This is a genomic window from Streptomyces sp. V3I8, from assembly GCF_030817535.1.
In the GTDB taxonomy this organism is placed as follows: domain Bacteria; phylum Actinomycetota; class Actinomycetes; order Streptomycetales; family Streptomycetaceae; genus Streptomyces.
Genome location: NZ_JAUSZL010000002.1, coordinates 288,358 through 343,930, shown reverse-complemented (window position 1 = coordinate 343,930; position 55,573 = coordinate 288,358). Strand labels below are relative to the sequence as shown.

The window sequence follows — 55,573 nt, the reverse complement described above, 5'->3', positions numbered from 1 at the left end:
CGCCGCCCGCACCACTGCTCTGCGCGCGGCGGCCGACGCCGTGGAGGCGGCCGCCGACGACCTCGCCCGGCTGCTCACCCGGGAACAGGGCAAGCCCCTGGGCGAGTCACACGCGGAGATCGCCCGTACGGCGGCCCGCCTGCGCTACTTCGCCGACCTGGCCCCCAGGACCCGACACATCACCGACGGTCGTCCCGTGCACAGCGAGATCCGCTGGCGCCCCCTCGGACCCGTCGCCGCGATCGTGCCGTGGAACTTCCCCCTCCAGCTCGCGGCGGCGAAGTTCGCGCCCGCCCTCGCGGCGGGCAACACCGTGATCCTCAAACCGTCTCCCTTCACCCCGCTCGCCACCCGGCTGCTCGGCTCCGTCCTCGCCACCGTCCTGCCCGAGGACGTGCTGACCGTCGTCACCGGCCGCGAACCGCTCGGCGCCCGCCTCGCCTCCCACCCCGGCATCCGCCACGTCACCTTCACGGGCTCGGTGCCCACCGGGCGGGCCGTCGCCGAAGCGGCGGCGGCCTCGCTCGCCCGAGTCACCCTGGAACTGGGCGGCAACGACGCCGCTGTTCTGCTGGACGACGTCGAGGTGGAGCGGATCGCGGACCGGCTGTTCTGGGCCGCCTTCCGCAACTGCGGGCAGGTCTGCATGGCAGTCAAACGCGTCTACGTCCCGGCCCGCCTCCACGCCCAAGTCGTCGAAGCCCTCGCCGAGCGCGCCAGGACCGTCGCCGTCGGGCACGGCCTCGACCCGGACACTCGGCTGGGACCGGTCAATAACGCCCCACAGCTGGCCCGGGTCGAGCAGATCACGCAGCGAGCCCTGGCGGACGGCGCCCGGGCGGCGGCCGGCGGTCACCGGCTGGCCGGGCGGGGCTACTTCTTCGCCCCCACGATCCTCACCGACGTCCCGCCCGACAGCCCGGTGGTGACCGAGGAGCAGTTCGGGCCGGTCCTGCCGGTGCTGCCGTACCGGAGCCTCGGCGAAGCCGTCGACGCCGCCAACGGCACCGGCTTCGGACTGGGCGGCTCCGTGTGGGGCACCGACCCCGACCGGGCCGAGGCGGTGGCCGACCGGCTCGAATGCGGCACGGCCTGGATCAACCACCACGCCGAACTGTCCCTCGCCCAGCCCTTCGCGGGCGTCAAGGACAGCGGCGTCGGCGTGGCGGGCGGACCATGGGGGCTGTACGGCAACCTGCGGCCATTCGTCGTCCACCGCCCGGAGGAGGGAGAGGGATCACGGTGAGGTTCCAGGCGGCCGTACTGCGCTCCTACGAGGATCCGTTCACGGTCGAGGAGGTGGCCCTGCGAACGGAACCCGCCGTCGGCGAGATCCTGGTCGAGATCGCCGGCTGCGGGATGTGCCGGACCGATCTCGCGGTCCGGCGATCGGCCGGCAACAGCCCGCTGCCGGCAGTGCTCGGCCACGAAGGGTCGGGGGTCGTGGTGCGGACGGGCGACGGCCCGGACGCCACGATCGGCGTCGGCGACCACGTCGTACTGAGCTTCGACTCCTGCGGCCATTGTCGCAACTGTCGTGGCGCGGCCCCCGCCTACTGCGACTCCTTCGCCTCCCTCAACCTCTTCGGGGGACGCAAGGAGGACACGCGGCAGCTCACCGACGCGACCGGGGGAGCGCTGGCCCCCCGGTGGTTCGGCCAGTCCTCCTTCGCCGAGTACGCGCTCGTTCCGGCTCGCAACGCCGTCCGGGTCGACCCCGCACTGCCCGTCGAACTGCTCGGGCCCCTCGGCTGCGGCTTCCTCACCGGCGCCGGAGCCGTGCTGAACACCTTCGCCGCCAGCCCGGGTGACACCCTCGTCGTTTTCGGCGCGGGAGCCGTGGGGCTCGCCGCAGTGATGGCGGCCACCGCCGCAGGTGCGCTGACCGTGGCTGTCGACCGGCATCCCCGGCGGCTGGCCCTGGCCGAACGGTTCGGCGCGATCCCGCTGCACGCCAAAACGGCCGGACGGGCCGAACGGATCCGGCGGCTCACCGGCGGCGGCGCACAGTACGCGCTCGACACCACGGCCTCCGCACCGCTCATCAACGACGCGCTCCGGGCACTGCGCCCGACCGGCAGCCTCGGCCTGGTGGCACGGCTCCACACCGCGCTGCCGCTCGAACCGGGCACACTCGACCGGGGCCGCAGCATCCGCCACATCTGCGAAGGGGACGCCGTCCCCGGACTGCTCGTACCGCTGCTCACCCGGCTCTGGCAGGCCGGACGCTTCCCCTTCGACCAGCTCATCCGCACCTACCCGCTGACCGACATCAACGAGGCCGAACGCGACTGCGACGCCGGCCGCGTAGTCAAACCCGTCCTGCTCCCGGAGAGGACAAGCCGGTGAACGAGGCACGCGGCACCGAGAACTCATCTCGTCCGGCATCTGGACAACTCCCCCCCCGCAACGGAGGCAGCATGACCGGCACGGCGCCGCAACATACGGATGTGGAAGGCGTGGACGGCGGCGTGGGTTTGACCGCCCTCCTGGTCGCCGCGGCACGGACGATCGAGACCCACCGCGACGACAGCCTGGCCCGGGACGCCTACGCGGAACACTTCGTCCGCGCCGCCCCGGCGTGCGCGGACTGGCCGGTGCGCATCGAGCAGGTCCCGGACGGGGACGGCGACCCGCTGTGGGGGCGGTTCGCCCGCTACTTCGGCCTGCGTACCAGGGTCCTCGACGACTTCCTGCTCCGCTCGGTCCGGACGGGCCCCCGGCAGGTTGTCCTGCTGGGGGCGGGGCTGGACACCCGCGCCCTCCGGCTGAACTGGCCATCCGGCTGCACCGTCTTCGAGATCGACCGGGCGGGTGTGTTGGAGTTCAAGCACCGGGTGCTCACCGACCTGGCGGCCATCCCGAAAGCGAAGCGTGTCGCCGTACCGGCCGACCTGCGCACGGACTGGGTCAGCGCGTTGACCGGCGCCGGCTTCGACCTGGCCGCACCGAGCGTCTGGCTGGCCGAGGGACTCCTCTTCTACCTGCCGGGCCCTGCCGAGACGCACGTCATCGACACGGTGGACAAGCTGACCGCCAAAGGCAGCGCTCTGGCCTTCGAGGCCAAGCTGGAAAAGGACCTGCTGGCGTACCACGACAGCCCGATCTACACGGCGACGCGAGAACAGATCGGCATCGACCTGCTCCACCTCTTCGACAAGGGGCCACGACCCGACTCCGCAGGCGCCCTGAGAGCCAAGGGCTGGTCCACCTCGATGTACACGCCTTTCGACTTCACCCGTCGGCACGGACATGGCCCCCTTCCCGAGCCGAACGACGCGCTGGAGGGAAACCGGTGGGTGTTCGCGCACAAGCCCCGGCCATGACCGCCGCAGCGCTCACTGTGACGTCTGCACAGGAGCCGAGAGCGGGGCCTGCCGCAGGCCCCGCTCGATGGGACGCGTCCCGAATGGAGGCGGCAGCGCGGTTGCGTCGCAGCAGTTACCGCTCCCGCCCGGCTACCGCTCCCGCCCGGCTATGCCGCTGACGGGCGGTGTCAGAGGGCCCGGGCAGCCACGAGCTGGTCGCCCGGGATCCCGGCCATGTCCGGCGCGTAGTAGTCCTCGATGCCCACGGCCCACGAAGCCACGGTGATGCGGTCCTCGGCGTCCGGCCCGAAGGCGTCGAAGAGGGCGTGGATGTTCGCCTCCTCAAAGCCGATCGCCGTCATCAGCGACACGAAGAGAGCGCGCTCGATCAGGCCGTCCCCGTCGGGATCGCCGAGTGCGGCGAGCGCCTCGGCGAACTCAGTGATCGTGGGACCGAAACGCTCGGGGTCGAGCACGAACGGACGGAACTCATCCAGGGTGATCACCCCGTCGCCGTTGGTGTCCAGTTCAGTGGCCAACGTCGTCCAGTAGCGGCGGAACGCAGCCCGGATGGCGGCCTTGGCGCCGTCGTCCGACGCGGCCGCCGCCTCCAGAACACGGCCCGTCATCAGGTCGAAGTCTTCGGAGTCGATGACTCCGTTGCCATTGGCGTCGAATAGGGAGAAGACCAGTTCGACCCGCTTGGCGGCCTCAGTTCGCATTTCCATCACCTGTCTTCTGCGGCCCGACGATTCCGGGCCTGCCCGATGAGTGCCTCTACCTAACCGGGTTGGGACACACGCCCAGCCCGGCGCGTGTAGCGGCCATGACCCACAGAACCATCATGAAGAGCTACGAAATCTCGATCTTCGCTTGTGGTAGCAGAAGGACTGCTGAATGAGCGTGTGTGACAAGTCGGATGCCTCGTCTGTGACAACCGGACTGTTTCGAGCAAACCCATTTGTCCGCTCATACGACTCCGCTGGTGAAAACTCCTGAGCTTCGGCTCACGCCCATCGACCCCGACAAGAGCCCGCTGCTCGAAACCGACCACGACGTCGTCCGTATCGCCGACGCGCTGCGCAACAGCCCGCACATCCGTTTCGTCGCCCCAGCCGAGCTCGGTGACTAAACGGTCTGGTTCGCGGACGCAGACGGCACTGGCTACGGATGTCGCCCAGCACGTGGGCGGGCTGGACCCGGGGTCGGCCCGGGGCAGTCACCGGGCCCGATCCCAAGCCAGTCACTACCGACGACAAGCCACTCAGGAATGAAGATCACGAACTACGGCTGGAGTACTAGGCCGCACGCCTACCGATCAAGCCGCAACACGCCGCCGCTGGCAACCGTCGGCACCACTCGACACAGCCCCGCAGCAGCTCAGGCCTGGGGAACTCCTGGAGCCCACGTCATGGGAGTGCGACACGAGTAGCCACCGGCGAAGTAACACGGCCCAAGGGGAAGCCGTAGAAGTGCCCGTCAGTTCATGTGCTCCTGGAACCAGGCCAGCATCGGCTCCGGGCGGCGCTGGAATTCGAGATAGCCGTCCCAGCGCACCGTGGTCCCTTCCACCCAGTGCAGCTTCTTGTCGGCGACGGGGATGTTGTCGAACATCGTCTGCACGTCCTCCGGTTCGGTGAGGACGTCGTCGTGCACCTGGTAAAGGAACGTGGGCGTGGTGACAGCTTTGGCCCATTCACGGTTGTCACGCTCGGCCAGCGATATCCCGGTGCGCAGGACGATACGTTCGTCGAGGGCGCCTATATGGGCGCGGGAGACGCCGGCGAGCTCCAGTTGGTGCTGCAGGATGATGCTGGTGGTGACCGGCTGCGGAGCGACCAGGCAGCGGACACTGTCGAAAGCGCGCGGCTGTCGGGTCATCGCCGCGAACGTCGAGTTGGCTCCGAGGCAGCGGCTGAAGAGCTCGACCGTCATCGCGCGGGTGTCCGCCCGCTCACGCGCATAGTTCAGCGAGCCCAGCACGTCGCGGGCCTCCAGCCATCCGCTGCCGATGATGCCCCCGTGCGCTGCTCCGGACAGGCCGTGGTTGCGCAGGTCGTAGGCCAGCACGTTGTAACCGGCGTCGTGGAGGATCCGGTAGTCGCGGACGAAGTCGACTTCCACGGTGTTGCCGCTGGGGCCCCATATCTAGAGCCAGGGTTCGCGGTGAGTCGCGGAGCGCAAGCGGGTGCTCCACCCGCAACTCGGTGAGCTGCTCCTCGACTGCGATGTCCTGCGGTCCCCGGAGCCGACCGTCAACATCCTCGCCTACTCCGCGCCACCGGGCTCGACCGACGCCGCGTTGCTCGACCGGGTCATGGATGTCTCTGCCGACGCCGGACCTCAAGAAGGCTCGCGCCATCGCATTGACAGCTGAACCCATGACGGGGGAAAGAGGAAACAAGAACGAAGGCCAGCGGGAAGCAGGGGTTTCCACCTCCACTGGGCGAAAGTCCGTGTACGTACACGGACAGCACGGGGTCGGCCGACGCTGTCGAACTGTCGCCCGCCCCATCGCCACCCGGGGCCCGCGGCATCATGAAGCATGAGCACTTCACTGGCACAAGGCGGCCGGCACGGTGAGACGCCACGTACCGTCTCCTCACCGGGGCGGGACAGGGCCATGTCCTGCTCGGCGAGTACGTAACGAGCTCGTGCACGACAAGCGGTGAGACGTCGGAAGCCTCGGTGGGGCCTGTGTTCACGTTTGCCGTGTCGAGTGCAGGCCTGCGGTCTGCTGGTGAGAGAGCAGGCCGGCAACGGCCTGGACGGTGTCGCTCATGTGCTCGCGGCGGCCGAGGTGGCGGGCCAGGGCCCGCCAGTTCTTCAGATGGGCGATGCCGTGCTCGACCCGGATACGGCGCGAGGAGTGCGCCTTGCGCTGGCGCTCGTACATCTCCTCGTACCAGTCGGGGGCGTTCTTCTTGAACTTGCGATGCGGGGGCGTCACCACCCGGCCGCCGGTCTGCGCGCCCAGGCCCTGGTAGCCGGCGTCGGCGAGGATCTCAAGCGCGGGCGCGTCGGCCAGGAGCGTGACCAGCCCCAACTGGCGGGCGTGGGTGATGTCCGCACAGCTCGCGGGACGAGTGGGGCTGCACCACAGCACGCGGCCTTCGCCGTCCGTCACCACCATGGACTTGACGGCATTCTGCTTGTTCTTGCCGGAGATGAACCTGTCCCGGTCCTTGCGCCCTGCGGCGGGTCGCCGGACGCGGATCTCGGTGCCGTCGATGATGCCGGTCGTCCCGCTCGAGCCGAGGTGGTCGACGACCTCGGCCAGGGTTCGCAGCCGCACGTCGGGGCTGATCGTGCAGCCCCGCTCGGCGAGCAGGGGCCGCACCTCGTTGACGGCTCGTGTGATGGTCGAGCGGTCAACGCCGAACCAGCAGGCCAGTACGTCGTGAGTGGCTCCGTGACGAAGATGGACGAGGGTGGCCAGCAAGCGGTCGACGAACACCAGGCGGTGTTTCGGTCCCCCGCCCACGGCCCGCTTCCGCGGCCGGGAGGTCAGCTTGGCCTGGTGACGCTCATGCCACAACGGGCCTACCTCGACTACGAGTTCAGCGATCACATCGCCTGTCAGACCCGTGATGCGACGGTTGCTGGTGATCACTGCGCGAGCCCTGTTCTCCACCACCCGACCATGATCAACCATCACGGGCCCGACGTCTCACCGCTTGTCGTGCACGAGCTCGTAAGGGCTGTCCCGTAACCCCCGGCAGGGGTCGCACGACGAACGACAGCCCCCTGATCGGGGGGGGGGCGTCGAGTAGCCCGCTCGCCGCCGGCCCCACCGCCTCGGTCTGTGCCCGGTGCCGGTGCTGTGTGCGGAGGTGGTGCCGATCAGCCGACGCACCCGGGTACGGCGGGGACGCTGGTGGTGCAGTTGTTGGGCGTATTGGCCGAGATGGGTGAGGTGGTGACCGTCATGGTCCCGGACTGACGGTAGACGCCGCCCGCGTTCACGGTCGCGGCGTTCGCCGTGACCGGGGTGCTGGTGACGGAGAGGATGCCGTTGGCCGAGGCGATGCCCCCACCGTGGCCGGCCTTGTTGCCGCCGTTGACGAAACTGCTGGTGAGTGTGGCGGTGGCGGCGTTGTACAGGGCGCCGCCGTTGCCGACCGCGGTGTTGCCGGACAAGGTGCTGCCCGTGAAGGTCGCCGCCGCGCCACTGCCACTGTTGTGGACGCCGCCGCCGGTGCCGGTGGCCTTGCTGTTCGTCACGGCGCTGTTGGTGAGCGTCAGCGCGCCGAAGTTGAGGATGCCGCCTCCGTTGGCGGGAAGCAGGCCCAGGAGCCCCTGGGCGGAGCCGTTGTTCACGGTTACGCCCTTGAGGGTGGCGCTGCCGGTGGCTGAGACCCGGAGGATGCGGAAGGCAGCGGTTCCCGAACGGGTGATGACGTTGTTGTCGCCCTCGAAGGTGATCGCGGTGGTGATGTGCGGCAGGCCGTCGGCCCCGTTGGCGAGGTCGCTCGCGTGCGCCGAGGTCAGGGTGTAGGTGCAGCCCCCGGCCAGGGTGATGACACCGCCGCCGGCGTTGTCGGTGGTGGTGACCGCAGTGACGAGTGCGCTTTCGGTGCAGGCCACCGCATCGGCACTCGCCTGCGCGCCGGTGGGCAGGAGCATGCCTGAGCCCGCGGCCAGAAAAACTGCCGCAGAGATCAGGGAGGGGGTGCGGGTATTACGCATGAAGACCTCTTACCGAGTAGCCGGTGAAAACCCGGTCGCGAGCCAGGGAATTTCCGCAGGAACGGTCACCGGCGGCCGACTGGCAGCCGGTGCTCACGATACTGCAGAAAAACCGGCGATCGAGGCGATGGACGCGAATTCTGCGATGTGGCGCGATCCGACCAGCGGCAGTCGGTATTCCAGCCATCCGAAAGGCCGCATTTTCTCCCGTCGTCGCGCATGTCGATGTCGGCGCGGCGGGTGCGCCGATTCCCCGGAGGGCGGTGTGCGGTACCGAACAGGCCGCTCCCTGCAGGTCGATCTTCCGGTGGAGCGCTCGCGTCGCCCCTGGTCACCACGCCCGGCGAACTCCCGGACTTTCGCCGCCGTCTTCTTCGTGGAGGGGAATCCAGGCGCGGGGCTGCCTATCGCGTGAAGAGCGAGAGCAATGATTCAGGGCTGCGACGTTTCCCCGAAAGAAGGCTGGAAACGTGAGAATTTCACGGGATATTCAATGGATGCATGACTTTGCGGCCAAACTTTGATCGAACCTGCCATTCCGGAACGTCGAGTGTCCCTACCGGTTGAGGGTCGCCCTATTACGGCATACGCTGCCGGCCTGGCGGTCGGAGAATTTCTTCGACTGCGCAAATTGAAAGGCATACCTCATGCGCTTCACGCGCACAACCACCGCTCCGTGGATCGTCGCAGTCGCCGCCATCGCCGTGGTCGGCCTCACCGCCACCCCCGCCCTCGCCTCCGCGTCGGGCCGGGCCGGCGCTGAACGAGCCTGGACCACCGTCGGCGCCCTCGGCCTCCCCGGCGCCAACGGTGCCAACGGCGTGGGGACCAGTGGCGGACTCGGTGGGCTCGGTGGCACCGGCGGCGCGGCGGGCGCCAACGGCGACGGCGGCACCGGTGGCACGGGCGGCAACGCCGACGGCAGCGGAAGCACCGGTGGCGCAGGCGGTGCGGGAGGCGCGGGAGGCGCCAACGGCAACGGCGGCGGTGGCGGAGCAGGCGGCGCCGCCACTCTCGGCGGCATCGGCGGCAAAGGCGGTGTGGGCGGTGTGGGCAATGCCGGTACCGGCGTTGACGGCGGCAAGGGCGGAAGCGGTGGCGCCTCCACGGCCGGAGGCGGGCACGAGGGAGGCACAGGAGGGGCTGGCGGCGCTGCCAGCCCGGTGTGTCCCGGCGAGCCCGGCGGCGACGGCACCGCCGCGACGTTCGGTGCGGACGGCACCACCGGCGCCACCGGGGCTGCGGGCAACTCCACTCTCCCCTGCTGAACGGGCCTCCGGACGAGAACCCGGTAGAAGGTCGATGACGTCTCCGCATGCCGGCTCCGCCGCTCGAGCGGCGGAGCCGGCATGCGTCCCGCGCCGAGGCGCTTCGCACAAGGTGCCGACGGAGCCGTCCCAAGGAGAGCGAAGGGCTCCCGAGGGGCTCGTCCTTCTCCCGGCAGGCCGGGAGCCGGTGTGGCACTTATGAGATCGGGGACGGGACGCGCCGTTGACGACTCGGCCACGGGACTTCGGCCGGCAGCGCACATCCCTGAGGTCATCGCCAGGCCGCGGACATGCCGATCCACCCGGGGCAGTCGCGACTCGGGGGCAGCCGGTGCCCGGCGGTACGCGGGCCGACAGGGTCGCGAGGAGCTTCCCGCGCCGGCGGACGGATGGCGGTTCCCGCGAGCTGAAGGGTGTTGCAGAAGGCCGTGATCACGCAGGCTGAAGCGGTGTCTGGGCGTGTGCGCTCATGCGGCGAGGATCGTGCCCCTTGCCGTGGTGCAGCCGATCAAGATGCGCTCGACGCGGGTGCGGACCTTACGGTGCTGCGCGTTGTCCTCTTCCTCGCCTTTCGGCAGGGGCCGTCCGGGCGTTTGCGGTGCGGCCCGATCAGCCCGATAGTCGCTCCGGACAAGATGGGCGCTCCAGGCAAGATGGGCGCTCCAGGCAAGATGGGCACCGGCCCAGGTCGGCAGCAGCGCCGTAAGTACGGACGCCGGGACTTCCATGCGCAGGGCAGCCAGAAGAGCTCCTACGGTGCCCACGACCAGCAGCGCCAGGTATACGGTCCCGGCACGCCGCACGCCGCACGCCGCACGCCGCACACCTGCTCCGGGGACGGCGCCGTTCGTGCGACTCGGAGTGGTGGACGGGCGTGGCGGCGGACGTCCTTCCCGACCATTTCCACACCAGAGGGTGAATCCCCCTTTGGCACATCCACGGAGGCCTCGGGTGCTCCCGCATGTCCTGGCTACGGCTCAAGGGCTGTGAGACGGGAGATCCGAAGGCGACGCCCTGTCGAGCGCCGTGCGGGAACGCGGCCCGTGCGGTTCGCGTCGTCCGGTGCGGTGAACGGGACATCGGCCATCCGTGGTCGTGATGAGTCGGCCCTGGGAAGTGCCTGTGGCCAGTGGGTCAGGACGCGTGTCCACGTCGTTCGTCGCACGGCCGGAAGCCGCCCCCGAGTCAGCGCGCTCCACGACGCGGGCGGCCGCCTCGCGACTTCGAGTGATTGACAAGGCTGCTGACCAGGTACGCCCCCGGGACGCCACTTCACCGGGATACCGGACCCACCATGGTGACCCGTCAACGGGCGGGTCGCGTTGCCATCCCTTGAGGTCGTTTGGTCGGCCATTGTCCGATCATGCGCACGCAGGCCGCGAACACTGGGGGCAGGTGGCGCGGGGCCACCGGGCAGGGGGGAGGCGGCATGGCTGAGGGCACGGTTCTGGTGGCGGTGACGGAACATCCGGAAGACAGGTGCGTTACTGCTGGGCAGTTGACTCGCATCGCCGAGGGGATTCGGGCGAGCGGCCTTCAGGTCCGGTGGGTGGTGAGCGTCTCGGACGCCGAGGCGGTGCTCAGGACGGAGGCCGGTCTGGCCGCCGCGGTGGTGGCCTGGGATCTTCTGCCCGGGACCGAGGATGGGCCAGGTGGCGCGACCGTCCTGCACATGATCGGACGCCGGTTCCGGAATCTGCCGGTGTTCCTGGTCATGGCGGACGAGGGGCTGGGCGAGCTGCCGCTGTGGGTGTCGCAGTCGGTGGTGGGCTACGTGTGGCCGCTGGAGGACACGCCTACGTTCATCGCGGGGCGGATCACCACCGCCGCGCGTGCCTACCAGGACGCCCTGCTCCCGCCGTTCTTCAAAGCGTTGCGGCGTTTCGACGACGCGCACGAGTACTCATGGCACACCCCGGCACACTCCGGCGGCGTCGCCTTTCTCAAGTCGCCCGTGGGTCGGGCCTTCCACGACTACTTCGGGGAGCGGCTGCTGCGCAGTGACCTGTCGATCTCGGTGGGGGAGCTCGGCTCCCTGTTCGAGCACACCGGTCCGATCGGTGAGGCCGAACGCAACGCCGCGCGGGTCTTCGGCTCCGACCGTACGTACTTCGTCCTGCACGGCGATTCCACCTGCAATCGTCTGGTCGGCCACTTCAGTGTGACGCGTGACGAGATCGCCCTGGTGGACCGTAACTGTCACAAGTCGGTCCTGCACGGCCTGGTCGTCTCCGGCGCCCGGCCGGTGTACCTGGTCCCGACCCGCAACGGCTATGGGCTCGCCGGACCGCTGCCGCCAGCCGAGATCGCGGCGGACTCGGTTGCGGCGAGGATTGCGAGAAGCCCTCTCTCGGCGGGCGCGGTGTCGTCGCGTGCCCAGTACGCGGTGTTCACCAACTCCACGTACGACGGTCTGTGTTACGACGCGTCGGCGGCGGCCCGGGCCTTCGCGGCCAGCACTCCCCGGCTGCACTTCGACGAGGCGTGGTTCGCGTACGCCCGCTTCCATCGGCTCTACGCGGGGCGCTACGGCATGTCCGTGGGCGAGGAGACGTTCCCCGGCCCCGATCGGCCGACGGTCTTCGCGACCCAGTCCACGCACAAGTTGCTGGCGGCGCTGTCGCAGGGAGCCATGGTGCACGTCCGCCCTGCCCCGCGGGCGCCGGTGGAGCACGACCGGTTCAACGAGGCCTTGATGATGCACGGCACGACATCGCCGTCGTATCCGATGATCGCCTCGCTGGACGTGGCCACGGCGATGATGGATGGTCCGCAAGGGCAGTGGCTGGTCGACGAGGCGGTCACGGAAGCAGTCCGGTTCCGCCAGGAGATGGTGCGAATCGGGCGGCGGATCGAGGCCGCCGGGGACCGGCCGCCCTGGTTCTTCGGGGTGTGGCAGCCGGATGAGGTGACCGACCCCGCGAACGGGACGCGGCTTCCGTTCGACGAGGCCCCGGCGAAGTTGCTGCGGACCGAGGCGTCCTGCTGGCACCTTGCACCCAACGCGGACTGGCACGGCTTCCCCGGCTTGGCCGATGGCTACTGCATGCTCGACCCGGTCAAGGTCACCTTGACCTGTCCGGGAGTGGACGCGACCGGCGTGATGTCCGACTGGGGCATCCCGGCACGGATCCTCACCGCCTATCTGAGTACGCGCGGCATCGTCGTGGAGAAGACTGACAGCTACACCACGCTGGTGCTGTTCTCCATGGGCATCACCAAGGGCAAGTGGGGCACGCTGCTGGACGCCTTGATGGACTTCAAGGACCTTTACGACGGTGATGTCCCGCTGGAGCGGATGCTGCCGGCTCTGGTTGCCGAGTACCCGCGACGCTACGCAGGGCGGAGCCTGCGCGACCTGTGCCAGGAGATGCACGCCCACTTGCGCGACGCCCGCCTGGTCGAACTGCTCGACACGGCCTTCCAACAACTCCCGGAGCCGGTCACCCCGCCCCAGCTGTGCTACGAGCGCCTGATCCGCGGCGGCACGGACCGTATCCCCCTGGCGGACGCGCCGGGCCGGATCGCCGCGGCGATGGTCACGGTGACGCCGCCGGGTATCCCGGTCCTCATGCCGGGCGAGAGCGTCGGAAAGGAAGACGGCCCCCTGCTCCGCTACCTCGGCGCCCTGGAGTGCTTCGACCGTCACTTCCCCGGCTTCGGCAGCGAGACGCACGGGGTGACCCGTGCCCCCGGCACCGGCGACTATCTGATCGAGTGCCTGCGCCCGGACGAGCAGGACGGACCCCTCGGCGCCACGGCGCCGGCGCAGCGGCGGGGGAACGCACGGGCGGCGGAGCCCGACCGGCACTGAAAGGCGACGACAGACTCCTGTCGGCGCGGTGCTTTTTGCATGGTCCGAAGGCGTTGGGCACCCCCACGGCCGCTTGCGTGCGCGGGGGACGCCGGTCCTGATGGAAACGAGTGGTGCGCGGGCCGCCCGGGGTGGGCGGGATCCACTCCGGTCTCGAACCGGCCGGTAAAGACGGCGGGCGGGCTGGAGACGGGGCGCAGGTGACCTTCGCGGGCATGGAACTGGCAGGCGGCCGCGAGGTTGGTGTTCCAGCGTTCGTCCTGCGACCGGCGCACCGGCACCGGCACCGTTACGTCGTCCGCGGGCGCCTCGATGCCGAGGTTCTCCAGCCGGTACTGCTGCGCGGGCATCGGCCGATCCCAGCCCGCCTTCTGCGCGGTGATCCAGGCTCCGAGATCTCTGCCCTGCACCACCAGCTCACCCCCGCCCGCCCCGGCGGAAAAGCCACGAGATGTCGCACATCCCCGGGCTTTCCCGGGGCGGGTGCGGCGAAGCGCCGACCGGACGGCCGTACACCCGAGACAGGAGGCCGGACGCGCCCTCGCCCCGGCAGGACTCGGCGAGTCTGCCGGGGCGAGCCGGACCACCGGCGGTTCCTGTGCGGTCGTCGGGCCGTACGTCCCACCCCGACGACCGCACGGCGGCACGGAACGTCGCGGTCAGGAGGATCTCGGGTCAGCGGACCTCGGTGACCCGGTGCTCCTTGCGCGCGTCGCAGTTGGAGTTGTACACCTGCACGTGCACGTTGCTGATGCCTCCGCCCCAGTCGACGCAGTGGCCCTTGCCGTACACGTAGGCCGGGCCCGCGTACGACGTGTACCGGCCGTAGTCCTCGCCACGCTCCGAGGTTTCGGGGACTTCGATCCACAGGGCCATGTCCACGGCCGTACCCGGGGTGTTGCGGATGGTCGCGACGCAGTTCTCGCCGTTCGCCGCGTTGTACGTCAGGTAGACGGTGCCCAGCGAGCCGACGGAGGCCGAGTTCACGGTCTTGTAGGAGCTTCCGCAGACCTTCTGCGGCGTGGTGTTGGGCGCGGCCAAGGCGGGCGCCGCCAGCGCGGTCGTGGCTCCCAGGGCCAAGGCGGCGAATGCGGTGGTGGTCAGGACGGAACGGGTGAATCTCATGTTTCCCCCTTGTGGTCATGGGAGTTGGTCGCTCCCGCATGGTGTGACATGCGGGACGGGGGAACGGTTGTGCATCGTCCGTGAAAGATGTGACCGCGCCGCCTCACCACCTTGTCCGCTGGCAGACGCACGGCCTGCGACGGCCGCGCGCGGGGAGCCGCACCTGGTTGCGGCGCACGTCACCAACGCCCTGTCGAGCCGTCCGCAGGCCGAGGTGCGCCGCGAGGGGGTCCGGCGGGTCCAGGAGTACGTCCAAGGTGTCGCGCTCGCCCCGCCGCGGTGGTGGGGCCGGCGACCGGAAGCGGGAGCGGGACCGCGATCGCGATCGCCTTCTGGCCCGACCCCGGCGTCTTCAAGACGGTGGAGTGCTCGTTCGCCGTGCTGGCGGAACGTTTTCAGGGAGTCGGCTTTCCTGAACAGGACCCCGGAGATCACGCTGACGGACGAGCGCCCCACAGCAGGGCTTCAGTCGGAGCGTGCTCGATTCCCGGGCGGTACAGGGGATTCCGTCCCTCTCCTCGACGGCCGGCTGGAGGCGTCCTCTCTGTCGGCCGTCATCGGTCACCGCGTACGCGCGCAGACGCTCGCCGCTGACGGCGGCCGTTCCCGACCTCGCTGCCGACCGGTCGGGTACGGGCCTGACGGCGGTCGTCTCGGTGAACCTGGACCGCTCCGAGTTCCACGGGTCCACACGCGGCAGACTGGGCGGCGACACGGTACGCGCCTGCGTGGCGGAGGCCGTCCAGGAACACCTCGGCACCTGGCTGGAGAAACACCCGGAACGGGCCGCGATGATCGTCACCGGCATCGTCCGGAACGCGACCCGCCACTGACGGTGCAACACCTCGGCAGCCAAGAGATCTTGGTACGGGCGGGGTCGCCCACCGGGACCGACAGCCGGAAGGCCTTGCGCGTCGAACCGGTCGATGACTTGCGTCATCGGGCGCAGCCTCTGGGCGAGTTCGGCGAGTACGACATCAGGGTCGGCCAACCGCCCCGCCGCGCGCTCAGCCGTCCCGCCGCGCGTTCAACCGGGCCGCCTGGCGGGTCAGGTGGTTGCGTTCGGCGAGGTTGGGGGCCTTGTGGGCCGCCTCCGTGTACAGGCGGGCCGCCTTCGGCAGGTCGCCGTCCCGCTCGTGGAGGTAGGCGGCCACCGCGGTGTGGCGGGGCAAGGAGTCGTCCAGGGGCGCCAGCGCCGCCAGGCCCGCTCGTGGACCGTCCGCCTCGCCCACGGCCACCGCGCGGTTGAGGCGGACGACCGGGTTGTCGGTCAGGCCCGCCAACTCGTCGTACCACTCCACGATCTGCACCCAGTCGGTCTCCCCGGCCGTGGGCGCGTCGGCGTGCAGGGCCGCGATGGCGGCCTGCGCCTGGAACTCGCCCAGCCGGTCGCGGGCCAGGGCCGCCTGCAGGATCTCGACACCCTCGGCGATCACCTCGGTGTCCCACCGGGCACGGTCCTGCTCCGCGAGCGGCACCAGGCTGCCGTCGGGCGCGGTCCGCGCGGCCCGGCGGGCGTGGTGCAGCAGCATGAGGGCGAGCAGCCCCGCCACCTCCGGGTGGTCGATCGCTGCCGCCAGCTGCCGGGTGAGGCGGACGGCCTCGGCGGCCAGGTCGACGTCACCGGAGTAGCCCTCGTTGAAGACCAGGTAGAGGACGCGCAGCACTGTCGCGACATCGCCCGGCCGGTCGAACCGCACGCCGGAGACGGTGCGCTTGGCCCGGCTGATGCGCTGTGCCATCGTCGCCTCCGGCACCAGGTACGCCTGCGCGATCTGGCGGGTGGTCAGCCCGCCGACCGCGCGCAGCGTGAGCGCGACCGCCGACGACGGGGTCAGCGACGGGTGCGCGCACAGGAAGTACAGCTGGAGCGTGTCGTCGGTTGCGGGCACGGGACCCGCCGCCGGCTCCTCGTCGGCGAGGTCCTCACGACGGCGGCGGGCGGTGTCCGACCGGGTCGCGTCGAGGAACCGCCGCCAGGCCACGGTGACCAGCCAGCCCTTCATGTCCCGCGGCGGGTCGGCCGGCCAGACGCGGACCGCCTCCACCAGCGCGTCCTGCACGGCGTCCTCGGCCGCCGCGAAGTCGGCTCCGCGGCGGACGAGGATCCCCAGCACGCCCGGCGTGAGGCTCCGGAGCAGTGCCTCGTTCATCGGCGGGGTCACTCCGTGACGGTGGGCGACACACCGTAGAACGGACGCAGTTCGAGCCACTCGTGGATCGGTTTCCCGCCCGCCCCCGGGGCGGCCGACAGCTCACCGGCGAGTTCCAGCGCCCGCTCGTAGCTGTCGACGTCGATCACCATCCAGCCCGCGATGACGTCCTTGGTCTCGGCGAACGGGCCGTCGGTGACCGGCGGGCGCCCCTCGCCGTCGTACCGGACGAACGTGCCCTGCGGAGCGAGCGCCTGACTGTCGACGAACTCCCCGGTCCCCTCGAGCCGGCTCGCGAAGTCGTTCATGTACTGCACATGGGCCGAGATCTCCTCCGGCGTCCACTTCTCCATGGGCACGTCGTTGACCGGGCTGGGGGCGCCGCGATAGTGCTTGAGCAGCAAGTACTTGGCCATCGTCATTCTCCTCGGTACCGGGACGACCCATTCTGGCCGCCTTCACCACGGGGACGGAGCCGGCCACGCGTTCTCGACATCACGGCAGGAACTTTTTCTCCCGAACCTTCGGACACCGGTCCGACGGGCCCGTCAGACTCTCGCCCATGATCTCTTTGGACGACCCCCGCTGGCCCGCCCTCGACCACCGCGGCTGGTCGGGAGGGCAGGGCGCGCCGGACGCCCCCTTCATCCCGGACGAGCTGCGCCACCTGACCGCCGACCCCACGGACGGCGAGCGCTTCACCGACCTGTGGCCGTACCTGTGCTCCGAGGGCACCGCCTGGCCCGCCGCCTACGCCGCCGTACCCCACCTCGTAGCCATCGCGCGCGGCCTTCCCCCGGCCCGGTCGGAGCGCGACGACCACCTCTACGTCGTCGGCCTCGTGGCCATCTGCTCCGGCGAACTCGGAGAGGTCCCCGCCGACCTGCCCGACGACATCGCGGACGCCTACCGCCGAGCCCTTCCCGAGGCCCTGGCCCTCCTGGCGGAAACACTGGCCGCCGGTGAGCACGACCAGAGCACGACAGGCTACCTGCTCGCCGCCGTGGCCGCCCTCAAGGGCCACCCCGAGTACGCCGAGATACTCAACGACCTCGACGTGTACGCCGAATGCCAGTCCTGCGGCGAGCCCATGCTCGAACCTCCCGAGTAGTCCTCGAACAACTCCCGAGCAGCTCCGGCGAGCGGCCCTGCGGGCACCGGCCTCGTCGCGCCAGGCCGTTCCGGAAGATTACGGGACGCGAACGGACGCCCCCATACGGCGCGGGCCGTACGGGGGGAGGAGGCCGGCGAGTCGAGCGGGAGACGCGCGCCCACCGCAGTACGCGGGACCGCGCACCATGGACTGGTGCCGGGTGCCGCCGGACTCGACGTGCTGCTCGCCGCCACCGTCCTGGCCGCGCTCGCGGCGCTCACCGAGGAGGCCGTCGAGGGCAGGTCGGCGCCGACGACTCCTACCTCGGCGCGGGCCGCGCCCCCCACATCGCCGAGCGGCCGACCCGGGTGCCCGGCGTGCGCGGAACCGTCGGCGTACGGCAGTTGCGCGTCGACCCGACGAGCGCGACCACCGGCGACCGGTACGGCATCGCGAGCCCCGTCGGTGTCGGCGTCGACGGCGACGGTGACGGCGCCCGGCTGCGTGCGGCGGCGCCGGACCCGTCCGCGGCGCGTGCGCTCGACACCGCCGGACTCACCGCAATGGCGGGGGACAGCGGGGACCTCCGGGTCCTGGCCACCGGGGCCCGCGCGGGCGACCTGCTCACCATCACCTCGCACGGCAGGAAACTGCGTCTGCACGTCGTCGGCGCCCTTCCGGAGGACGTGGTCCACGCCGCGCGGCCCCGGCTGCCGACGGAAACTCGGGTGCGGGTGACGGCCGTGCACCCCTATGCTCCGGCGCGAGGGCTGACGTCGGTGTCCGGCCGAAAGTCGATAGTGGTCAGCCGGTGGATCGGAGATGGGCCAGGTCATGGGTTGTCAACTGTTCGCGCTCTGCTTCCATGCGAACCAGCCACGGAGTCTGGCGCGGTTCTGGTCAGGGTTCCTGGGTTGGGAGATGACCGATGATTCGCGGGACGGTCTGGTGCTCCTGCCCGGTGACGACACCGGGTTCCGACTCCGTTTCACGGCGACCCAGGAGCGGAAGGTCGACCAGAACCGGATGCACTTCGATCTGACGAGCACCTCGCTCGAGGACCAGCGGCGTACGGTGGACCGGGCACTGGAACTGGGCGCACGGCACATCGACATCGGTCAGCTCCCGGAAGAGGGCCATGTGGTGCTGGCCGACCCCGAGGGCAACGAGTTCTGCGTCATCGGGCCGGGCAACAACTTCCTCGCCGACTGCGGCTTCGTCGGAGCGCTGGCCTGCGACGGCTCGCAGGAGGTCGGATATTTCTGGAGCAAGGCGCTCGGCTTCCCGCTGGTCTGGGACCAGGACCAGGAGACCGCGATCCGCTCGCCGCACGGTGGTCCGAAGATCACGTGGGGCGGTCCGCCGCTGATGCCGAGGACGGGCAAGGACCGACTGACCTTCGACCTCGCGCCCTCTGCCGACGGCGACCCGAAGGATGCGCGACAGGCGGAGATCGACCGTCTGCTCTCCCTCGGCGCGACACGTGTCGACACGGGCCACGACGAGGCGGACCGACTGCTGATGGCCGATCCCGACGGCAACGAGTTCTCTGTCCTGACACCTCGGTAACGCCCCCCCCCGGATTCCTACACGCAAGTGCTTACACGCAAGTCCCTGCGCGTAAGCCCTTGTACGCAAGAACGCAGCGGGTCTCAGTCGGTGAGGCGCCAGCGTCGGCGCGACAGTATCGCGAGGGTGCTGGTGCCCACGGCGCGGTGCCAGTCGCCGCTGTGGCGCAGCATCGCGTGGTCACCGTCCGCCATACCGACGAACGTTGCCCGGGCTCCCGCGGCACGGGCGCGCTGCACGAAGGCCAGGGACGAACGAGGGTCGGTGACCCGGTCACGGTCTCCATGCAGCACGGCGACCTCCTTGTCCCGCAAGTGCGCCACCGGCTCGCCGGCGGGGCACCAAGGAGCCAGCGCCACGACGCCGCGGACCCGCGGCGCACTCGCGGCACGCAGAGCCGCCCGGCCGCCCATCGAGTGACCGACCAGGACGACCGGAACGTCTCCGACGAGGCCGCTGAGTTCATCGAGCGCCCGTCGCGCGTCCAGGAGCGAGTCGGCGTCCTTCCCGTTCCATCCCCGTACGCGGTAGCGCACTTCCGCCAGGAGGACGTCGTCCGGTACCGCACGAGCGACGGCCCGTACGAAGGGCTTCATGCGCAGGGCGGCGAGGTGCCAGGACCGGGACGGCGCACGGCTGTCGGCCGTCCCGCCGTGCAGGAACAGCACGGCGGCACGGGCCGAGCGAGGTATGTGTCGCGTCACCAGCGCGGGAGCGTACGAGCCTGTCGATCCGGCTGTGGACGCCGCGTCGTGCACTGTCATCCTGCTCCTTGTCCGACGGATTTCGCGCTCGCAGGGATCGACCGCCGCGCACCGGTCGGCAACGGCAGAGCCCGAACCAACCGCGGCACGCGCGTACGCATGCACCATCACGACGCAGAGTTCATGACGCCGACCTCACGACGTGAACGTCCCGACGGCCATATCCTGACGCACAACCTCAAACCCGCCCGGTGACAGTCACCGTGACGTGCGCGGGAGCGGCTGTGGGAGCTGCTTCCGCCGACAGCACGGACAGCAGGTACGCCTCGACGCTGCGCCGGGCGGCGCGGGCGACGTCCAGTGCCCGTGCCCCTCTGAGCGCGACGAGATGGATCTCGACGTGCCAACGTCCGGCACTGCCCGTCCGGCTCAACCGTACGCCGGCTGTCGGCGTCCGGTCCCTGCCCTCCTGAGGTCTGGGCAGGGTGGAGCGCAGACGTCCGGCCAGTCCGGGCCTGAGGAAGGCCACACCCGGCACGGCCTCCACCGTTCGGGCGATCTCCTCGGTCAGGGCGCCGGGCGCGGCGTCGGCGGTCATCGCGTACCCCCTTCCTGGCTGTCGGACACGGTGTCGATCAGGTCGGTGACGCGGATGTCCACCGCCGCTATGGCCAGGCCCAACTCCCGGTCCGCGGCCTCCCGCACCCGGCCGCGCACCTGTTCGGCGAGCTCCGGCAGCGGTACCTGGGCCGGGGCGTGCAGAGCGAGGCTGACCTCGACCGCCGGCCCGGCGACGGTGCTGTCGGAGATGTGCAGCGGAAGCAGACGGCAGGAGCCGGCCCGCACCCCGGACACGGACTCGGCAGCCGCACGCAGGGTACGTGCGGCCACCGACTCCATGATCCACAGGTCCTCGGCCGGTTCACCCAGAGGCAGGGGTCGGCCAGGATGCAGTTCGAGCCGCACGACGTCCATGACGCGCCGGGTCAGAGGCGTCGTGTCGTACGCGGAGACGTCCGTCGTCTCGTCACGCAGGTCGCGGACCGCGGACTCCAGCTCGTCGAGGCCGTGGACGGACTGCCGGCAGTGCGGGCAGGTCCGCAGGTGCGGGTCGGTGGTGTCGCCGGGCCCGCGCTCCCAGTCGTCCCAGACCTGGGACAGCAACCTGCCGCACGGCAGCCGCTCGTCGTCGTGCGCACCCTGGGCGTACGCGCCGTCGGCCTGGCTGTCGCCGGTGTGCGTGCCGCCGGAGTGCGCGGCGGGCGGGTCGGTGTGAGCGGTCATCGCCAGGCCCCCATTGCTTGTGTCAGGCAGCGTCGTGCACGGAAGACGCGGGCGCGCACAGCCTCCTGGCTGATGCCGACCGCCTCCGCGATGAATTCGTAGGACTGACCGTCCAATTCTCGCAGCACCCAGCAGGCGCGCTGTTCGACCGAGAGCAGGTCGAGGGCTTCGCGCAGCTCCCGCACCGCGTCACGGGCCTCCGCGATCCGGGCCGGGGAAGCCGAGTGCTCCGGTGCCGGTACGTCTCTGGCGGCCTCCAGAGTCGCCACCGGCTTGCGGGCACGCAGCACATTGAGACAGCGGTTGGTGGTGATCCGGTACATCCACGTGCCGAAGGACGACCGGTTGTGGAACTCCGGGAGGCGCCGCCAGGCATTGATGAACGCGTCCTGCACGGCGTCCTCGGCCTCCGCCCGGTTGCCGAGCAGGCGGGTGGCGAGCCGTATCAGCGCGGGGGCGTGACACTGCACGAGCACGGCGAAGGCGTCCTCGTCGCCTTCCGCGGCCCGTACCGTCAGCAGGGCGTCTTCGACCTCGCCCTGGACGTCCGGTGGTGCATTCTGACTGCAGGCCCCCGCCACTGGGTGGCTCCTCTCGTCCGGTTCCGAGCGTTCGGTTCCGAGGGTTGGACACATCGGCGCCGCCTCCCGTTACGCAGCACTACGCGCCACTTCGAGATGCGCACCCGGTACGGATGCCGCACAGCGGACTCTCCTCCCCGAGCGCCCCCAACCGCTCCCCAACCGCTCCTTGAACGCCCGCGGAGCCTCCGCGGGTGCGGCCGGCGGCAGCTGAGCGGAGATTTTGCGGGTATCCGCGTCACAGACGCGGCCGCGGCGGGTCTATCGCAGTGAGAGCAATTCGCCGGCCACAGGAAGAAGGACAAGCCATGACCACGCAGACCGCACCGACCAGCAAGGACGTATCGGTCGCGCAGGGCAGCCCGGGAGCGCAGACGACGGCGTTGTCCGGCGGTGTCACCGGGGTCGGCCAGCCCGCTCCGGACCGCGGCAGGACGTCCATCGCGGATGTCGTCGTGGTGAAGGTGGCGGGCATCGCGGCCCGGGAGATCCCGGGGGTGTACGACATGGGCGGCGGCCTGTCGCGCACCATCGGCGCCGTTCGCGACCGGGTGCCGGGCGGTCGGCCGAACGTCGGGCGTGGAGTGAAGGTCGAGGTCGGCGAGCGGCAGACGGCCATCGACCTGGACCTGGTCGTGGAGTACGGCGTCCCGATCACGGACGTGGCGCGCGACGTCCGTGAGAACGTGATCTCCGCGGTGGAGCGCATCACCGGCCTGGACGTGGTGGAGGTGAACGTCACGGTGAATGACGTCCATCTGCCCGAGGAGGACGGCGAGGGACAGGTGACGGACTCCCGCGTGGAGTGACGGGCTGTCGCACGCCGAGGGGCTCGAGACCGGTGGAACAGGACAGGGAGTGGACGTGACCAGAGGTTTCGTCGGGATGATCGCCGGGATGGCGCTGGCCTTCGCCGGTTTCTTCGGAGGCTTCGGAGCGTTCCTGCTCGTGGCCGCCCTGGGCGGCCTGGGGTGGGCTGCGGGCCGTTGGTTCGACGGCGGGGGCCGGATCCAGGATCTGCGTGACGGCTTCGAGCGGAGCCGTCGATGACCGGGGCGGGCCTGCGCGGCACGTTGACCGTCTCGGACAAGGCCGTCCGCAAGATCGCCGAGCGGGCGGCCACCGAGGCGGCCGCGAGCCCGGGGACCGGAGCCGTGAAGGGGTCGGCCGGCGTGAACGGTCGCCGGGCGGACGTGAGTGTCGACGTGACCCTGCCCTACCCCGCCCCGCTGCCGGAGGCGGTGCGCCGACTCCAGCAGCATGTCACCGCTCGTACCCACCAGTTGACCGGTCTCGACATCAGTACGGCGCGCGTCGGTGTCACCGCCCTGGTGCCGGTGCCTGCCATGGCCGCGACCGTGCCCTTGGACAACGCGACCGTGCCTTTGGACAACGCGACCGTGCCTTTGGACAAGGTGTCCCTGGACAGGCTGTCCAGGTCCCAGGTGTTCGCGGACGAGCCGTCCGTGGACGGCAACATCCGGTCGCCCGGCGCAGTGCGTACGCCCCGGCGGTGGTGGTCGCAACGACGGCTGCCGACGATGCTGGTGACCCTGGCGGCCACCGTGGTCTGCGGTGCGCTGGCGGTCGACCTGCTCCTGGTGCATGCCGCGCACCGCTCGCCCGCCACCTGGCGTACGGGGACGCTGGACTGGCTCTCGCAGCGAGGCCCCGGCGATCCGACCGTCATGGCCTGCGTAGCGGCGGTGGCCGTCCTCGGTCTGCTGCTGATCGTCCTGGCCCTCGCCCCGGGCCACCGCGGGCTTCTCACCGTCACCGCTCCCGATCCCCGCCTGCGGACCGCCCTGGACCGCACGGCGGTGGCCTCCCTGATCAGGGACAGCGTGGGGGCGACGCGGGGGATCGGCCCGGTGAAGGTGCGGGTGGGTCGCCACCGCGTCACCGTCCGCGCCGGCCTGGCCTTCGGTGACCGGTCCCTCGCGCACGACGAGGTGCGGCGTGCGGCCCATCGGGCCCTGGCGGGCTGCGAGCTGCGTCGGGTACCGCGGCTGCGCGTCAAGGTCCGGCCGGATCCCGCCTGGGATCCCGGAGTGACGACGACCGAGGAGAGCGGGGGACAGGAACCGTTCCCGACCAGTGCCGACACCACGACCCCGTCGGGTCCCGAGGGGGCGAACCATTAATGGAACGATCTCGCACGGTCCTCAATCGGATGACTCTCGCCACGGTCGGCCTGGTGTTCCTGCTCGGCGGTGCCTGGCTGGCCGTCACCCAGGCGTCCTGGGCCACGGGGCTTCCGGCCTGGTGGCCCGACCCCGGCCCGCGCACCGCGCTGGTCGACCGGCAGGGGCTCGCGGAACTGCGCACGACGGACTGGTGGACACCCTCGGTCCTGGCAGGGGCGATCGCCGCGACCGCACTGTTCGGCGTGTGGTCCGCCCGTCAGCTGCGCAGCGGAGTGCGTCCGTCGGTCCCGCTGCCCGCACCCGGCAGCACCCTGCGGACCCGGGCCCTGGAGGATGCGGTGACCCGGCAGGCCCTTGCGATCGAGGGTGTCGCCCGCTGCCGGACACGGGCCCTCGCCCGGAAGAAGCGGCTGGGCGTACGCCTGCATGTCCGGCTTCAGCCGGACGTCACCCCGGCCGCCGTGCTGCCTGCCCTCGTCCGGCTCGCCGCCCAGACGGAGGCCGCCCTCACTCCGTACGAGGTGGGCACCCGCGTCCGCTTCTCCACGCGCCCGCACAGTAGGCGACATGTCCGCTGAACCGCGTCCGGCCGTCACGGCCCCCGCCGCCGTCACAGGTCCCGCCGTCACCGGGCCCGGTTCGCACGTCCTGCGTCCGAGTCCACGGGGCAATCGAGTCCCCGCGGCCTGGGGAATCGCCCTGCGGCGTACACCTGTGTCGATGTGGCGGGACGACGTCTCCGACTACGCGGCCGCGCTCACCTACTACTCCATCCTGGCGGTCCTGCCCTCCCTGCTCGTCACCGTCATCGCCTTCAGCCTCATCAGCCCGGACACGGCCGAGAACTTCATCGCGCACGTGACCGCCTACGCCCCCGACCAGTCGGGCACCCAGCTGCACGACGTGCTGTCACGGATGCTCCAGGACGGTTCGGCCGCCTGGACGTTGCTGTGCGGCGGCACCGTGAGCGCGCTGTGGTCCGCCTCCAGCTATCTCGCCGTCTTCCGCCGCGCCCTGCACCGTATGCACCACGTGCCGGACCACCGCTCCCCGTGGCACACGGCCCACCGCATTCTGCTGACCGCCCTCGCCCTCCTGGGCCTGCTCCTCGTCAGCGCCCTCGTCCTGCTGCTGACCGGGCCGCTCGCCGAGACCTTCGGCCACCTCCTCGGCCTCGACGCGGTGGCCGCCCGGGTCTGGAACCTGCTGCGCTGGCCGGTCCTGATGTGCCTGGTGCTGCTGCTGGTGATCATCGTGTTCCACACCGGACCCGCGCCGGCCAAGCGCCGCAGACACAGCCTGCCCGGCGGGCTGCTGGCGGCCGGTCTGTGGCTCACCGTCTCCGCGGGCTTCGCCCTGTACGCCTCCGCGCTCGGTACCTACAGCAAGCTGTACGGGTCTCTCGCGGGTGCGGTGGTCTTCCTCATCTGGCTGTGGCTGTCCAACCTCGCGCTGCTCGCGGGAGCGCAGTTCACCGCCGAGCTGAACGCCCTGAGCAAGAAGGAGGAACCGGCCGAGCCGCGGTGAGCGGACGGCGGAGCCGGCGCGTTCGGTGTGCGGCTGGACGGCGGAGCCGCCGTCGGCGAACAGCACTCCCTGACCCCCGACCACGACGCCCTACGGCTCCTGCCCCCGGGCCGCCACTGCCATCACTGCTGTCACCGTCACCGCCACCGCCGTCGCCGCCACCGAGGAAACCGGAGCGCGCGACCTGCTCCGTAACACTTAGCCCTTGCGTTAACTATCCGCGTCCCCGATAGTTAGCCGTATGGCACAGTATTCGGCACAGCTGGACGGTGTGTTCGTCGCCCTGTCGGACCCGACCCGGCGCGCTGTCGTCCGGCGTCTCGGCCGTGGGCCCACGAGCGTCGGCGACCTCGCCCGTGAGTTCCCGATGACCCTGCCGTCGTTCATGAAGCACGTGCGGACGCTCGAATCGAACGGGCTGATCCGGACCGTCAAGTCCGGCCGGGTGCGCACCTGCGTGCTCAACCGCGAGCGGCTCACCCTTGTCGACGACTGGCTCTCCGAGCAGCGTCGCACCTGGGAGGAGCGCACCGACCGCCTCGAGCAGTTCGTCACCGACCCGGAGGAGAAGACGCAGTGAATCCCGACCTCGACCTCGGCCTGGAGCGGATCATCCGTGCCCCGCGCGCGACCGTGTGGAGCGCCTGGACCGACCCGTCCCGGCTCGAGCGCTGGTGGGTCCCCGCTCCGACCCGCTGCCGGGTGGACCACCTGGAACTGCGGCCCGGCGGCGCGTTCGTGACGCGGCTGAGCGACGACGGAACCGAGTTCGTGCCGCACCTCGACGCCTGCTTCCTGGCGGTCGACGAGCTGGAGCGCATCGTGTTCACCAACGCCATCGACAGCACCTGGCGACCCGCGCAGCCCGCCCCGGCCGCGATGACCGCCACGATCACACTGCTCGACCACCCGGACGGCACGGACTACCGGATGGTCGTCAGGCACGGCGACCCGGCAGCCCGCGACCTGCACGACAAGCTCGGCTTCGCCGACGGCTGGGGCACGGTCGCCGGCCAGCTGGCCGCGTTCGCCGAAGGGACGGCCGCACGATGAAGATCGCTCTCATCGAGTTCGTCACGCTCGACGGTGTCAGCCAGGGGCCCGGCTCACCGGACGAGGACACCGGCGACGGGTTCACCCGCGGCGGCTGGCTCGTCCCGCACATCGACGGGACATTCGTCCAGCGGGCCTCGGACTGGCTCGACCTCGCCGACGGCCTGCTGCTGGGCCGGCGCACCTACGAGGCGTTCGCACGCGACTGGCCGAAGATCACCGACCCGGACGACCCGTTCACCGGGCGGATGAACTCGCTCCCGAAGTACGTCGTGTCGAACACCCTCACCGAGGGCACCTGGCACCCCACGACCGTGCTCAAAGGCGACCCGCTGCGGACGGTCGCCGAGCTGAAATCGCGACCGGGACGGGAGCTGCAGATCCACGGCAGCGCCCGTCTCGGTGAAGCGCTCCTGTCGGCAGGCCTGGTCGACACGCTGCGCCTGGTGGTGGCGCCCACGGTGCTCCGTACCGGCCGCCGCCTCCTGGCCGGCCCGGGCGGCCCGTCCGGCCTCCGGCTGATCCACCACGAAGCGACCCCGAACGGCCTGCTGCTCCTCGAGTACGAGACGACAGGGCAGGCGGCGGTGGGGGAGTACCAGGGAGTCACCGACTTCGTCCAGCGGTGACGGAGCCGGTTCACGACTCGTCCCGCACAAGCGTCGTCCCGCACGAGCGTCCTCCCGCACGAGCGTCCTCCCGCTCGGTCCAGCGCACCCGTAAGCGCGCCCGAGGGCACATCCGGCTAGGACGGAGTGTCCGGGCTGTCGGGGCGGGCGGAGTGGTCGGGGTGGCCCCGGGTGCGGCGGTCCTCCTTCATCTCGGCCTCGTAGAGGTGGTCGCGGCCGTCCGCGAGGTCGCGCAGGGCACTTCGTTCGAGGTCCCTGAACGCCTCGTAGTAGGTCTCGTTGTAGGCCTCGACGATCTGGAACGTCCAGTGGCCGGGGATGACGTTGCGGCCCAAGACCTCCTTCTGTACCCGGTCGGCGTACGAGAAGTGGCCGGCCTCGCGCAGGAGTTCGACGGCGCGGTCCAGTTCCAGGTCGGCCGTTCCGGTCAGCTGGTGGAACGAGTACAGGTGCCCCCTGGCCCGTTCGGTGGTCTCCAGCGCCTTGGACAGCGCACCGAGCGCCTCCACGGTCTTGTCACTGACGCCCCGGGGGCGCTGATGGTCGAGGTCGGGCCCGTCGTTCAGTTCGTTCATGCTCTGGCAGGTGCCCACGCCGAGCGCGGATATATGCCGGTTCTGCCGACCGGGCGCCCGGATGGCGCACCGGCGTTCGTTGAAGACCGGTGATTCTGCTGATGGCGGCACCCCGTGCCGGGACCGACAGTGGCACGGCCGGCCACTGGTCGGCGCCGTCGGCAGAGCTGCCGGACGTGCCGCACGGGTCCTCCGTGTGCCACGTCCGGTCCGGCGGTTCGACACGACCGAGAGGACGACCCCGTCGTGCAGCAGTACTCGCAGAACAGCTCGCCCGCCCCCGGAACGGTCCCGCCCGGAGCCACCACCGACCGCACACGGCACCGCGGGCGGGCCGCACAGCGGTTCACCGGCGCCCTCGCGGCGCTCACCGCCGTCGTGGGGCTCAGCTCCCTGGTGAGCCCTGGGGCGCACGCCGCGGAGAACCCCTACGAGCGCGGCCCGGCCCCCACCACGTCGAGCATCGAGGCGGCCCGCGGTTCGTACAGCGTGTCCCAGACGACCGTCTCGTCGCTGTCGGTCACCGGCTTCGGCGGCGGCACCGTCTACTACCCCACGAGCACCAGCGACGGGACGTTCGGTGCCGTGGCGATCTCACCCGGGTACACCGGCACCCAGTCCTCGATCTCCTGGCTGGGCCCGCGGCTGGCCTCCCAGGGCTTCGTCGTCTTCACCATCGACACCCTGACGACCCTGGACCAGCCCGACTCGCGCGGCCGGCAGCTGCTCGCCGCGCTGGACTACCTCACCCAGCGCAGCAGCGTCCGCACCCGGATCGACAGCAGCCGGCTCTCGGTGGCGGGGCACTCGATGGGAGGCGGCGGCAGCCTCGAGGCCGCCAAGTCCCGCCCGTCCCTCCAGGCGGCGATCCCGCTGACACCCTGGAACACCGACAAGACCTGGCCCGAGGTCAGCACACCCACCCTGATCTTCGGAGCCGACGGCGACACGATCGCGCCCGTCGCCTCGCACGCGGAGCCGTTCTACGGAAGCCTGCCGTCGTCCACCGACAAGGCCTACCTGGAGCTCAACGGCGCGACGCACTTCACACCTAACTCGTCCAACACGACGATCGCGAAGTACAGCATTTCGTGGCTCAAGCGGTTCGTGGACAACGACACCCGCTACGAGCAGTTCCTCTGCCCGCTGCCGCGGCCGAGCCTGACCATCGAGGAGTACCGGGGCAACTGCCCGCACACCTCCTGAGACAGGCACGGCACATAGGCACGGCGAAGAGCAGCCGGTGGGCGGGCGTGTGGGGAACGCGCCCGCCCACCGGCGCTGTGCGGTCGCACAGAACTGCGGCGGCGTCGCTGGGCGGGCTCACACGCTGACGCCCGGTGCCAGGGCGTCGTCGCAGGTGGGAAGGGTGCTCCGGATGACCTGAGGCGACGGACGGACTGCTTCCGCTCCTTGTCACTCGCCAGTAACGTCACAGGGATGACCGGACGGACGAACGTGCGCCAGTCTCCCCCACAGCGGCACGGCCCCTCCGCACCACAGGGCCCGCCCCCACACCATGGCTCCCCCTCACACGACGGACTTCCCCCACACGACGGACTTCCCGCACTGCACGGCCGCGGCGCCGAACTCGCGGCGCTGACGGCCGTGTCGGACCGGCCCGGTGCGGACGGTGGCCCGGTGCTCGTACTGAGCGGCGATCCGGGGCTCGGCCGTACCGCGCTGATGGAACACGCGGCCCGCTCCTTCGAAGCCGGGCCGGTGCTGCGGGTGCGGGCCAGCCGTGCGGAATCCGGTGTCGCCCTCGGTGGAGCGCACGCTCTGCGGTGCGCCGTGGCCGGCCTGCCGGGAGGACAGGCCGTCGGCGTCTCAGACACCGACGCGGCCCCGTTGCGGCTGCTCCAGCTGCTGACCACCGCCGCCGCGGGCTCGCCCCTGCTGGTGTGCGTCGACGACGTACACCTGTGGGACGCTCCCTCGCGGGCCGCCCTGGGCTTCGCCGCCCGCCGGCTGCACCCGGCCGGCCCGGTGCGTCTGCTCCTCACGGTCGCCAGGCATCACGCGGCCGACCCCGACCTCGCCGCGCTGCCCGTGCGCACCCTCGCGCCGCTGAGTCCGTCCGCCGCGGGCGCGCTCCTCGACGACACGGTCCGCGCTCCCGTCGACCCGGCCGTACGCGGGGAGCTGCTGGAGGAGGCCCAGGGAAACCCTGCGCTGCTGCGTGCGCTGGTGGCCCGGCTGTCGCCCGCCGAACTGTCCGGCGAGCACCGGCTGCCCCGGCCGCTGGTGGACGCCGAGACGCTGAGAGGTGTGGCCGGCACGCACCTGGCGGGACTGTCCGCGGACGCGGGTGACCTGCTCCTGCTGGTGGCGGCCGCGCACGAACACGATCCCGACGGTGCCGACGCCGAGTTGGTCCGCGGGGCGGCCGTACGACTCGGCGACAAGCCGGACGTGCCCACCTCGGACCGGGCTCCGGCCCACGGAGCGGACGAGGCCGCGAACCGCACCCCGGACCGCATCCCGAAGCACACCCCGGACCAGATCCCGGGCCGGATCCCGGACATGCTCGTACTGTCCGACGGCCGGTTCCGGTTCACCAGTCCCGTGCTGCGCAGAGCCGTGCACCTCTGTGCTCCGCCCGAGCGGCGGCGGGCCGCCCACCGGGCGCTCGCCGCCGTCCTGGAGGGACAGGGGTACGGGCTCGTCGCGCTGCTCCACCGCGCCTGGTCGGTCGCCGGGCACGACCCGCCCTTGGCGGACCGGTTGTCCGCCGCCGCGGGCGACCCGGGTGCCACCGCTTCCCGAAGACAGCGTTCGGCGGCGTACGCCCGCGCCGCGGAGCTGACGGCGGACGGGCGCGAGCGGGTGCAGCGGCTCACCGCGGCGGCCGAACAGGCACTGCTCGCGGGCCGGGCACGGGCGGCCCACCGGCTGACCGGCCTCACCGGCGACAGCGCCCTGCCCCCCGTCGTCCGGGGCCGCGCCGCCTGGGTGCGGGGGATCCTGACCCTGCGCGACGGGCCCGCTGCCGACGCCGCCGAGACCCTGCTGCTCGCCCGGTCGCTGCTCGCTGCCGACGACCCCGAACGCGCCCTGCTCGCGGGGCTCGCCGCCGCGGAGGCCGCCTGGGCCACGGGCGACAGTGTCGGCTGCCTGCGTGCGTTGAACGCGGCGGACCGTGCCCCCGTAACGGCCGTGACCGCCATGACCCCCGCGCCCGCCACCACGGACCCGCGCCCGGAAGCCCCCGGCCCGGTGTCCGGCCCGGCGTCCGTCCCCGTGTCCGGCCCGGCGTCCGTCCCCGTGTCCGGCCCGGCGCGCGACTACCTGAACGGCATGCGGGCGATGCTGGAACGCGACCCCGGCCGGGCGGTCCCGTGCCTGCGGCGCGTGGTCGCGCGGGCCTGGGACGAGGACGGTCCGGAGCGGTTGCTGTGGTCGGGCGCGGCGGCCCTCCTCCTGGGGGACGTCCCCGCCGCCTGCCGGATCGGCGCCCGGACGCTCGCGGCGGCCCGCTCCCGTGGGCCGGAGGCATCCGTACCACGGGCCCTGGAACTGCTGGCGTACGCGGAGTTGCGGACCGGGCAGCACGCGCTCGCCCGGGCGCACGCCGAGGAGGGACTGCGTACCGCGCACCTGTACGGGCAGGGCAACGTGGCCGCCCACCACCACGCCGTGCTGGCCCTGGTGGCGTCGATCGCGGACGAGCCGGCGCAGGTCGCGCACCACGCGGAGGCCGCGCTGGGGACCGCGCGGCGCCACGGGCTCCGGCAGGCCGCGACACTCGCCGAGTGGGCGTCGGGCCGCGCCGAACTGGGGCGCGGACGCCCCTTCGAGGCGGCCGCCCGGCTCGGGCCGCTGGTCCGCCCGGGTCCGGACGACGGCCATTTCGCCGTACGCATGCTGGTCATGCCGTGCTACGTGGAGGCCGCGGCCCTCGCCGGGCAGCGGGAACTCCTCGACGACGCACGCGCCGTCGTCGACGAGTTCGCCCTGTGGGCCCGCTTCGGCGCCGACGCGCAGGCACCCGCCCAACTCGCCCGCTGCCGGGCGCTGGTGGCCGACGCCGACCGGGCCGACGCACTGTACGAGGACGCGCTCACCCTGCACGCCGGGGCGGGCGGCGACTTCGAGCAGGCCCGCACCGGACTGCTGTACGGCAAGTGGCTGCGCAGGCGTCGCAGGCTCCGGGAGGCGCGCACCCGCCTGCGCGACGCGCTGGTCGGCTTCGAACGCTGTGGCGCCCGCATCTGGGCGGACCAGGCGCACGCGGAGCTGCGGGCGAACGGGGCGGCCCCGGCCGCGGCGGGCGCGGGCGCCCTGGACGGCCTGACGCCGCAGCAACTGCGGATAGCCCGCTGTGTGGCGGAGGGCGCCACGAACAGGGAGGTGGCCCTGCACCTGGCCGTCAGCACCCGCACGGTCGACTACCACCTGCGCAAGGTCTTCGCCGTACTGGGCGTGCGCTCCCGCGTGGAACTGTCACGCAGGGTCGAGCAGGCGGAGAAGAACGGCCTACGGCTCTGAAGAACGGCGCACGGCTGCAGGGAGCCGTTGCGCGGTGTGCGGTCCGGCCACCGCTCACAGGTCGACCACCGTCCCCCATCCCGCGCGCACGGCGACCGTGTACGCGACGTGGGCCGCGGCGACGTCCAGCGCCGCGTGGCCCGTGGACTTGAACAGGGTCGGCCCGGACTCGTTCCCGCGGCCGGGGTGGTGGCCGGACAGCACGGAGCCCAGCAGCGTGACGGTCCTTTCCCCGGGCAGGTTCTGCAACTCGTGCGCACCGGACGGCGGCCGGGTGGTCGAGGCGCCGGGCCATTCCGTGAAGAGGGCGGCGTCCCGGACGGTGTCGGCGTCCACCTCGGGACCGTGGGAGCCGCCCACCGAGCTGACGTGGGCGCCGGGGACGAGCCAGGACCGGCTGATCACCGGACGGGCCGCGCCGGTGCAGCAGAACACCACGTCGGCGCCGCGCACGGCCGCTTCGGCGTGCGGGGCCGGTACGGCGGCCGGGTGCAGACCGGCCGCCTCGCGTACGCGTCCCGGGTCGCGGCCCGCCACCGTGACGGGTACGGCAGGCTTGAGCAGGGCCAGCAGTGAGAGCTGGGCCCGCGCCTGGGCGCCGGAACCCAGGACGGCGATACGGCCCGGACCGGGCGGTGCCAGCGCGAGGGCGCTGTGGGTGGCGGACGCCGCCGTACGGATCGCGGTGAGGGATTCCGCGTCGAGCAGGGCCAGGGGACGCCCGTCCTGCGGGTCGAACAGGGCGACGATGCCGCGGTGGGCGCCGCGGCCCGGGTCGGCCGGGTCGGCGAACACGGAGACGAGCTTGGCGGCGAGCCCGAGTCCGGGGACGTAACCGGGCATGACGCCCAGCAGCCCGCCCGGCGCGCGGGCGGCCACGCGCGGCGGCGCGGAGGCCTCGCCCCGGCTGATGGCGATCAGCGCCCGGGCCACGGCCGCCATCACGCGGTGCGGGTCGAGCGCCGCACGGGTCCGGGCGCGGTCGAGAACGAGGACGTCGCTCATACCGGCCGGTCCGTCCGTGGCGAGGCGGGCGCGCCGGGGGCGGTCAGCAACCGTTGCAGGCTGTCGGTGGCTTCGCTCAGGTGCCCCCGCAGTGCGGGCAGCCGGGCGGGCGTGAACTCGGCGTCCAGACCGACGACCGTCACCGCGCAGACGGGCGCGCCGGGCGTCGGGACGACGGCGCGCCCGATCGAGGCGACGGGTTGTTCGTTGCGGCCGTGTTCGACGGCGAAGCCGGTGCGCCCGGCGCGTTCGAGGTCGGCCAGCAGCCCGTCCGGGCCCTCCAGCGGGTGCCCGGCCGCCTCGGCGGGACGCAGGTAGGGGGCACGGGCGGCGGGAGCGAGCGCGGCGACCAGGGCGAGGGGACCCGCGAACCGGTGCACGGGCAGCCCCTCACCGACCAGATCGGTGATCATCGCGAGCCGCTCGGGCCGTACGGCGTCGATCACCCGCGAGCGGTCGTCCTCCAGGACCTGGAGGTTGGCCATCATGCCGGTGCGCGCGGACAGTTCCACGAGGACCGGCCGGGCGAGGGCCGCCAGCGAGTTGCCCGCCGCGGACGACGACAGCCGGAGCACCGCCGCGCCGGGCAGGTAGCGGTCCCCGGCCCGCAGCACCCACCCGCGGCGTACGAGATCCAGGAGCACGCGGTACGCGGTCGCGCGGTGCAGCCCGACCTCCTCGGCGAGGTCGGTGAGGCGGGGCGGGTGCGGTGACCGGGCCACGGCCTCCACCAGGTCCAGGGCCTTGTCCACCGCGGTGCGGGGCGCTTCGGTCACGTCCGACCACTCCTTGTGGCATCGGGGCACGGCGGCGTACGGTGACGCATGTTTCTTCAGACGTTACACATGTTACGTACAGCGTAACAAGCCCGATCACGAGGTGAAGATGACGCACGAGGCCACGGGAGCGCCGACCCCGCACGCCCCGCCACCGCCGGGCACGGTCGCCGTGTACCGCGGCGCCACGCTGTTCGACGGCACCGGGCGGCCGCCCCGGCCGTCGACGTCGGTCGTCGTCGACGGCCCCATGATCCGCGCGGTCGGCGACGACGCCGAGATCGCCGCCACGGTGCCCGCCGACGCGCACGTCTTCGACCTCGGCGGACGCTTCGTCATGCCGGGCCTCATCGACTCCCACCAGCACCTCGCCACCCCGCCCGACCGGCCCGAGGCCGAGGCGGTGCTGGACCGGCTCGTCCACAGCGGCATCACGGCGATCCGCGACATGGCCGACGACCTGCGCCAGGTGGGCGACCTCGCGCGGGCCACCCTCGTCGGCGAGATCCCCGGCCCGGACATCCGCTACGCCGCGCTGATGGCGGGGCCGGGCTTCTTCGACGACCCGCGCACCCATCAGGTGTCCCAGGGCGCCACACCGGGCGCCGTGCCGTGGATGCAGGCCGTCACGCCCGACACGGACCTGCGCGTCGCCGTCGCCCTGGCGCGCGGCACGCACGCCGCCGCCATCAAGGTCTACGCCGACCTCGACCACCGCACGGTCGCCGCGATCACCGCGGAGGCGCACCGCCAGGGCATCCCCGTCTGGGCCCACGCGGCGGTCTTCCCCGCCACGCCCCGGCAGGTCGTCGAGGCCGGCGTCGACAGCGTCTCCCACGTCACGCTGCTCGCCTTCGAGGGCGCCGACGGGCCGTTGACGACGTACAAGGACAAGCCGCGGGTCGATCACGAGAGGTTCGCCGCCGAGGACGATCCGCGCCTCGACGAGCTGTTCGCCCTGATGCGCCGCAACGGGACGGTCCTCGACGCGACCGCCGGCATGTGGGAGAGCGCCGAACTGGCGGGGGACGGGCCCGAGGACGCCGCCCGCGCGCGGGCCCACTCGAAGCTGGCCGCCCACATCACGGCCCAGGCGTACCGTGCCGGGGTGGACCTCTCGACCGGCACCGACTACGAGACTCCGCCGCAGGAGCCCTTCCCCGCGCTGTTCGAGGAGCTGGCGTTCCTGGTGCGCCGCTGCGGCATCCCGCCCGAGGAGGTGCTGCGCTCGGCCACGCTGCTCGGCGCCCGCGCCGCCGGCGCCGAGGCCGGCATGGGCAGCGTCGAGGCGGGCAAACTCGCCAACTTCGTGGTCCTGGAGGAGAGTCCGCTGCTCGACATCGACCACCTGCGCAGCGTCTGCCTGACCGTCAAACGCGGCCACCGCTACGAGCGCGGCGCCTACGACGCGGCGCATCCCCGCACCGTACGCACGGCAGAACCGGGCCGTGCCGGAACCGAGGAAGCCCGATGACCTCCACCCCCATGATCATCAACGCGCTCGGGCAGCTCGACAACCCCAACGCGCCCCGGTCGGCCGCGGCGGCCGCACAGCTCAACCCGACCAGCGACCAGCTCACCATCGACGTGCGCACCTTGGCGGACGCCCACGCCTCGGGCCTGACCGCCGTCAACATCACCCTCGGCTACACCATGGGCGACGAGCCCCCGTACGAGCACACGCTGCACGAGATCTCGGTCTGGGACGGCATCGTCCGGGAGCACGCGGCGGACCTCCTGAAGGTCCGCACGGCGGCCGACCTCCGCCGGGCCCGGGAAGAGGGCCGGATCGGTGTCGTCTACGGCTTCCAGAACGCCGTCGCGGTCGGCGAGGACACCGGGCGCGTGGCCACGTTCGCCGAGCTGGGTGTGCGCGTCGTGCAGCTCACCTACAACCAGGCCAACCACATCGGCGACGGCTCCATGGCGCCGGGCAACCGGGGCCTGAGCGATTTCGGGCGCCGCGTCGTCGAGGCGCTCGACGAGCACCACCTGATGGTCGACCTCTCGCACAGCGGCGAGCGCACCTGCCTGGAGGCCGCGACGTTCTCCCGCGCACCGGTGTCGATCAACCACACCGGCTGCCGGGCGCTCGCCGACCTGCCCCGCAACAAGACCGACGAGGAACTCCGTCTGGTCGCCTCGCGCGGTGGGTTCGTCGGCATCTACTTCATGCCGTTCCTCGACGTGTCCGGCCACGCCACGGCGGCGGATGTCGTCGCGCACATCGACCACGCGGTGAACGTGTGCGGCGAGGACCACGTCGGCATCGGCACCGACGGGCCCGTCACGTCGATCGACGACCTCGACGCCTACCGCGCGGACCTCGTCGAGCACGTCGCGCTGCGCCGGGCGGCCGGGGTCGGCGCGGCGGGGGAGCGCGGTGACACCCTGCCCTTCGTCCTCGACCTGCGCGGGGTGGACCAGTTCCGGGAGCTGATCCGGCTGCTGGAGCGGCGCGGCTACCGTTCCGAGCGCATCGAGAAGATCCTCGGGCGCAACTTCCTCGATTACGCGGACCGCGTCTGGGCGCCGGAGCCCGCCTGACCGCGCCGGTGCCGAGACCGGCGCCGGCCCGCCTCCGGGTGACCGGAGGCGGGCCGGCGGGTTCCGTGTACCGCCCTGGGCGGGCGGAGGGCCCGGGTCAGGACTTCAGGGCCTTCGAGAACAGCGGGACGACCTTCTCCAGCGCGTAGTCGACCGACAGCACGGAATCCATCGCGAAGGCCTGGCTGATGTCCGCGTCGTCGAAGACGACGGAGTGACCCTTCTCCACGGACGGCACGGCCTTGTAGAGAGGATCGGAGCTGATCTTCTTCGCTGTGACGCCGATCGGGGCCATGACGGTGAGATCGGCGTCGAGGAGCTGCAGGTTCTCCTCCGACACGGGCACCGAGAACGCCGCCCCGGCCTCGGCCTCGACGGCCGGGTTGTTGCGGAAACCGAGCCGCTCGACGAAGTCGACCCGGCCGGTGCCGCGGACGTACGCGCCCCAGGCGGAGGCGGTCCGCGAACCGAGGGTGATCGTCCTGTCCTTGAACTCGGGATGCGCCCCGGCGGCGTCCGCGAACTTCTCCTCCGTCTCGGCGATCAGCTTCTTGCCGTCGTCGGGGACGCCCAGCGCCTGGGCGACCATGGTGGTCTGCTTCTCCCAGGAGATCTTGTACTGGTCGCCGCCCTTCGGCACGCCGACGGTCGGCGCGATCTTGCTCAGGGTGTCGTAACGCGTCCGGTCGCCGCTGGACTTGGTGTCCAGGATCAGGTCGGGCCTGAGCGCCGCGATCTTCTCGTACTCGGGCTCCAGCGTGCCGATCTTCTGCGGGCTCTCGTCGTAGAGGTCCTCGGCCCAGGGGCCGACACCGTCGCCGCCGAACGCGAGCCAGTCGCCGGCCCCGACCGGCTGCACCCCGAGCGAGAGCGCCGCCTCGGCGTCACCCCAGCCGAGCGCCACCACGCGCTTGGGCGCCGCGTCCACGGTGACCGTCCCGAACTTGGTGGCGACCTTCGCGGGGAACGCGCCGCCGGGCTCCCGCGCGGCGCTCTCCTGGGTGCCGGAGTCGTCGGACGAGCCGCACGCGGCCGGTGCCCCCATCAGGGTGAGGGCGAGGGCGCCGGTCAGCAGGCGCAGCCGGACCGGACGGCGTCGGGAGCCGGAGTCGGCGGGGCGAGGGGACATGGTGGGTGCTCTTTTCCGAGGTGTTCCAGTGAAGGGCAGAGAGAAGGCAGAGAGAAGGCAGGGAGAGGGCAGGGAGGTTCAGGAGGGCGTCGGCGCCGTGATGTGGTGCCGGCCCATCGGGACGATCAGCGGCGTGGCCGACGCCGGGTCCGGGACGACCGCGCTGCGCAGGCCGAACACCTCGCGGACCAGGGATTCGGTGACGATCGCGGACGGGGTGCCCTCCGCGACGATGCGGCCGTCCTTCATCGCGATGAGGTGGTCGGCGTACCGGCACGCGAGGTTGAGGTCGTGCAGGACGACGGCGAGGGTGGCGCCCCGCTGCCGGTTGAGGTCGGTCAGCAGGTCCAGGACGTCCAGCTGGTGGCTGATGTCGAGGTACGTGGTGGGTTCGTCGAGCAGCAGTACGTCGGTCTCCTGGGCCAGGGCCATGGCGATCCAGACGCGCTGGCGTTGTCCGCCGGAGAGCTCGTCCAAGGGCCGGTCGGCGAGTTCGAGGACATCGGTGGCGAGCATGGCCGCGGCGACGGCCTCGGTGTCGGACGCCGTCCAGCGCCGGAACCAGCCCTGGTGCGGGTACCGGCCGCGGCCGACCAGGTCGGCGACCGTGATGGCCTCCGGCGCCACCGGCGACTGCGGCAGCACGCCCAGGGTCGCGGCCACCTGGCGGGTGGGCAGCTCCTGGATGCTGCGCCCGTCGAGGAGGACGGCGCCCGCCGACGGCACGAGCAGCCGGGCCATCGACCGCAGCAGGGTGGACTTGCCGCAGGCGTTGGGCCCGACGATGCAGGTGATGCGGCCCGGCGGCAGGTCGACGTCGAGCCCGGAGACGACCTCGCGCTCTCCGTAGCCGAGTCGCAGGTCCCGGGCCTGCAGGGTGTGCTGGGAGGTCACCGTCGTCTCCTTGGTGGTGCCGAGCGGTTCGCGGGGCTCGCCGGAACCTTCGTGCGGGGATCTCGTCACGGTCAGCCGCCCTGGCCCACGCGGTTGGCGCGCGCGAGCAGCCACAGCAGGTACGGCGCACCGACGAGGCTGGTCACGATCCCCACCGGCAGCTGCGTACCGGGGATCAGGTGCTGGGCGGCGTAGTCGGCCAGCAGCACCAGGGCGGCCCCGACCAGGGCCGAGGGCACCAGGGCGGCGCCGTGCCCGGGGAGCAGCCGCCGGGCGACGGGCGGGGACACGAAGGCGACGAAGCCGACGGGACCGGCGGCGGCCGTCGCCAGACCGGCGAGGGCGGTCGCGCAGGCCAGCATGGCCAGCCGGCCGGGCTCGACGCGCGCTCCCAGACCGCCGGCGGCCTCGTCGCCCAACTGCAGTGCGGGCAGCGCCCGTGCGCTCAGCAGGGTCAGGGGCACCAGGAGCAGCGCGCCGCCGAACAGAGGCCAGAAGTGTGTCCAGGAACGGCCGTTGAGGCTGCCCGTCAGCCAGAGGAAGAGCCCCTGGGCCTCGGTGACGTCGGAACGCGTCATGACGTACGAGACGACGCTCGACAGACCCGTACCGATGCCGATGCCGACGAGGACCAGGCGGTAACCCGCGACGCCCTTGCGCCAGGCCAGCAGATACACGGCGGCCCCGGTCAGCAGCGCGCCGAGCAGGGCGAGCCCCGACAGCGCGATCCCGCTCAGACCGAGGACCATCGTCGCGAGGACGGCGGCCGCGCCGGCCCCGGCGCTCACGCCGATGACGTCGGGGCTGGCCAGCGGGTTGCGCAGCAGGGCCTGGAACACGGCTCCCGAGAGGCCGAAGCAGGCGCCGACCAGGAGCGCCAGCAGGGCACGCGGCAGGCGCAGTTCGAGGACGACGAACCGGGTTCCGGCGTCCCCGCCCCCGGTCAGCGTGGCGAGGACGTCGGCGAGCGGAACGACGAAGTCGCCGGTGGAGAGGGACAGGGCGAAGGCCGCCAGGACGACGCCGAGCAGGGCACCGCTCACCGTGGTCCGGCGCACCAGTCCACGGCGCCTGACGTGCTCGAGCCGGGCCACGGCATCGCGCGTGGCGACGGCGGGGGACCGGCCGGCCGCACCGCTCCCAGCAGCCGCGTCACCCCGACCGGCTGCGGTACTCGTACCGGCTGTGTCACCCGCGTCGGCCGTACCGCGGGTACCGGCCGTGCCGGCCGGTGCGGAGGACTCGGTGGGCGGCGTTCCGGCGGGCCCGGACGCTGTCGTGCGGTTCACAGTTCGACCACGTTCCGGCGGCGGACGAGCAGGACGAAGGGGATGGCGCCCAGCGCGGCGGTGATCACGCCGACCTGTACCTCACCTGGCCGGGCGACGAGCCGCCCCACGACATCCGCGAAGAGCAGCACGGCCGGTGCCAGCAGCGCGCTGTAGGGGAGGACCCACTTGTAGTCGGGACCGGTGATCAGCCGGGCCGCGTGCGGAACCGCCAGGCCCAGGAACCCGATCGGCCCCGCGATCGCCGTCGCCGCGCCGCAGAGCAGCACGACACTCGCGGCGGCGGCCAGCCGGACCGCGACGATGCGCTGCCCGAGGCCGCGCGCGATGTCGTCGCCGAGGGCCAGGGCGTTGAGGGAGGGGCCCAGCAGCAGAGCCAGGACACCGCCGACGGCGATGAAGGGGAGCGCCTGCCACAGGACATCGATGTCACGGCCGTTGAGCGCGCCCACCTGCCAGAACCGGAACTGGTCGAACGTCCGGCTGTCGGTGAGCAGCATGGCGCTGGTGAGCGAGCCCAGTACGGCGGTGGTCGCCGCCCCGGCGAGGGCCAGTTTCACGGGAGTCGCGCCCTCGCGGCCCAGACTGCCGATGCCGTGGACGAGCACGGCGGCCACGCACGCCCCGAGGAAACCGAACCAGATGTACTGCGCCGGCTCGGTCAGGGACAGAACGCTGATCGCGAGGACGACGGTGACGGAAGCGCCCGCGTTGACGCCCAGCAGACCGGGATCCGCCAGGGGATTTCGGGCGACACCCTGCATCAGGGCCCCGGCCACGCCGAGCGCCGCCCCGGCGAGCAGCCCGGCGAGTGTGCGGGGGAGGCGGACCTCCTGCATGATCATCTGGCCGTGGACGGAACGGTCGGGGCTGAACAGACCGGCCACCACGTCGTGCGGGGCCACGTGCCCCGAACCCACGGCGAGGCTCAGCAGGCTCATGGCCGCCAGGGCCAGGGCGGCCGCGAACAGGCCCGCGCCCAGGGCGGGTCTGCCGTGGCGTCGCCGCTCGCGCGAGGTGTCGGCGGGTGTCGGCGGGGAGAGGGAGACGGTCACGCGACGCGTATCCGGGGGGACGTGCCGCGACGGGGCGGCGACGGTACGAAGCGCACGGGAAATCTTCCTTGTCCGCCCGCTCGCGGGCAGCGCAGATTTACGGAACAGCGAGTTCCGTTCAGTAAGGTAAGGCAAACCTAACATCGAAAAAGGACGCTGCGTGCGACGGGGTCATCTCGGCCTGCGCTCCGGGCCCGCCAGGATCCTGGTCTCGATCCGCTCGTACTCCTTCTTTCCCTGCCGTGCCCCGCGGCGGCCGGAGAGCATCGTGCCGAGCCAGCCGAGGGCGAAGCCCAGCGGGATGGACACCAGGCCGGTGGTGGTGAACGGGAACCAGTTGAAGTCCGCCCCGGGGAAGGCCGCCATGGGTGTCCCGGAGACCAGCCGGGTGCCCGGCATCAGCACGAGGACGGCGAGCGAACCGCCGATGAGCGTGCTCAGCAGGCCCGTTCGGGTGTAGCGCCGCCAGAAGAGGCTGTAGATCAGCGCGGGGGCGATGGCCGAGGCGGCCAGGCAGAAGGACAGGGTCGCCAGGGGCTGGAGGCTGCGGTGCTGGATGAGGCCCGCGAGCACGATCGTCGGGATGCCGACCGCGAGCGCGGAGATGCGGGCGACGGCCATTTCCCGTACCGGTGACCGGGAGGTGGCGCGGCTTGCGTAGACGTCGTGGGCCAGGGAGTTGGCGCAGGCCAGGATCATGCTCGCGACCGAGGCGAGCAGGGTGAGGAAGATCGCCGCCGTGACGGTGGTGAACAGGAAGGTCTCGGCCCGTGAGACGTGCGTCCCGAACACCGCCCGCGAGCCCAGGAGGTAGGCCGTGTTGCCGCGTGGGTCGGCCGCGGTGATCCCGGACCGGCCGAGGAGCGCGGTCGCCCCGGTCGCGACGATGGTGATGACCAGCATGAACAGGGCGACCGACGACACCGCCCAGGACATCGAGCGGCGTACCTGCCGTGCGCTGTCCGCCGTGAACATGCGCATGGTCACGTGGGGGAGGCACGCGCCGCCGAGCACGATGGCGAACTGTGTGCTGATCATGTCCAGGTCGGCGTGCGGACCCCCGGCGAACTGCAGGCCGGAGCGCAGGAACGCCGTCCCGGCGCCGCTGCGTTCCGCGGCCCTGCCGAACAGCTCTCCCGGGTCCCAGGCGAACGCGCGGAGCGTGAGGACGGCGACCACCGCTCCCGAGCCGAGGAGCATCACCATCTTCAGGATCTGGATGAGGGCGGTGCCCTTCATCCCGCCGATGGCCGCATAGGTGATCATCAGCCCGCCGACCCCGACGACGCATCCGGTCTTCATGGTGGCGCTGCTGAAGCCGAGGATGAACGCGAGCAACTGGCCGGTACTGGCGAGCTGGACCAGCATCATCGGCATCAGCGAGGCGATGGTCACGACGCACGTCGTGATACGCACGGCGCGTCCCGGCATGCGCCGCGCGATGGCGTCCCCGGGGGTGAAGCGGCCGGTGTTCCGCAGGGGTTCGGCCAGCAGGAACATCAGGAGCAGCAGGGACAGGAGGGTGCTCAGGGCGAGGACGACGCCGTCGTAGCCGCACAGGGCGATGACGCCGCCGATGGTGAGGACGGTGGCGGCGGAGATGTAGTCGCCGGCGATGGCGAGGCCGTTGCGCACCGGGGACAGCGAGCGGTACCCGGTGTAGAACTCGTCGAGGTCGTCACGGTCCGGACCCGCGATGACGCAGAGCAGGAGGGTCACGGTGACGACGCTGCAGAAGGCGACCAGGGACCACGTCTGGGCGGTGCCGCTGAACTCGGTCATCGACCCGGCTCCCGCTCGGCGAGCAGGGCCGTACGCTGCCGCATCCGGCGCGCGAGGGGATCGACGAACCGGTTCGCCGTGTACTCGAAGAGCACGATCGCCAGCCAGGTGACCGGGAGCTGGACCAGGCCGAGCACCATGCCGGTGGACAGACCCCCGGTGACGGGCCGCGTCATGAAGTCCGGGGACCGGGCGGAGAGGATCAGGAAGAGCGTGAAGTAGCCGAGAACCGTGAAGGTGGCGACCCGGCGCTGCCGGCGGTAGGCGCGGCGCAGGACGCGTAAGTCCCTGTGGTGCCCGGGCGCGGGCCCGGCGGGGAGCGCCGCGCGCTCGGGTAAGTGCTCTTCGGGGGTGGCCCAGGCGGGGACGCTCGTGGGATGTCTGGCGGGCCGGTCGGCGGGGTGCGGCCGGGGGGCGTACGCATCCATGGGGTCGTCGGACATCCCGGTTCTCCTAGCGCGGCAGGGGTCCGCGGGGGCGCGGACCGCAGGGAGGTGGGGAGAGGTGTTCGATTTCTCGCACGCTATTCGGCGAGATCCGTATCCGAGGCTTTTTGGGCGATCTGGCTGGTTCGCGCGTGTCCGTGGCGGAGGCCGTGGGCGATGGCTCTGCCGACGGGTGGGGGACGGGACTGAAGGGACGGGTGAGTCCTCGCGGGGATCGTCCGGTGCCTCAGGGGCAAGGGCTTTCGGCCCCGAGGGGCGTACGCGGGCCGGGGGTGTGCGGTCTCCGGAGCGTGGGCGGTCTGCGAAGGATGCGCGGCCTGTGGAGCGGGCGCCGGGATGCGCGGCCCCGCACCTGGCATGTTTCCGTCTCCCGCATAGGGCTCATGCGTACCCGTCCGCGGTCCCGGCGAACCCGGCGCGGCCCTACTGCCGTGCCGGCGGCGGAAGTTGACCCGAGCGAGCGGCGCGGCCGTGTCCGCCGGCCGCCGTCACGGGCGGGGCCAGGGCCGCCCGCCGAGACGCTCGATGCCGGTGTTGAACCGCCGCAGATAGACGGCGAACTCGGCGATGTCCTCGTCGGACCAGTCCGCCATCACCCGGTCCAGGGAACCGATCGTCCGCTCCCGCTCCTCGTCCAGGATCCGGGCACCCTTGTCCGTGATGCGGAACTTGCGGGCCAGTCCGCCGTCGGGGTCGGGGATGCGCTCCGCGAGTCCGGCGCGCATGGCCGAGGCGGTCTGCCGGTTGAGCGTCGAGGCGTCGAGCCCGAACGCGTCGCTCAGCTCGCCGATCGACATGGGTCCCTGGACGCGGATGCGGCTGAGCAGGATGTAGGAGCTCCGCTCCAGCACGCTCTCCTTGCTGCGACCGCCGTGCGCCGCGAGGGCGTGCCTGCCGAGCAGCATCTGCTCGTACTCGACCTCGTACGTTGGCCTGCCCATGCGTTACTGCCCTCCGCTGTGCCGACGGGGCCGGCGCGGCTCGTTCTGCGGTGGCCCCGGCTCCATCCTCGCACAGGCTGTGTATCAGGCACGCGACATGCATGATGCATAAGATATGTAGACTGCATCTCCACTAGCCCGTAAGAGATGCGAGGAGTCCCTTGATGGGAACCCCACCGACTTCCCCCCACGCCAACGGGGTGGTCGCCACGCTGGCCTTCGCCGGCACCACGGCGGCGATCATGCAGACCCTGGTGACGCCGCTCATCGCGGACCTGCCGAAGATCCTGAACAGCACGGCCTCGAACACGGCGTGGGTGATCACGGTCACGCTGCTGGTGGCGGCCGTCTGCGTGCCCGTCACCGGGCGGCTGGGCGACCTGCTGGGCAAGCGGCGGATGCTCCTCGCCTGTTCGGTCCCTCTCGTCGCGGGCTCGGTGGTGTGCGCGCTGTCGTCGTCCGTCGTGCCGATGATCGTCGGCCGTGGCCTGCAGGGCGTGGGCATGGGCATGGTCCCGCTCGGTATCGCGCTCCTGCGTGACGTCATACCCGCCGAGAAGCTCAGCTCGTCCATCGCGCTCGTCAGCGCGTCCATGGGCATCGGCGGCGGGCTCGGCCTGCCGATCGCGGCGGCCGTCGCCCAGTACGCCAACTGGCGCGTGCTGTTCTGGGGTTCGGCCGTCCTGGCCTTGGTCATCGCCCTCCTGATCTGGTTCCTGATCCCGGACGTCCCGGCCGCGGCCAAGGGGCAGCGCTTCGACGCGCCCGGCGCGATCGGACTCGGCGTCGGCCTGGTCTGCCTGCTGCTCGCGGTCTCCAAGGGCGCCGAGTGGGGCTGGGGCTCGGGGACCACCCTCGGGCTGTTCGCCGCGGCCGTCGTGGTGCTGCTCGCCTGGGGCGTGTGGGAGACCCGCACCCGCGACCCGCTGGTCGACCTGCGCACCACGGCCCGCCCTCGCGTACTGCTCACCAACGCCGCCTCGCTCTTCGTCGGCTTCGGTATGTACGCCGGCATGCTGATCGTTCCGCAGCTGCTGCAGTTCCCCGAGGAGACCGGCTACGGACTGGGGCAGTCGATGCTCGCGGCGGGCCTGTGGATGGCTCCCGGCGGCATCATGATGATGATCGTCTCCCCGTTCGGCGGAAAGCTCACCGACGCGCGCGGCCCGAAGTTCACGCTGGTCTCGGGCATCCTCGTGATCGCCGCGGGCTACGGCCTGTCGCTCGCGCTGATGGGCTCCGCCTGGGGCCTGATGCTGGTCCTCATGGTGACCAGCAGCGGCGTGGGCCTCGCCTACGGGGCGATGCCGGCCCTGATCATGAGCTCGGTGCCGCTGTCCGAGACCGCCGCCGCCAACGGGTTCAACACGCTGATGCGTTCGCTCGGCACCTCGGTGGGCGCCGCCGTCGTCGGCGTCGTCCTCTCCCAGAACGTCGTCACCATGGGCGGCTTCAGCATCACCTCGGAGGACGGGTTCCGTACCGCGCTGATCATCGGCGGCGGGGTCGCCCTGGTGGCCGCCGTCATCGCGGCGCTCATCCCGGCCGCCCGCGTCGGGACGGCCGACGGCGCCACGGCCGACCGGGCCGGCGCGTCGGAACAGGCCGCGGTCTGAGCCTGCCGCCCTGCCGTGTGCGTGCGGCCCCGGGACTCATGACCGAGTCCCGGGGCCGCACGCACACGGGACGACCGCCGTGACCCGCCGCACCGGAACCCCGGCCGAGACCCCCGTCCGCCGCCCGGGCATGACGCGGACGCAGCCCTGGACGGAAGCCCGAAGACGATCCGCCAGGTGCCGGGTGCCAGGTGCCGGACGGAACCGGGGTGAGTACGGGGCCGGTGATCCGCGGCCAGGACGGCGGGCGGTGCGGACGGTCCCGGTCGGCTGGAGCCGCATCGCCGACAACGCGGCTCCAGCCTCCGCTCTCCGGGTGTGCCGGCGGGGCAACTCCCGCCGTCGTGCGCCGCGGAGGGCATCTCGCGCGAGGATCGATCGAGGGGGAGCCCCGACGGCTCGCGCCCCGGCCGCCGCCGTACGAACGAGGCGGTGACCGGACCCCACCAGCCTGCCACCGCGAACGCATCCTGTCCGCACTCCGGGCAGGGCCGTGTCTGCGGCGGACGTACGTCACGAAGGGGGCGAGGGGCCAGGGCGGCGGAGCCGACCGCGGCGTTCAGCCGCGTACGGCCTGTTCGACGGTCGGGTGGCAGGGGATGAGGGCGTCGACGCCGACCAGCTGCAGCACCCGCAGGACCGGCTCCTGTGCGGCGGCTATACGCAGCCATCCCCGGGCGCCGCTCGCGGCCTGGTGGGCCAGGATGAACGCGTTGATGCCGCTGGAGTCCATGAAGGTCACACCGCTGAGGTCCACCACGATCCGCGGTGGTTCGTGGTCCTCGACCAGCAGGGCCTGGCCGAGGACACCGCTCACGGCGTGATCGATCTCGCCCCGCACCGTCACGACACGGACGCTGTCGATGTCGGAGTGTTCGATGGAGAGCCGGCCGGGCCGGCTCCCGTTCTGTATGTCGGTCACAGTCTCCTCGACTGATTAGGCTTACCCCGGGTCAGAACCTGCACGGACGATTCTGCCCCACCGCCCGGGCCGAATACACCCGGGTGGTTGTGCCGAACGACACCTCCTGTGGCACGGGGGTACGCAAGACCTGTAGTGGTGCGCACGTGAACGGGGAATGAGGGCGAGGCCAGTGGGATCCCATGCCGGCGACGACGGCTGTATAGCCTCAGACGGGTACCTGATGCGCGCGGGCTACGCACTGGGCGGGGACCACGGTTGCATCGCCGAGGCCCGGCACCACGCGGTCGACTTCCTCGCCCGGGCCCGCACCGACCACCAACTGGCGGTGTCGGAGCGTGCGATGGACCTCACCCAGCTGGTGGTCAGCGAGCTGGTCACCAACGCCCGCAAGTACGCGCCCGGTCCCGTCCTGATGGAGCTGCGCATCACCGCCGACGCCGTGGACGTCACCGTGCGGGACAGCGACCCCACCGTCCCCACGGCCCGGACCGCCGACCCGGGCAGGATCGGCCAGCACGGCCTGGAGATCGTCGCCGCCGTGACCGAGGAACTCGTCATTCGGCAGGAGTCCGTGGGCAAGCGCATCACGGCCCGCATCGCCCTGGCCGACCGGCCCGACGGCACTCCCGGATCGCAAGCGCGGTGAGACCTCCCCTCCTGCACCGCTTTGCGCCGTATGTGCGGAGTATGCCCATGAAGGCATGCAGACGGAATATGACGGCACAAGTCTCGATTTGATTGCGCCACGGGACCCGCAGTGACAAGCGGGGAGCGCCTGCCTACCATGAACCTCCCCCCTCACTCCCCGAGATCCCCGCATGACCGGCTGTCATGCGTTCCGGCGCCGTACGGTCCCGGAGCGGATTCCGGGGCGCATCGGATGCGGGTGCCGGTGAACCCGGCCCGTCCGTCCGTTCGGACCGTCCCGGGTCATACGCGGACCAGGGGACCTTCCGACGCTTTCCCCCGCGCAGGTCTGTGTGACCGGGGCGCCTTCGGCGACCTCGCAGAAAGGTTTCCCCCGAGCGGAACCCCGTACGGGGCCAGCGGTCCGAAAGGCGTTCGGTGAACAGCACGGTCAGCCAGTTCAACTACGGAACGATCACTCCCGTCGTCGCGTTCCTGATGGCCTGCGCCGGTTCGGCCCTGGGCCTGCGCTGCACGACGCGGTCGGTACGCATGGGCAGCCGGGGCCGCAGAGCCCCGTGGCTCACGCTGGGTGCGATCTGCATCGGGTCGGGCATCTGGACGATGCACTTCATCGCCATGATCGGATTCACCGCTCGGGGCGCGTCCATCAGCTACGACCCCGCTCTCACGTTCCTCAGCCTCGGCGTCGCGATCGCCGTGGTGTTCCTCGGTGTGTTCGTGGTGGGGTACCGCGGCGCCTCGCCGCTCACCCTGGGTGTCGCCGGTCTGGTCACCGGCGCGGGCGTCGCGGCGATGCACTACATCGGGATGTACGGGATGGAGTTCGCCGGACATCTGACGTTCGACCCCGTGACCGTCGGCCTGTCGGTGCTGACAGCCGTGACGGCGGCGACCGCCGCGCTGTGGGCGGCCGTGTCCCTGCACACCCTGGCCTCCGCCTCGGCGGCGAGCGTCATCATGGGCGTCGCCGTGACGGGCATGCACTACACCGGCATGGCCGCCATGAGCGTCCACGTCGACGCGGACGCCGCGGTCCTCGGCCAGTCGTCGCTGGACCTGCTCGTCTCCCTGCTCCCCATGGTGGGCGGGCCGGTCCTCCTCCTGGTCCTGGCCGCCGTGATCGTCATGTTCGACCCCGACATGCTCATCGGCAACGAGCCCGTCCACGACCAGGACGTCCACGGCGCGCAGAGCGCAGCACCCGCCCACGAGAAGCGGCCGACGGCGTCCTGGCCCGCGCTCTGACCGCACGGCCGCCGGGGCCGGGGCGTGCCGCACGGCCCCGCGGCTCAGGCGGCGGAGGTGGTGCCGCGGCCGCCGTCCGTGGCGTCGTGCCCGGCGGTGCCGGTCGCGGTGAGCCGGGCGTGGAGCCCCGCGAGCCCCACGGCCAGTGCGTGCCGTTCGCCGTGCGGCATGGCGTCGATGGCCTGGTGCAGCATCGTCTCGCGCTGCTCGCGGATGCGTCGCAGATGGGTCCGTCCCGCACTCGTCAGCCGCAGGACGACCTCCCGTCCGCTGTCCGGGCACGGCCGGCGTTCCAGGAACCCGATGGCCTGCAGGCGGTCGCACAGCCGGCTGACGGAGGGGGGCGCGGCACCGAGCTGTTTGCACACGGTCCGCATCCGTACCCCCTCCTCGTGGTCGGCGCGGTCGACGAGGTACATCAGGCGCAGTTGCGAGGTGGAGGCGGGGGCGGTGGCCGCGGCGGTGGCCTGCCTGGCACTCTCCCACATCACGTCGAGGAGTTCGGTGATGTCCCCGGCGGACCGGGTGGCCTCGTGGGAGAGGTCCCGTGAGGCGAAGTCTGGTACTGGCATGAGCTCCCCGTCGGTGTGACTGGCGTGCCCCGTAGCTGATCGGCTGGTCGGCAAGGAGCGGGGCATCAGGTGGTGCCGTCCGGTCCGGTGGGGCGGGCCGCCCGCGTCTCCTCGCTCGCGGCCGCAGGCTCACCCGTCCCCGGGGAGGCGGAGTTCGCGGCGTCGGAGGAGGACCCCGTGAGGTACTCCAGGCTGCCCGTGATGGTCAGGAGCCGGTCCAGCGCCGCCGGCCGGTCGTCCAGGTGGAGACGTACACCGGCCTGGCCGGTCCGGCGGCGGACCATCAGCAGGATGGACAGTCCCATGGAGTCGACCGTGCCGAGCCCGGCACAGTGCAGGTGCAGGTGCTCCAGGCGCGGGTGGGTGGCGAGGGCGGTGGTGACCTCGGCCAGGAAACTGTCGGCCGTGTCGTAGTCGAGGTCTCCGTGGAGCTCGATACGGACCGTGTCCTCGGTGTCGACCGTGGTCAGACGCAGGTGGGCGGGGGGCATCGTGGTCATGAGGGGCTCTCGGCGGTGCTGCGGTCGACGGGGGCGTACGGATCGGTGCCGTGTCCGGGGCGGGTGAGTGCGGTGGTGCCGTGTTCGAGGATACGGAGGGCCCGCGGGAAGTCCTTGAGCTCGCCGGCCAGGATGGACAGGGTCGGCGGAAGACTGCGGGCGGGCACACCGCGGGCGGTGAGGATCTGCGCGGTCCAGGTGAGGAAGGAGGCGAAGAGTTCCTCGTCCCCGAGGTACAGCGCCGTGCCGAGAAACTCCACGATGTGGGCGAGGTCCTCCGCCGTGTGCTCGCGCTGCAGTTCGCTGTAGGTGAGCATCGCGGGGAACGCCGCTTCGAGGGCGGCGAAGACGGTACGCACCAGCGCGGCGCTGTTGCGGGTGATCAGGGTGTACTCCTGATCGACCAGGTGCGGCAGGTCGTCCAGCTGCTGGTGGTCGCGGCGCGGGCGGGGCAGCGGGCCCGCGGCGAGACGGTCGGCGGCGGCGCGGGCGTCGGGTGCCCAGGCGTCGGCGTCCAGCAGGAAGGCGTAGCGGCCGTCGGGGCCGAAGGCGGCACCCCCGACGAGCACGGGGACGCCGACGGCCTGGCAGGCGGTGATCGCGGCGTGCGCGGCGGGCAGCCGGGTCGCGATCGAACTGGAGAGGGCGACCGCGTCGGAGTTGGTGCGGTGCAGATGGGCGATGAGGTGCGGAGCGGGCACCTGGGCGCCGAGGTAGTCCACCTGCCAGCCGCGCAGGGTCAGCACCTCGGCGAGCAGCCGGGCGGGCAGCGCGTGCCATTCGCCGTCGACGCACGCCACCGTGATCCTGCCCCGGGTGGGGGCGGTACGGGTGGCGGGGTGCAGGGAGAGCGCGGCGACGGCCCGTTCGTTGATGGCGGTCGCGGCGTGTTCCCGGGCCACGCTGAGACGGTTGGCGGCCCACTCCTCGCCGACCTTGCGCTGTACCCGGGCGATCACGTCCAGCAGCACGGTCTCCGGGTCGACGCCGCGCTCCAACGCGCCGAGGACCACCTCGGTGGCGGTGTACTCGTCGGCCGTGGAGACGGCGTCCCACAGCTCGTCGGCCAGGTGCCGGACGGTGTCCCCGACGGCGGCACGGTGCGGAGTGCGCATGCTCATGCCGTGAACCTGCCCCTAGTGTGGCCGTTCACCGCGCTGAGGTGGTGGGTGCGGGGCGCGGAGATCACGACCACGGCCATGTCGTCGTGGCGTCCCGAACCGATCCACTGCGAGGCGAGCATCTGGACACGTTCCACGATGCTCTCGGACGGCATGCCCGCGCACTCCGCCAGAACGCGCTTGAGGCGTGCCTCACCGAACTGGACGCCGCCCATCGGCCCGCCCTCGGCCTCCGTGATCCCGTCCGTGTAGAGCACGCAGGACTCTCCGGGCGCGAGCGTGAGGGCGGCCGTGCGGGCGGGGGCGTTCGGCATGGCCCCGACCAGGGTGCCGCGTGTCTCGGCCTCCTCCACGGCGCCGCTCGCGCGGACGATCAGCGGGGTCGGATGGCCGGCGCTGGTCAGACGCAGGCTCACCTCGCTGCCCGCCCGTACGGCGGAGGCGAGGACCAGGGTCGCGAACCGGGTGTGGTGGGAGTTGAGCAGCGCGGTGTTCAGCAGGGTGATCATCCGCTGGTGGTCGTCGGCCAGCGGCAGCAGGGCGTGCAGGGTGTTGCGGATCTTCCCGGTCAGTACGGCGGCTTCCAGCCCCTTGCCGCAGACGTCTCCCAGGGTGACCAGGGACGCCTCACCGTCCACGGCGGCGGGATGCACGTCGTAGAAGTCGCCGCCGATCCGTTCGTGGTCCGCGGACGGCCGGTAGCCGCCGGCGTAGTCCACCCCCGAGATCTGGTGCAGCGAGGGGGGCAGCAGTTCCCGCATGAGCACGTCGGTGATCGAGGTCTGCTCGGCGTACAGGCGGGCGGCCGACATCGCGGCCCCGGCCCGCGCGGCGAACAGCCGGGCGAACACCTCCTCGCTGTCGGTGAACACCGCGCCGCCCGAGCGCCGCAGCAGGACGAGGGCTCCGGCGGGGACGCCGTGGCCGGGCAGCGGGGTGATCACTATCGAGCCGACCGTGCCGAAACCCTCGGGCACCATCCAGTCCGGCGCGGCGGAGGGATCGATCCACCGTGAGGGCACCGGCGGGAACCCGCGCAGCGCCTCGCCGAGACCGGGCACGTCGTTGGGGTCCACCGACTCGTGGGACAGGGAAGGGCTGCCGCCGCGCAGGCAGGTCACCACCGGGAGCCGGCGCCCGTGCGTCGGCGCGATCACCAGTGCCGCGTCGGCGAGGTGCTCCGCGGCCAGGTGTGCGGTCACGTCCATACAGCGTTCCAGGTTGAGGGAGGAGAGCAGCGCGCTGGAGGCCTCGGTCAGGAACGCGGTCCGCCTCAGCTCCGTCTGCAGTGCCTCGCGCGCCAGCACGTGATCGGTGTCGTCGATCAGCCACCAGGCGACCGTTCCGTCGTCCCGCGTGCTGGGGTGCGCCTCGAAACTGCGGTCGGCGATCACGCCCGACAGCGGTGCGTCCACCTCGCCGACCGCCCGCGGGCCCGTGGCCCGCGCCGCATCGTGGGCTGCCGACAGCCAGGCCGGAACCACGTCCGAGAAGCGGGTACCCGGGCCGGCAGCGGGCAGGAGTACCTCGGCCGGGCCGTTGCGCAGCACGACCACGCCCTGCGCGTCGGCGACCAGGACGGGGTAGGGAGCGTCGCCCCAGAAGGAGCCGCGTTCTGTGTCAACGCCGGTTTGCTGTGTGGTGGAGACCAAAAATTGAGGACCCGCTGGGCGAATCCCTCACCTCATCCACTCGAAGAAACATTGCCTTGAGGCAACAATCTCCCATGCCGTGCCGTCCTGGCAACCTCGCCCTCCCCGGCCGGCCGCCGCGCGGGGCCGGTCACCTCCCGGTCCACGGCGCTCCGTACTTCCGCGTCAGCGGTGCGATCTCGGCCGGTGACAGGAGCCGGGGCGTGCGTCCGCCGAGTGCGAGCAGGAGCGCGGAGACCTCCTCCAGCTCCACCGCCGCTTCCACGGCACGGGCCATGGAGGTGCCCGCGACCACCGGGCCGTGGTTCTGCAGCAGGGCCGCGCGGAAGGGGAAGGGCAGGGCTTCCATCTCGTCGGCCTGACCGCTGTCGCCCGGCGCCGCGTAGGGCAGCAGGGGCGTCTGGCCGACCCGCATGACGAAGTACGGCGTGAGCGGCGGTACGGCGCTGTGCTCGCTCCAGGCGGGCAGGCAGGAGACGGCCGCCGCGTGGCGGGAGTGCAGGTGGACGACGGCCCGCGCGGTCGGGTCGCGGCGGTAGAACGCGGTGTGGAGCGGGAACTCCTTGGACGGCTTCGGTCCCTCCAGGTGCGCTCCGGCCAGGTCCAGGACGCTGAGCGCCGCGGGGTCGACGCGGGCCAGGTCCGTGCCGGTGGGGGTGAGGTAGATCCGGCTCTCCGTACGCATGCTGAGGTTGCCGGAGGAACCGGGGCTGAGGCCGAGCCCGGCGAGGTGGGCCCCCGCGGCCGCGAGTTCGGATCGCGCGTCGTTCATGCGAGGGCGCTCCAAGCCTCGGTGAAGATGTCCGTGGCGCCGAAGTTGCCCGACTTGAGGGCCACGTCGACGCTCCGCCCGTCGTTCTCGTTCCCGCAGGCGGCCCGGGCCCAGGTGACGCCCGGGGCGATGGGGGAACCGATGGTGAGCGTGCGCACGCCGAGCGCGGTGATCACGGAGCCCGACGTCTCGCCGCCCGCGACGAGCAGCCGCCGCGCGCCGGCCGCGACCAGGCGCGTGGCGCAGGCCGCCAGAGCTCTCTCCACCAGGGCCGGCGCGCCGGGGGAGCCGTCCAGGTCGCCGAGGTCACCGACGGCGTACAGGAGCGGAGGCCGCCGCGGGTCCCGCTGCCAGCACGCGCGGGCGAAGGCGACCAGCTCGCCGACCGCCGCGTCGAAGTCGGTGCGCAGGGCGGCGAGATCGAGCGCGCGGTGCGGAAGCCGGGCGCGGGCGTGCGCCACCTGGGCACGGGTGGCCGAGGAGGCGCTGCCGGAGAGGACGACGCCCGGATCGCCGGGGTTCGACGCGGCCGGTACGCGCGCGGCGTCCGGCCGGGGTCCGGCCAGGCCGAGCGCGAGCCCCGCGGCGCCGGTGACGAGCGGATGCCCCAGCGTGGCCGCGGCGATGGTGCGCAGGTCCTCGTCCTCGGTGGCGTCCACGACCACGAGCGCGTCGGCGAGACCGGGGTCGTCCAGCGCCGCCGTGAGGGCCGCCGCCCCGGCCCGTACGGTGTCCAGGCCCACCAGCCGTACCGGACGCGTGGTCTGCGGCGTCAGCAGGCGTCCCACGTGGGAGTCGCGCATCGGGGTGAGCGGGTGGTGGCGCATCGGGCTCTCGTCGAGCAGTTCGTCGTGGACGAAGAGCCTGCCGCGGTAGACGGTGCGGCCGGTGGCCGGGAACGACGGGACGACGACGGCGCGCCGCTCCCCGATCGCGTCCAGCAGCGCGTCGGCGACCGGGCCGATGTTGCCCCGGGCCGTCGAGTCGAAGGTCGAGCAGTACTTGAAGTAGAAGCGCCGGCAGCCCGCCGCCCGCAGGGCCCGCAGCGCGGCGAGCGAGGAGTCCACGGCCTCGGCGACCGGGGCCGTACGCGATTTGAGCGCAATGACGACCGCGTCCGCGTCGTCCACCGCGGTGCGCCCCGGTCCGTCGGTGATGCTGTCGGGGCCGACGGCCACCACGGTGCGATGGCCGCGGGCGACCAGCGTCGTGGCGAGGTCCGTTGCTCCGGTGAAGTCGTCGGCGATGGCCCCGAGGGTCGGCATCAGGCCTCCTTGCGATGGGTGGGTGTGGTGCCCCGCCCTGTCCGGCGGGTGTGCTTCCGTGATCAGGACGTGTGAAAAAATGTTAACAGACTTTACGTAGATGGGATCTGCTGATACATCTTGTTAATGAGCTCCTCCGTGGCCGTCGCTCCGCCGACGAGTCCGCCCGTGCCGGGAGCACATCGCCGGGAGCACATCACGGCATCACGCATCGCGCATCACGCATCGCGCTCGTCATCGAGGAGGGGCCCATGAACCTGCACCACCTGTTCGCCGACACCGGCGACCGGATCGTGCGTTACGCACTGTCCGGAGCCGGAGGCGGCTTCGCCCGGACCCTGCTGGCCCAGACGCCCCGCATCCCCGGCCTGGCCCCCGCCGTCCTGTGCGACCGTGACGTGCCCCGCCTCGAGGCGATGCTCCGCGAGCTCGGATACGGCGCCCGCGACCTCGCTGTCTGCACCACCGCCGACGAGGTGGCCGCCGCCGCGCGGGCAGGACGCGTCGCCCTCGTCCCGGACGGCACCCTGCTGTCCGCCGCGCCCTGGGACATCCTGGTCGAGGCCACCGGCAGCCCCGCCGACGGCTACGCCATGGCGCGCGAGGCCCTCACCGCGGGCCGCCACGTCGCCATGGTCAGCAAGGAGGTCGACTCCGTCGCCGGACTGCACCTCGCGGACCTGGCCGGGGACAACGGTGTCACCTACACGACGGCGGACGGCGACCAGCCCGCCAACCTCATCGGCCTGGTGACCTGGGCCGAGCTGCTCGGCCTCGACATCGTGGCCATCGGCAAGTCCAGCGAGTACGACCTCGTCCTGGACCCGGACGAGGGCACGGTCACCCAGCTCGACACCACCGTCCCCGCCCCGGAACTCGCCGGCCTGCTCACCCTCGGCGACGACGTCCCCGGCACGCTCGCCGCCCGCGCGCAGGCGGTGGCGGCGCTGCCGGTCGGGGCCACCGCCGACTACTGCGAGATGGCCGTCGTCGCCACGAACACCGGCTTCCGCCCCGACGTCGATCGCCTGCACTACCCGGTCGCCCGCATCGCCGAGCTCGCCGACGTCTACGCGCTGCGCGAGGACGGCGGACTGCTCCACCGCACCGGCGCCGTCGACGTGTTCAGCGCGCTGCGACTGCCCGGCGAGGCGTCCTTCGCCGGCGGTGTGTTCGTCGTCGTCCGCACCGGCGACCAGGTCACCTGGGAGACCCTGCGCGGCAAGGGCCACGTCGTCAGCCGCGACGGCCGCTACGCCGCGATCTACCTCCCGTACCACCTGATGGGCGTCGAGACCCCGGTCTCCCTGCTCTCCGCGGTCCTGCACCACCGCCCCTCCGGAGGCACCGACCCGCGCGCCCACGCCGCACTCGCGGGCC

General features: G+C 71.9%; 55 protein-coding genes and 1 pseudogene (2 of these 56 running past the window's edge). 27 read left to right on the top strand and 29 right to left on the bottom strand.

The genetic code is table 11. The features are described from left to right. The 3 genes from QFZ75_RS01685 to QFZ75_RS01675 form a co-directional block, all read left to right on the top strand. A protein-coding gene (locus QFZ75_RS01685; RefSeq protein WP_307533446.1) for an aldehyde dehydrogenase family protein crosses the window boundary here: on the top strand, positions 1–1,246 show its 3' portion. It extends 170 nt beyond the left edge of the window; the window shows 1,246 of its 1,416 coding nt (coding positions 171–1,416); its start codon lies off the left edge, out of view; the stop codon is at positions 1,244–1,246. After that, positions 1,243–2,349 carry an NAD(P)-dependent alcohol dehydrogenase gene (locus QFZ75_RS01680; protein ID WP_307533445.1) on the top strand — a complete coding sequence of 369 codons (1,107 nt, stop codon included), beginning with the start codon at positions 1,243–1,245 and terminating at the stop codon, positions 2,347–2,349. The genes QFZ75_RS01685 and QFZ75_RS01680 overlap by 4 nt, the downstream gene beginning before the upstream one ends. A gap of 71 nt (positions 2,350–2,420) precedes the next feature. Continuing rightward, on the top strand, positions 2,421–3,326 hold the full coding sequence (locus QFZ75_RS01675; RefSeq protein WP_307533444.1) for a class I SAM-dependent methyltransferase: 906 nt from the start codon (positions 2,421–2,423) through the stop codon (positions 3,324–3,326). A gap of 170 nt (positions 3,327–3,496) precedes the next feature. Here the strand turns inward: QFZ75_RS01675 and QFZ75_RS01670 are convergent, their stop codons facing one another. Then, entirely contained in the window at positions 3,497–4,030 is a 534-nt protein-coding gene (locus QFZ75_RS01670; RefSeq protein WP_307533443.1) for an EF-hand domain-containing protein, read from the bottom strand. 263 nt (positions 4,031–4,293) lie between these two features. Here QFZ75_RS01670 and QFZ75_RS01665 point away from each other — a divergent pair, with 263 nt between their 5' ends. After that, positions 4,294–4,440 carry a hypothetical protein gene (locus tag QFZ75_RS01665; RefSeq protein ID WP_307533442.1) on the top strand — a complete coding sequence of 49 codons (147 nt, stop codon included), beginning with the start codon at positions 4,294–4,296 and terminating at the stop codon, positions 4,438–4,440. A gap of 347 nt (positions 4,441–4,787) precedes the next feature. Here QFZ75_RS01665 and QFZ75_RS01660 read toward each other — a convergent pair whose 3' ends face one another. Beyond that, positions 4,788–5,432 (bottom strand): alpha/beta hydrolase, encoded by a 645-nt coding sequence (locus QFZ75_RS01660; protein WP_307533441.1) that lies wholly within the window; start codon positions 5,430–5,432, stop codon positions 4,788–4,790. Between the two features lie 64 nt (positions 5,433–5,496). Here QFZ75_RS01660 and QFZ75_RS01655 point away from each other — a divergent pair, with 64 nt between their 5' ends. Continuing rightward, complete coding sequence (locus QFZ75_RS01655; protein ID WP_307533440.1) at positions 5,497–5,685, top strand: hypothetical protein; 189 nt, start codon at positions 5,497–5,499, stop codon at positions 5,683–5,685. 324 nt (positions 5,686–6,009) lie between these two features. Here the strand turns inward: QFZ75_RS01655 and QFZ75_RS01650 are convergent, their stop codons facing one another. Then, positions 6,010–6,765 carry a transposase family protein gene (locus QFZ75_RS01650; protein ID WP_307533439.1) on the bottom strand — a complete coding sequence of 252 codons (756 nt, stop codon included), beginning with the start codon at positions 6,763–6,765 and terminating at the stop codon, positions 6,010–6,012. A 386-nt stretch (positions 6,766–7,151) separates the two neighbouring features. Then, positions 7,152–7,997 (bottom strand): hypothetical protein, encoded by an 846-nt coding sequence (locus tag QFZ75_RS01645; RefSeq protein WP_307533438.1) that lies wholly within the window; start codon positions 7,995–7,997, stop codon positions 7,152–7,154. 647 nt (positions 7,998–8,644) lie between these two features. Between QFZ75_RS01645 and QFZ75_RS01640 the strand changes: the two genes are divergently transcribed. Next, positions 8,645–9,265, top strand: a complete 621-nt coding sequence (locus tag QFZ75_RS01640) for a hypothetical protein (RefSeq protein ID WP_307533437.1) — start codon at positions 8,645–8,647, stop codon at positions 9,263–9,265. Between the two features lie 518 nt (positions 9,266–9,783). On the opposite strand, the pseudogene QFZ75_RS41025 reads toward QFZ75_RS01640, so the two are convergent. Continuing rightward, positions 9,784–9,881 (bottom strand): annotated as a pseudogene (locus QFZ75_RS41025) (IS5/IS1182 family transposase); the annotation flags it as partial. 813 nt (positions 9,882–10,694) lie between these two features. On the opposite strand from QFZ75_RS41025, the gene QFZ75_RS01630 reads away from it, so the two are divergent. After that, on the top strand, positions 10,695–13,079 hold the full coding sequence (locus tag QFZ75_RS01630; protein ID WP_307533435.1) for an Orn/Lys/Arg decarboxylase N-terminal domain-containing protein: 2,385 nt from the start codon (positions 10,695–10,697) through the stop codon (positions 13,077–13,079). A 675-nt stretch (positions 13,080–13,754) separates the two neighbouring features. Here the strand turns inward: QFZ75_RS01630 and QFZ75_RS01625 are convergent. Beyond that, complete coding sequence (locus QFZ75_RS01625) at positions 13,755–14,204, bottom strand: spore-associated protein (RefSeq protein WP_307533434.1); 450 nt, start codon at positions 14,202–14,204, stop codon at positions 13,755–13,757. Positions 14,205–14,680: 476 nt separating this feature from the next. Between QFZ75_RS01625 and QFZ75_RS01620 the strand changes: the two genes are divergently transcribed. Beyond that, a complete protein-coding gene (locus QFZ75_RS01620; RefSeq protein WP_307533433.1) occupies positions 14,681–15,037 on the top strand; it encodes a hypothetical protein in 357 nt (118 codons plus the stop codon). 174 nt (positions 15,038–15,211) lie between these two features. Here QFZ75_RS01620 and QFZ75_RS01615 read toward each other — a convergent pair whose 3' ends face one another. Then, positions 15,212–16,357 (bottom strand): RNA polymerase sigma factor, encoded by a 1,146-nt coding sequence (locus QFZ75_RS01615; RefSeq protein ID WP_307533432.1) that lies wholly within the window; start codon positions 16,355–16,357, stop codon positions 15,212–15,214. A gap of 8 nt (positions 16,358–16,365) precedes the next feature. Next, positions 16,366–16,773, bottom strand: coding sequence for a YciI family protein (locus QFZ75_RS01610; protein WP_307533431.1), 408 nt, complete (start codon positions 16,771–16,773; stop codon positions 16,366–16,368). A gap of 146 nt (positions 16,774–16,919) precedes the next feature. Between QFZ75_RS01610 and QFZ75_RS01605 the strand changes: the two genes are divergently transcribed. From QFZ75_RS01605 to QFZ75_RS01595, 3 genes are all read left to right on the top strand, one after another. Continuing rightward, positions 16,920–17,468: a hypothetical protein gene (locus QFZ75_RS01605; RefSeq protein ID WP_307533430.1), complete on the top strand. Its 549-nt coding sequence runs from the start codon at positions 16,920–16,922 to the stop codon at positions 17,466–17,468. A 359-nt stretch (positions 17,469–17,827) separates the two neighbouring features. Continuing rightward, positions 17,828–18,382 (top strand): hypothetical protein, encoded by a 555-nt coding sequence (locus tag QFZ75_RS01600; RefSeq protein ID WP_307545096.1) that lies wholly within the window; start codon positions 17,828–17,830, stop codon positions 18,380–18,382. Continuing rightward, the gene (locus QFZ75_RS01595; RefSeq protein WP_307533429.1) at positions 18,285–19,019 is read left to right on the top strand and encodes a VOC family protein; all 735 of its coding nucleotides are present in this window, start codon (positions 18,285–18,287) and stop codon (positions 19,017–19,019) included. Before QFZ75_RS01600 ends, QFZ75_RS01595 begins: the two co-directional genes overlap by 98 nt. A gap of 83 nt (positions 19,020–19,102) precedes the next feature. Here QFZ75_RS01595 and QFZ75_RS01590 read toward each other — a convergent pair whose 3' ends face one another. The 4 genes from QFZ75_RS01590 to QFZ75_RS01575 form a co-directional block, all read right to left on the bottom strand. Then, the gene (locus tag QFZ75_RS01590) at positions 19,103–19,783 is read right to left on the bottom strand and encodes an alpha/beta fold hydrolase (protein ID WP_307533428.1); all 681 of its coding nucleotides are present in this window, start codon (positions 19,781–19,783) and stop codon (positions 19,103–19,105) included. 178 nt (positions 19,784–19,961) lie between these two features. After that, the gene (locus tag QFZ75_RS01585; protein WP_307533427.1) at positions 19,962–20,321 is read right to left on the bottom strand and encodes a hypothetical protein; all 360 of its coding nucleotides are present in this window, start codon (positions 20,319–20,321) and stop codon (positions 19,962–19,964) included. Further along, on the bottom strand, positions 20,318–21,007 hold the full coding sequence (locus QFZ75_RS01580; RefSeq protein WP_307533426.1) for an Asp23/Gls24 family envelope stress response protein: 690 nt from the start codon (positions 21,005–21,007) through the stop codon (positions 20,318–20,320). The genes QFZ75_RS01585 and QFZ75_RS01580 overlap by 4 nt, the downstream gene beginning before the upstream one ends. Then, positions 21,004–21,588, bottom strand: a complete 585-nt coding sequence (locus QFZ75_RS01575) for an RNA polymerase sigma factor (protein WP_307533425.1) — start codon at positions 21,586–21,588, stop codon at positions 21,004–21,006. The genes QFZ75_RS01580 and QFZ75_RS01575 overlap by 4 nt, the downstream gene beginning before the upstream one ends. Positions 21,589–21,896: 308 nt before the next feature. On the opposite strand from QFZ75_RS01575, the gene QFZ75_RS01570 reads away from it, so the two are divergent. The 8 genes from QFZ75_RS01570 (at position 21,897) to QFZ75_RS01535 (ending at position 26,944) form a co-directional block, all read left to right on the top strand. After that, the gene (locus tag QFZ75_RS01570) at positions 21,897–22,397 is read left to right on the top strand and encodes an Asp23/Gls24 family envelope stress response protein (protein WP_307533424.1); all 501 of its coding nucleotides are present in this window, start codon (positions 21,897–21,899) and stop codon (positions 22,395–22,397) included. Positions 22,398–22,452: 55 nt separating this feature from the next. Beyond that, the gene (locus QFZ75_RS01565; RefSeq protein WP_149509735.1) at positions 22,453–22,638 is read left to right on the top strand and encodes a hypothetical protein; all 186 of its coding nucleotides are present in this window, start codon (positions 22,453–22,455) and stop codon (positions 22,636–22,638) included. Further along, on the top strand, positions 22,635–23,732 hold the full coding sequence (locus QFZ75_RS01560) for a DUF6286 domain-containing protein (RefSeq protein WP_307533423.1): 1,098 nt from the start codon (positions 22,635–22,637) through the stop codon (positions 23,730–23,732). The genes QFZ75_RS01565 and QFZ75_RS01560 overlap by 4 nt, the downstream gene beginning before the upstream one ends. A 29-nt stretch (positions 23,733–23,761) precedes the next feature. Continuing rightward, positions 23,762–24,313: a hypothetical protein gene (locus tag QFZ75_RS01555; protein ID WP_307533422.1), complete on the top strand. Its 552-nt coding sequence runs from the start codon at positions 23,762–23,764 to the stop codon at positions 24,311–24,313. 142 nt (positions 24,314–24,455) lie between these two features. Continuing rightward, entirely contained in the window at positions 24,456–25,262 is an 807-nt protein-coding gene (locus tag QFZ75_RS01550) for a YihY/virulence factor BrkB family protein (protein WP_307544174.1), read from the top strand. Positions 25,263–25,503: 241 nt separating this feature from the next. Continuing rightward, on the top strand, positions 25,504–25,842 hold the full coding sequence (locus QFZ75_RS01545) for a helix-turn-helix transcriptional regulator (RefSeq protein ID WP_307533421.1): 339 nt from the start codon (positions 25,504–25,506) through the stop codon (positions 25,840–25,842). Continuing rightward, positions 25,839–26,315 carry an SRPBCC domain-containing protein gene (locus QFZ75_RS01540; protein WP_307533420.1) on the top strand — a complete coding sequence of 159 codons (477 nt, stop codon included), beginning with the start codon at positions 25,839–25,841 and terminating at the stop codon, positions 26,313–26,315. Before QFZ75_RS01545 ends, QFZ75_RS01540 begins: the two co-directional genes overlap by 4 nt. Continuing rightward, positions 26,312–26,944, top strand: a complete 633-nt coding sequence (locus QFZ75_RS01535) for a dihydrofolate reductase family protein (RefSeq protein ID WP_307533419.1) — start codon at positions 26,312–26,314, stop codon at positions 26,942–26,944. The genes QFZ75_RS01540 and QFZ75_RS01535 overlap by 4 nt, the downstream gene beginning before the upstream one ends. Positions 26,945–27,060: 116 nt before the next feature. On the opposite strand, the gene QFZ75_RS01530 is transcribed toward QFZ75_RS01535, so the two are convergent. After that, positions 27,061–27,519 carry a hypothetical protein gene (locus tag QFZ75_RS01530; protein WP_307533418.1) on the bottom strand — a complete coding sequence of 153 codons (459 nt, stop codon included), beginning with the start codon at positions 27,517–27,519 and terminating at the stop codon, positions 27,061–27,063. Between the two features lie 378 nt (positions 27,520–27,897). On the opposite strand from QFZ75_RS01530, the gene QFZ75_RS01525 reads away from it, so the two are divergent. Together QFZ75_RS01525 and QFZ75_RS01520 are read left to right on the top strand one after the other, a co-directional pair. Beyond that, positions 27,898–28,725 (top strand): alpha/beta hydrolase, encoded by an 828-nt coding sequence (locus QFZ75_RS01525; protein ID WP_307544173.1) that lies wholly within the window; start codon positions 27,898–27,900, stop codon positions 28,723–28,725. A gap of 363 nt (positions 28,726–29,088) precedes the next feature. Continuing rightward, positions 29,089–32,010, top strand: coding sequence for a LuxR family transcriptional regulator (locus QFZ75_RS01520; RefSeq protein ID WP_307544172.1), 2,922 nt, complete (start codon positions 29,089–29,091; stop codon positions 32,008–32,010). A 54-nt stretch (positions 32,011–32,064) separates the two neighbouring features. Here the strand turns inward: QFZ75_RS01520 and QFZ75_RS01515 are convergent, their stop codons facing one another. After that, the gene (locus QFZ75_RS01515) at positions 32,065–33,015 is read right to left on the bottom strand and encodes an ornithine cyclodeaminase family protein (RefSeq protein WP_307533417.1); all 951 of its coding nucleotides are present in this window, start codon (positions 33,013–33,015) and stop codon (positions 32,065–32,067) included. After that, positions 33,012–33,791 (bottom strand): IclR family transcriptional regulator, encoded by a 780-nt coding sequence (locus QFZ75_RS01510; RefSeq protein ID WP_307533416.1) that lies wholly within the window; start codon positions 33,789–33,791, stop codon positions 33,012–33,014. The genes QFZ75_RS01515 and QFZ75_RS01510 overlap by 4 nt, the downstream gene beginning before the upstream one ends. A gap of 109 nt (positions 33,792–33,900) precedes the next feature. Between QFZ75_RS01510 and QFZ75_RS01505 the strand changes: the two genes are divergently transcribed. Further along, entirely contained in the window at positions 33,901–35,265 is a 1,365-nt protein-coding gene (locus QFZ75_RS01505; protein WP_307533415.1) for an amidohydrolase family protein, read from the top strand. Further along, the gene (locus QFZ75_RS01500; protein WP_307533414.1) at positions 35,262–36,338 is read left to right on the top strand and encodes a dipeptidase; all 1,077 of its coding nucleotides are present in this window, start codon (positions 35,262–35,264) and stop codon (positions 36,336–36,338) included. The genes QFZ75_RS01505 and QFZ75_RS01500 overlap by 4 nt, the downstream gene beginning before the upstream one ends. 97 nt (positions 36,339–36,435) lie before the next feature. Here QFZ75_RS01500 and QFZ75_RS01495 read toward each other — a convergent pair whose 3' ends face one another. The 7 genes from QFZ75_RS01495 to QFZ75_RS01465 form a co-directional block, all read right to left on the bottom strand. Continuing rightward, positions 36,436–37,467: an iron-siderophore ABC transporter substrate-binding protein gene (locus tag QFZ75_RS01495; RefSeq protein ID WP_307533413.1), complete on the bottom strand. Its 1,032-nt coding sequence runs from the start codon at positions 37,465–37,467 to the stop codon at positions 36,436–36,438. A gap of 78 nt (positions 37,468–37,545) precedes the next feature. Further along, positions 37,546–38,361 carry an ABC transporter ATP-binding protein gene (locus tag QFZ75_RS01490; RefSeq protein ID WP_307544171.1) on the bottom strand — a complete coding sequence of 272 codons (816 nt, stop codon included), beginning with the start codon at positions 38,359–38,361 and terminating at the stop codon, positions 37,546–37,548. A gap of 71 nt (positions 38,362–38,432) precedes the next feature. Beyond that, a complete protein-coding gene (locus QFZ75_RS01485; RefSeq protein ID WP_307533412.1) occupies positions 38,433–39,455 on the bottom strand; it encodes an iron chelate uptake ABC transporter family permease subunit in 1,023 nt (340 codons plus the stop codon). Between the two features lie 191 nt (positions 39,456–39,646). Further along, positions 39,647–40,705 (bottom strand): FecCD family ABC transporter permease, encoded by a 1,059-nt coding sequence (locus tag QFZ75_RS01480; protein ID WP_373465795.1) that lies wholly within the window; start codon positions 40,703–40,705, stop codon positions 39,647–39,649. Between the two features lie 171 nt (positions 40,706–40,876). Then, positions 40,877–42,487, bottom strand: coding sequence for a cation acetate symporter (locus tag QFZ75_RS01475; RefSeq protein ID WP_307533411.1), 1,611 nt, complete (start codon positions 42,485–42,487; stop codon positions 40,877–40,879). Then, the gene (locus QFZ75_RS01470) at positions 42,484–42,930 is read right to left on the bottom strand and encodes a DUF485 domain-containing protein (RefSeq protein ID WP_307533410.1); all 447 of its coding nucleotides are present in this window, start codon (positions 42,928–42,930) and stop codon (positions 42,484–42,486) included. The genes QFZ75_RS01475 and QFZ75_RS01470 overlap by 4 nt, the downstream gene beginning before the upstream one ends. A 491-nt stretch (positions 42,931–43,421) precedes the next feature. Beyond that, a complete protein-coding gene (locus tag QFZ75_RS01465) occupies positions 43,422–43,874 on the bottom strand; it encodes a MarR family winged helix-turn-helix transcriptional regulator (protein WP_307533409.1) in 453 nt (150 codons plus the stop codon). Between the two features lie 164 nt (positions 43,875–44,038). Between QFZ75_RS01465 and QFZ75_RS01460 the strand changes: the two genes are divergently transcribed. Beyond that, on the top strand, positions 44,039–45,490 hold the full coding sequence (locus tag QFZ75_RS01460; RefSeq protein WP_307533408.1) for an MFS transporter: 1,452 nt from the start codon (positions 44,039–44,041) through the stop codon (positions 45,488–45,490). Between the two features lie 559 nt (positions 45,491–46,049). Here QFZ75_RS01460 and QFZ75_RS01455 read toward each other — a convergent pair. Beyond that, on the bottom strand, positions 46,050–46,412 hold the full coding sequence (locus QFZ75_RS01455; RefSeq protein WP_307533407.1) for an STAS domain-containing protein: 363 nt from the start codon (positions 46,410–46,412) through the stop codon (positions 46,050–46,052). Between the two features lie 223 nt (positions 46,413–46,635). Between QFZ75_RS01455 and QFZ75_RS01450 the strand changes: the two genes are divergently transcribed. Next, positions 46,636–47,061 carry an ATP-binding protein gene (locus tag QFZ75_RS01450; RefSeq protein ID WP_307533406.1) on the top strand — a complete coding sequence of 142 codons (426 nt, stop codon included), beginning with the start codon at positions 46,636–46,638 and terminating at the stop codon, positions 47,059–47,061. 419 nt (positions 47,062–47,480) lie between these two features. Further along, positions 47,481–48,311, top strand: a complete 831-nt coding sequence (locus tag QFZ75_RS01445; protein ID WP_307533405.1) for an MHYT domain-containing protein — start codon at positions 47,481–47,483, stop codon at positions 48,309–48,311. Between the two features lie 44 nt (positions 48,312–48,355). Here the strand turns inward: QFZ75_RS01445 and QFZ75_RS01440 are convergent, their stop codons facing one another. From QFZ75_RS01440 to otnK, 6 genes are all read right to left on the bottom strand, one after another. Then, positions 48,356–48,883, bottom strand: a complete 528-nt coding sequence (locus tag QFZ75_RS01440) for a MarR family winged helix-turn-helix transcriptional regulator (protein WP_307533404.1) — start codon at positions 48,881–48,883, stop codon at positions 48,356–48,358. A gap of 65 nt (positions 48,884–48,948) precedes the next feature. Then, positions 48,949–49,383, bottom strand: a complete 435-nt coding sequence (locus QFZ75_RS01435) for an STAS domain-containing protein (protein WP_307533403.1) — start codon at positions 49,381–49,383, stop codon at positions 48,949–48,951. Next, positions 49,380–50,504, bottom strand: a complete 1,125-nt coding sequence (locus QFZ75_RS01430; RefSeq protein ID WP_373465794.1) for a B12-binding domain-containing protein — start codon at positions 50,502–50,504, stop codon at positions 49,380–49,382. Before QFZ75_RS01430 ends, QFZ75_RS01435 begins: the two co-directional genes overlap by 4 nt. Beyond that, positions 50,501–52,156 carry a PP2C family protein-serine/threonine phosphatase gene (locus QFZ75_RS01425; RefSeq protein WP_373465793.1) on the bottom strand — a complete coding sequence of 552 codons (1,656 nt, stop codon included), beginning with the start codon at positions 52,154–52,156 and terminating at the stop codon, positions 50,501–50,503. Before QFZ75_RS01425 ends, QFZ75_RS01430 begins: the two co-directional genes overlap by 4 nt. 130 nt (positions 52,157–52,286) lie before the next feature. Beyond that, entirely contained in the window at positions 52,287–52,928 is a 642-nt protein-coding gene (locus QFZ75_RS01420) for a class II aldolase/adducin family protein (RefSeq protein WP_307533402.1), read from the bottom strand. Further along, complete coding sequence (gene otnK, locus QFZ75_RS01415) at positions 52,925–54,193, bottom strand: 3-oxo-tetronate kinase (protein WP_307533401.1); 1,269 nt, start codon at positions 54,191–54,193, stop codon at positions 52,925–52,927. The genes QFZ75_RS01420 and otnK overlap by 4 nt, the downstream gene beginning before the upstream one ends. Positions 54,194–54,444: 251 nt before the next feature. On the opposite strand from otnK, the gene QFZ75_RS01410 reads away from it, so the two are divergent. Next, a protein-coding gene (locus tag QFZ75_RS01410; RefSeq protein ID WP_307533400.1) for a homoserine dehydrogenase crosses the window boundary here: on the top strand, positions 54,445–55,573 show its 5' portion. The gene runs 278 nt beyond the window's last position; the window shows 1,129 of its 1,407 coding nt (coding positions 1–1,129); it begins with the start codon at positions 54,445–54,447; its stop codon lies beyond the right edge, outside the window.

What these genes read in the sequence shown, in the direction of transcription:
- QFZ75_RS01675 (WP_307533444.1), top strand. Translation starts at nt 2,421, where the DNA reads ATGACCGGCACGGCGCCGCAACATACGGATGTGGAAGGCGTGGACGGC.
- QFZ75_RS01670 (WP_307533443.1), bottom strand. Translation starts at nt 4,030, where the DNA reads ATGCGAACTGAGGCCGCCAAGCGGGTCGAACTGGTCTTCTCCCTATTC.
- QFZ75_RS01645 (WP_307533438.1), bottom strand. Translation starts at nt 7,997, where the DNA reads ATGCGTAATACCCGCACCCCCTCCCTGATCTCTGCGGCAGTTTTTCTG.
- QFZ75_RS01640 (WP_307533437.1), top strand. Translation starts at nt 8,645, where the DNA reads ATGCGCTTCACGCGCACAACCACCGCTCCGTGGATCGTCGCAGTCGCC.
- QFZ75_RS01630 (WP_307533435.1), top strand. Translation starts at nt 10,695, where the DNA reads ATGGCTGAGGGCACGGTTCTGGTGGCGGTGACGGAACATCCGGAAGAC.
- QFZ75_RS01625 (WP_307533434.1), bottom strand. Translation starts at nt 14,204, where the DNA reads ATGAGATTCACCCGTTCCGTCCTGACCACCACCGCATTCGCCGCCTTG.
- QFZ75_RS01615 (WP_307533432.1), bottom strand. Translation starts at nt 16,357, where the DNA reads ATGAACGAGGCACTGCTCCGGAGCCTCACGCCGGGCGTGCTGGGGATC.
- QFZ75_RS01610 (WP_307533431.1), bottom strand. Translation starts at nt 16,773, where the DNA reads ATGGCCAAGTACTTGCTGCTCAAGCACTATCGCGGCGCCCCCAGCCCG.
- QFZ75_RS01605 (WP_307533430.1), top strand. Translation starts at nt 16,920, where the DNA reads ATGATCTCTTTGGACGACCCCCGCTGGCCCGCCCTCGACCACCGCGGC.
- QFZ75_RS01595 (WP_307533429.1), top strand. Translation starts at nt 18,285, where the DNA reads ATGGGTTGTCAACTGTTCGCGCTCTGCTTCCATGCGAACCAGCCACGG.
- QFZ75_RS01590 (WP_307533428.1), bottom strand. Translation starts at nt 19,783, where the DNA reads ATGACAGTGCACGACGCGGCGTCCACAGCCGGATCGACAGGCTCGTAC.
- QFZ75_RS01585 (WP_307533427.1), bottom strand. Translation starts at nt 20,321, where the DNA reads ATGACCGCCGACGCCGCGCCCGGCGCCCTGACCGAGGAGATCGCCCGA.
- QFZ75_RS01580 (WP_307533426.1), bottom strand. Translation starts at nt 21,007, where the DNA reads ATGACCGCTCACACCGACCCGCCCGCCGCGCACTCCGGCGGCACGCAC.
- QFZ75_RS01570 (WP_307533424.1), top strand. Translation starts at nt 21,897, where the DNA reads ATGACCACGCAGACCGCACCGACCAGCAAGGACGTATCGGTCGCGCAG.
- QFZ75_RS01560 (WP_307533423.1), top strand. Translation starts at nt 22,635, where the DNA reads ATGACCGGGGCGGGCCTGCGCGGCACGTTGACCGTCTCGGACAAGGCC.
- QFZ75_RS01555 (WP_307533422.1), top strand. Translation starts at nt 23,762, where the DNA reads ATGACTCTCGCCACGGTCGGCCTGGTGTTCCTGCTCGGCGGTGCCTGG.
- QFZ75_RS01550 (WP_307544174.1), top strand. Translation starts at nt 24,456, where the DNA reads ATGTGGCGGGACGACGTCTCCGACTACGCGGCCGCGCTCACCTACTAC.
- QFZ75_RS01545 (WP_307533421.1), top strand. Translation starts at nt 25,504, where the DNA reads ATGGCACAGTATTCGGCACAGCTGGACGGTGTGTTCGTCGCCCTGTCG.
- QFZ75_RS01535 (WP_307533419.1), top strand. Translation starts at nt 26,312, where the DNA reads ATGAAGATCGCTCTCATCGAGTTCGTCACGCTCGACGGTGTCAGCCAG.
- QFZ75_RS01530 (WP_307533418.1), bottom strand. Translation starts at nt 27,519, where the DNA reads ATGAACGAACTGAACGACGGGCCCGACCTCGACCATCAGCGCCCCCGG.
- QFZ75_RS01515 (WP_307533417.1), bottom strand. Translation starts at nt 33,015, where the DNA reads ATGAGCGACGTCCTCGTTCTCGACCGCGCCCGGACCCGTGCGGCGCTC.
- QFZ75_RS01505 (WP_307533415.1), top strand. Translation starts at nt 33,901, where the DNA reads ATGACGCACGAGGCCACGGGAGCGCCGACCCCGCACGCCCCGCCACCG.
- QFZ75_RS01500 (WP_307533414.1), top strand. Translation starts at nt 35,262, where the DNA reads ATGACCTCCACCCCCATGATCATCAACGCGCTCGGGCAGCTCGACAAC.
- QFZ75_RS01495 (WP_307533413.1), bottom strand. Translation starts at nt 37,467, where the DNA reads ATGTCCCCTCGCCCCGCCGACTCCGGCTCCCGACGCCGTCCGGTCCGG.
- QFZ75_RS01475 (WP_307533411.1), bottom strand. Translation starts at nt 42,487, where the DNA reads ATGACCGAGTTCAGCGGCACCGCCCAGACGTGGTCCCTGGTCGCCTTC.
- QFZ75_RS01470 (WP_307533410.1), bottom strand. Translation starts at nt 42,930, where the DNA reads ATGTCCGACGACCCCATGGATGCGTACGCCCCCCGGCCGCACCCCGCC.
- QFZ75_RS01465 (WP_307533409.1), bottom strand. Translation starts at nt 43,874, where the DNA reads ATGGGCAGGCCAACGTACGAGGTCGAGTACGAGCAGATGCTGCTCGGC.
- QFZ75_RS01460 (WP_307533408.1), top strand. Translation starts at nt 44,039, where the DNA reads ATGGGAACCCCACCGACTTCCCCCCACGCCAACGGGGTGGTCGCCACG.
- QFZ75_RS01450 (WP_307533406.1), top strand. Translation starts at nt 46,636, where the DNA reads ATGCGCGCGGGCTACGCACTGGGCGGGGACCACGGTTGCATCGCCGAG.
- QFZ75_RS01440 (WP_307533404.1), bottom strand. Translation starts at nt 48,883, where the DNA reads ATGCCAGTACCAGACTTCGCCTCACGGGACCTCTCCCACGAGGCCACC.
- QFZ75_RS01435 (WP_307533403.1), bottom strand. Translation starts at nt 49,383, where the DNA reads ATGACCACGATGCCCCCCGCCCACCTGCGTCTGACCACGGTCGACACC.
- QFZ75_RS01430 (WP_373465794.1), bottom strand. Translation starts at nt 50,504, where the DNA reads ATGAGCATGCGCACTCCGCACCGTGCCGCCGTCGGGGACACCGTCCGG.
- QFZ75_RS01420 (WP_307533402.1), bottom strand. Translation starts at nt 52,928, where the DNA reads ATGAACGACGCGCGATCCGAACTCGCGGCCGCGGGGGCCCACCTCGCC.
- otnK (WP_307533401.1), bottom strand. Translation starts at nt 54,193, where the DNA reads ATGCCGACCCTCGGGGCCATCGCCGACGACTTCACCGGAGCAACGGAC.